The organism is Bifidobacterium sp. ESL1133, from assembly GCF_058107325.1.
In genome coordinates, this window is the sequence record NZ_JBYLUI010000003.1 from 230686 (window position 1) to 278700 (window position 48015).

The 48015-nt window shown below is 57.1% G+C and carries 37 protein-coding genes, 1 other RNA gene and 1 pseudogene (1 of these 39 only partly in view); 13 read left to right on the plus strand and 26 right to left on the minus strand.

Features of this window, described 5'->3' with window-relative positions; genetic code table 11:
• Positions 1–113, plus strand: the 3' portion of a protein-coding gene (locus tag AC3B5A_RS04530) for a YhgE/Pip family protein (RefSeq protein WP_489799201.1). It extends 2176 nt beyond the left edge of the window; 113 of the gene's 2289 nt are visible here — the last part of the coding sequence; its start codon lies beyond the left edge, outside the window; it ends in the stop codon at positions 111–113.
• 145 nt (positions 114–258) lie between these two features.
• Here AC3B5A_RS04530 and AC3B5A_RS04535 read toward each other — a convergent pair whose 3' ends face one another.
• From AC3B5A_RS04535 to menB, 10 genes are all read right to left on the minus strand, one after another.
• A complete protein-coding gene (locus AC3B5A_RS04535; RefSeq protein ID WP_489760594.1) occupies positions 259–2079 on the minus strand; it encodes an ABC transporter ATP-binding protein in 1821 nt (606 codons plus the stop codon).
• Between the two features lie 26 nt (positions 2080–2105).
• Entirely contained in the window at positions 2106–3962 is a 1857-nt protein-coding gene (locus tag AC3B5A_RS04540) for an ABC transporter ATP-binding protein (protein ID WP_489760593.1), read from the minus strand.
• Between the two features lie 274 nt (positions 3963–4236).
• Positions 4237–4806 (minus strand): MarR family winged helix-turn-helix transcriptional regulator, encoded by a 570-nt coding sequence (locus tag AC3B5A_RS04545; RefSeq protein WP_489760592.1) that lies wholly within the window; start codon positions 4804–4806, stop codon positions 4237–4239.
• Between the two features lie 228 nt (positions 4807–5034).
• The gene (locus tag AC3B5A_RS04550; RefSeq protein ID WP_489760591.1) at positions 5035–6492 is read right to left on the minus strand and encodes an amino acid permease; all 1458 of its coding nucleotides are present in this window, start codon (positions 6490–6492) and stop codon (positions 5035–5037) included.
• A 562-nt stretch (positions 6493–7054) separates the two neighbouring features.
• Complete coding sequence (ilvC, locus tag AC3B5A_RS04555; RefSeq protein ID WP_489760590.1) at positions 7055–8107, minus strand: ketol-acid reductoisomerase; 1053 nt, start codon at positions 8105–8107, stop codon at positions 7055–7057.
• Between the two features lie 1165 nt (positions 8108–9272).
• Positions 9273–11957, minus strand: a complete 2685-nt coding sequence (locus tag AC3B5A_RS04560) for an InlB B-repeat-containing protein (RefSeq protein WP_489799203.1) — start codon at positions 11955–11957, stop codon at positions 9273–9275.
• 83 nt (positions 11958–12040) lie between these two features.
• Positions 12041–12181, minus strand: coding sequence for a hypothetical protein (locus AC3B5A_RS04565; protein WP_489799205.1), 141 nt, complete (start codon positions 12179–12181; stop codon positions 12041–12043).
• Between the two features lie 168 nt (positions 12182–12349).
• Entirely contained in the window at positions 12350–12646 is a 297-nt protein-coding gene (locus tag AC3B5A_RS04570) for a DUF234 domain-containing protein (RefSeq protein ID WP_489799207.1), read from the minus strand.
• A 113-nt stretch (positions 12647–12759) separates the two neighbouring features.
• Positions 12760–15285: an AMP-binding protein gene (locus AC3B5A_RS04575; protein ID WP_489799209.1), complete on the minus strand. Its 2526-nt coding sequence runs from the start codon at positions 15283–15285 to the stop codon at positions 12760–12762.
• A gap of 275 nt (positions 15286–15560) precedes the next feature.
• Positions 15561–16406: a 1,4-dihydroxy-2-naphthoyl-CoA synthase gene (gene menB, locus AC3B5A_RS04580; RefSeq protein ID WP_489799211.1), complete on the minus strand. Its 846-nt coding sequence runs from the start codon at positions 16404–16406 to the stop codon at positions 15561–15563.
• Between the two features lie 99 nt (positions 16407–16505).
• Here menB and AC3B5A_RS04585 point away from each other — a divergent pair, with 99 nt between their 5' ends.
• Together AC3B5A_RS04585 and AC3B5A_RS04590 are read left to right on the plus strand one after the other, a co-directional pair.
• The gene (locus tag AC3B5A_RS04585) at positions 16506–16883 is read left to right on the plus strand and encodes a PaaI family thioesterase (protein WP_489799213.1); all 378 of its coding nucleotides are present in this window, start codon (positions 16506–16508) and stop codon (positions 16881–16883) included.
• Between the two features lie 8 nt (positions 16884–16891).
• A complete protein-coding gene (locus AC3B5A_RS04590) occupies positions 16892–18313 on the plus strand; it encodes a DASS family sodium-coupled anion symporter (RefSeq protein WP_489799214.1) in 1422 nt (473 codons plus the stop codon).
• Between the two features lie 12 nt (positions 18314–18325).
• Here the strand turns inward: AC3B5A_RS04590 and AC3B5A_RS04595 are convergent, their stop codons facing one another.
• The gene (locus AC3B5A_RS04595; protein ID WP_489799216.1) at positions 18326–19690 is read right to left on the minus strand and encodes an ATP-binding protein; all 1365 of its coding nucleotides are present in this window, start codon (positions 19688–19690) and stop codon (positions 18326–18328) included.
• A gap of 228 nt (positions 19691–19918) precedes the next feature.
• Positions 19919–20617, minus strand: a complete 699-nt coding sequence (locus AC3B5A_RS04600) for a histidine phosphatase family protein (protein WP_489799218.1) — start codon at positions 20615–20617, stop codon at positions 19919–19921.
• Positions 20618–20674: 57 nt separating this feature from the next.
• On the opposite strand from AC3B5A_RS04600, the gene AC3B5A_RS04605 reads away from it, so the two are divergent.
• From AC3B5A_RS04605 to AC3B5A_RS04640, 8 genes are all read left to right on the plus strand, one after another.
• On the plus strand, positions 20675–21250 hold the full coding sequence (locus AC3B5A_RS04605) for a DUF4235 domain-containing protein (RefSeq protein ID WP_489799219.1): 576 nt from the start codon (positions 20675–20677) through the stop codon (positions 21248–21250).
• A 641-nt stretch (positions 21251–21891) separates the two neighbouring features.
• Entirely contained in the window at positions 21892–25011 is a 3120-nt protein-coding gene (locus AC3B5A_RS04610; protein WP_489799221.1) for a hypothetical protein, read from the plus strand.
• Between the two features lie 244 nt (positions 25012–25255).
• Positions 25256–26359, plus strand: coding sequence for an iron-siderophore ABC transporter substrate-binding protein (locus AC3B5A_RS04615; protein ID WP_489799223.1), 1104 nt, complete (start codon positions 25256–25258; stop codon positions 26357–26359).
• 86 nt (positions 26360–26445) lie between these two features.
• Positions 26446–27366, plus strand: a complete 921-nt coding sequence (locus tag AC3B5A_RS04620; protein WP_489799225.1) for a FecCD family ABC transporter permease — start codon at positions 26446–26448, stop codon at positions 27364–27366.
• Positions 27367–28446, plus strand: a complete 1080-nt coding sequence (locus AC3B5A_RS04625; RefSeq protein WP_489799227.1) for a FecCD family ABC transporter permease — start codon at positions 27367–27369, stop codon at positions 28444–28446.
• Positions 28443–29369 (plus strand): ABC transporter ATP-binding protein, encoded by a 927-nt coding sequence (locus AC3B5A_RS04630; protein ID WP_489799229.1) that lies wholly within the window; start codon positions 28443–28445, stop codon positions 29367–29369. Before AC3B5A_RS04625 ends, AC3B5A_RS04630 begins: the two co-directional genes overlap by 4 nt.
• A 74-nt stretch (positions 29370–29443) precedes the next feature.
• Positions 29444–30412, plus strand: a complete 969-nt coding sequence (locus tag AC3B5A_RS04635) for a siderophore-interacting protein (protein WP_489799231.1) — start codon at positions 29444–29446, stop codon at positions 30410–30412.
• Positions 30413–30510: 98 nt separating this feature from the next.
• Positions 30511–31296: a nitroreductase family protein gene (locus AC3B5A_RS04640; protein ID WP_489799233.1), complete on the plus strand. Its 786-nt coding sequence runs from the start codon at positions 30511–30513 to the stop codon at positions 31294–31296.
• Positions 31297–31450: 154 nt separating this feature from the next.
• Here AC3B5A_RS04640 and AC3B5A_RS04645 read toward each other — a convergent pair whose 3' ends face one another.
• Both AC3B5A_RS04645 and AC3B5A_RS04650 read right to left on the minus strand, forming a co-directional pair.
• Positions 31451–32311 carry a TrmH family RNA methyltransferase gene (locus AC3B5A_RS04645; protein WP_489799234.1) on the minus strand — a complete coding sequence of 287 codons (861 nt, stop codon included), beginning with the start codon at positions 32309–32311 and terminating at the stop codon, positions 31451–31453.
• A gap of 76 nt (positions 32312–32387) precedes the next feature.
• Positions 32388–32735, minus strand: coding sequence for a hypothetical protein (locus AC3B5A_RS04650; RefSeq protein WP_489799236.1), 348 nt, complete (start codon positions 32733–32735; stop codon positions 32388–32390).
• Here AC3B5A_RS04650 and AC3B5A_RS04655 point away from each other — a divergent pair.
• A complete protein-coding gene (locus AC3B5A_RS04655) occupies positions 32726–33226 on the plus strand; it encodes a hypothetical protein (protein WP_489799238.1) in 501 nt (166 codons plus the stop codon). The genes AC3B5A_RS04650 and AC3B5A_RS04655 overlap by 10 nt on opposite strands.
• A gap of 38 nt (positions 33227–33264) precedes the next feature.
• Here AC3B5A_RS04655 and AC3B5A_RS04660 read toward each other — a convergent pair whose 3' ends face one another.
• From AC3B5A_RS04660 to AC3B5A_RS04700, 9 genes and pseudogenes are all read right to left on the minus strand, one after another.
• Positions 33265–34512 carry a hypothetical protein gene (locus tag AC3B5A_RS04660; protein WP_489799240.1) on the minus strand — a complete coding sequence of 416 codons (1248 nt, stop codon included), beginning with the start codon at positions 34510–34512 and terminating at the stop codon, positions 33265–33267.
• Positions 34499–35137: a DUF1310 family protein gene (locus AC3B5A_RS04665; protein ID WP_489799242.1), complete on the minus strand. Its 639-nt coding sequence runs from the start codon at positions 35135–35137 to the stop codon at positions 34499–34501. The genes AC3B5A_RS04660 and AC3B5A_RS04665 overlap by 14 nt, the downstream gene beginning before the upstream one ends.
• Positions 35138–35569: 432 nt before the next feature.
• Positions 35570–35833: a hypothetical protein gene (locus AC3B5A_RS04670; protein WP_489799244.1), complete on the minus strand. Its 264-nt coding sequence runs from the start codon at positions 35831–35833 to the stop codon at positions 35570–35572.
• A gap of 225 nt (positions 35834–36058) precedes the next feature.
• Entirely contained in the window at positions 36059–36997 is a 939-nt protein-coding gene (locus AC3B5A_RS04675) for an aldo/keto reductase (protein ID WP_489799246.1), read from the minus strand.
• Between the two features lie 159 nt (positions 36998–37156).
• An RNA gene (ffs, locus tag AC3B5A_RS04680) (signal recognition particle sRNA small type) lies at positions 37157–37253 on the minus strand.
• Positions 37254–37555: 302 nt separating this feature from the next.
• On the minus strand, positions 37556–38698 hold the full coding sequence (locus tag AC3B5A_RS04685; RefSeq protein WP_489799248.1) for an inositol-3-phosphate synthase: 1143 nt from the start codon (positions 38696–38698) through the stop codon (positions 37556–37558).
• Between the two features lie 248 nt (positions 38699–38946).
• Positions 38947–39624: pseudogene (locus AC3B5A_RS04690) on the minus strand (response regulator transcription factor).
• 8 nt (positions 39625–39632) lie between these two features.
• Positions 39633–40883: a sensor histidine kinase gene (locus AC3B5A_RS04695; RefSeq protein ID WP_489799250.1), complete on the minus strand. Its 1251-nt coding sequence runs from the start codon at positions 40881–40883 to the stop codon at positions 39633–39635.
• A 166-nt stretch (positions 40884–41049) separates the two neighbouring features.
• Positions 41050–41745 (minus strand): ABC transporter ATP-binding protein, encoded by a 696-nt coding sequence (locus tag AC3B5A_RS04700; RefSeq protein ID WP_489799252.1) that lies wholly within the window; start codon positions 41743–41745, stop codon positions 41050–41052.
• Between the two features lie 232 nt (positions 41746–41977).
• Here AC3B5A_RS04700 and AC3B5A_RS04705 point away from each other — a divergent pair, with 232 nt between their 5' ends.
• On the plus strand, positions 41978–44392 hold the full coding sequence (locus AC3B5A_RS04705; protein ID WP_489799254.1) for a transglycosylase domain-containing protein: 2415 nt from the start codon (positions 41978–41980) through the stop codon (positions 44390–44392).
• A 207-nt stretch (positions 44393–44599) separates the two neighbouring features.
• On the opposite strand, the gene leuA is transcribed toward AC3B5A_RS04705, so the two are convergent.
• From leuA to AC3B5A_RS04720, 3 genes are all read right to left on the minus strand, one after another.
• The gene (gene leuA, locus AC3B5A_RS04710) at positions 44600–46564 is read right to left on the minus strand and encodes a 2-isopropylmalate synthase (protein WP_489799256.1); all 1965 of its coding nucleotides are present in this window, start codon (positions 46562–46564) and stop codon (positions 44600–44602) included.
• Positions 46565–46816: 252 nt separating this feature from the next.
• A complete protein-coding gene (locus AC3B5A_RS04715) occupies positions 46817–47437 on the minus strand; it encodes a DUF5701 family protein (RefSeq protein WP_489799258.1) in 621 nt (206 codons plus the stop codon).
• Positions 47438–47542: 105 nt separating this feature from the next.
• The coding region (locus tag AC3B5A_RS04720; protein WP_489799260.1) for an Asd/ArgC dimerization domain-containing protein at positions 47543–48015 on the minus strand (473 nt) is incomplete at its 5' end.

A 48015-nucleotide genomic window follows, 5' to 3' on the forward strand; every position in this document is an offset into this window, starting at 1 on the left:
GTATACTGCTTATCTTTGCCTCCGTAGCACTTGTTATCGGACTGGTCACACCGAAACCGACGAAGCTGAATACATGGTTCAATAAGGGAGCCGAGCGCACCAAGCTGATTTGATGCGCTACAGCGGTTGCGGAGATGAAATAGCCGCAAAACAGCGATTACCGGGGCACGATATCGTCGACTCAGCTAACATAAAACGGGCGGGTGCGCTTCCAACTCAACCATTGGAAGCGCACCCGCCCGTTATCTGCGTTGTAAACTATGCCGCGAGCTGGGAGAACTGGCTGTTGTAGAGGTCGGCGTAGAAGCCGCCCTTCTTCAGCAGTTCCTCGTGGTTGCCGCGCTCAATCACATCGCCGTGGTTCATCACCAGGATCATGTCAGCGTCCTTGATGGTGGAGAGGCGGTGCGCGATCACGAAGCTGGTGCGACCAACCGTAAGCTGATCCATGGCCTTCTGAATGAGTTCCTCGGTGCGGGTGTCCACCGAGCTGGTGGCCTCGTCGAGAATCAGAATCGGCGCATCCTGCACCATCGCGCGTGCGATGGTCATAAGCTGCTTCTGGCCTTGAGAGAGCGATGAACTCTCATTGAGCACCGTATCGTAGCCTTGCGGCAGGGATTGGATGTAGCTATCCAGTCCCACAGCCTTGCATGCATCCTCGATCTGCTTGTCGCTCACGCCCTTCTTCGAGTACGCAATGTTCTCCTTGACTGTGCCATGGAACACCCAAGTGTCTTGCAGCACCATGGAGAACTGGTCGTGCACATTGGCTCGCGTGACCTTGGCGGTATCGATGCCGTCAATCGACATGGAACCACTGTTGATGTCGTAGAAGCGCATGAGCAGATTGACCATAGTGGTCTTGCCGGCACCCGTGGGACCAACAATGGCGACCTTCTGACCAGCCTTCACCGAGGCGGAGAAGTCGTTGATAATGGTCTTGCCCGGCACATAGCCGAAGTTGACATCCTGGAACTCCACGTCACCGCGTACGCGCTCATCCTTACCGAGCAGCTCAGCCTTAGCGCTCTCGTCGCTCATCTCAGGCTCCTCAAGGAAGTCGAAGACGCGCTCGGAGGCGGCGGCGCAACGCTGCAGGTTCTGGAAGGCCTGCGCGAACTGAGACAGCGGCTGAGTGAAGAGGCGTACATACATCATGAAGGCCACAATCACACCGAACTCAATCTTGCCATTGAGCGCGAGCGAAGCACCCACGATGCACACGACCACGTAGCCCAGGTTGCCAATGAAGTTCATCATCGGGTTCATGAGGCCCGAAAGGAACTGGCTCTTCCACGCAGAATCGTAAAGGTCGTTGTTGTACTTCTCGAACTGACGGATGGAGTCCGCCTCACCGTTGTAGGCCTTGACGATGGTGTGGCCGGCGTACATCTCTTCGACATGGCCGTTCACATCGCCCAAAGCAATCTGCTGGCGGGTAAAGTACTTCTGCGAGACCTTCATGACCACCAGCATGAGCACACCACCGATCAGTGCCGTCACAATGGCGCAAAGCGTCATGATCACGTTGTTGGCAAACATCATAACCAATGCGCCAACAAACAGGGTCACCGAGGTAATGAGCGAGCCGAGGGACTGGCCGAGCGTCTGGCCGATGGCATCCACATCGTTGGTGATGCGGGAGAGCACGTCGCCGTAGCTGGTCTTGTCGAAGTAGCTCAGCGGCAGCTTGTTGATCTTCTTGGAGATGTCACCACGCAGATTCTGGGCAGTGCGCTGGGTGACGGTAGCCATCATCCAGCTCTGTACATATCCCAGCAAGGCGTAGGCCAAATACAGGGCAACCAGCGTCCAGGCAATCTTGGTGACCGCACCCATATCGATGGAGCCGAGCACCGGCTTGCCGTTCACCAGAGCCGGCAGACCTTTCTGAATCTCGTTGGTCATGTCCTTGAGCTTGTCGGGGCCGATGATCTGGCAGATGGTGCCAGCGGTTCCCAAAACCAAGGCGATGACGACCGCCGGTATGTACTTCTTGCAGTAGCGTACGAGTTTCATCATCACGCCGCTGAAATCGGACGGTTTCTCTACCGTCCTGCGCATTCTTCTTGGCATTTCGTTCCTCCTTACTTACTCGTGCTTCAGGCTGCCAGCTCGTCGGGGCTGAGCTGGGACTGCGCAATTTCCTTATAGAGTTCGCAATTGTCCAACAACTCCCGGTGCGTGCCGATGCCCGCCACCTTGCCGTCGTCAAGCACCACGATGGTGTCGGCGTCCATAATCGTGCCGATACGCTGGGCCACGATGAGCTTGGTCGTTCCGGCAGCCTTTTCTTTCAGGGCATCCCGCACAGCGCGGTCGGTCTTGAAGTCCAGAGCGCTGAACGAATCGTCGAAGATAAGCACTTCGGGCTTGCGGTACACGGCTCGCGCAATGGACAGACGCTGCTTCTGCCCGCCAGAGACGTTGGAACCCGACTGAGCGATGGGAGCCTCCCATGTGCCGTCCATACGTCCCACGAACTCGTCGGCCTGAGCCACCTGGCCAGCCTTGCGTACATCGTCGAGCTGCTGCTCGGTAAGCCCCACATTCTTGGAACTCTGCGCGATAAGCTCAGCTTCACGCTTACGCCCCTTGGCATTGGAAGTATCTGCCAACTCCACTACCTCGGTACGCTCGGCCTTGGATCCGTAACTTACGTTGGATGCCACGGTGCCCTTGAACATCACCGACTGCTGAGGCACATAGCCCAAGCGGGCGCGCAACGCTTCGGTATCCCAATCCTTCACATCCACGCCGTCAACCAACACTTGGCCTTGCGTGGCGTCATAGAAGCGAGGCACGAGGTTGACCAGCGAGGTCTTGCCGGAACCTGTAGCACCGATGAAGGCGACTGTCTGACCCTTTTCCGCCTTGAAGGAGATGCCTTCAAGCATAGGCTTGCGTGCGCCGGGATAAGTGAACTGCACGTTCTTGAATTCCACCGTACCGTTCTGCCCTTCCTTGCCGGAAATGGCAGTGCCGGACTCCACGCTCGGCTCGGTGTCAAGCACTTCCATGACACGCTGAGCCGACACATCCGCACGCGGCCAGAGCACGAAGACCATGCTCACCAGCAGGAAGGCCATAACCACCTGCATGGAGTAGCTGGAGAACACGATCATGTTGGAGAAGACACCCAGCTTGCTGGTGGCACCGGCATCCTTGATGAGGTAGGCGCCGATCCAGTAGATGGCCAGACCCAAACCGTTCATGACGGTGTTCATGACGGGCATCATGATGGACATGGTGCGGGTGGTGAAGAGCTGGGTATCGGTCAGGTCTTTGTTGGCCTTATCGAACTTGTTCTCCTGGTAGTTCTCGGCATTGTAAGCACGCACCACGCGCAGACCAGTCAGATTCTCGCGCGCCACCTGGTTGATGTTGTCGGTGAGCTTCTGCATGGAGCGGAACTTGGGGACAACGAGCGCCATGATGATCACCATGAACACCAGCATGGCCACAGTGGCGATACCAGTGGCCCAAGTCCATTCGTCACCCTTGCCCAAGATCTTGCACACGGCCCACACCGCTTGGATGGGAGCCTTGAAAATCATGAGCACACCCATGGTGATGAACATCTGAATCTGCGTTACATCGTTGGTAGAGCGGGTGATAAGGCTTGCTGTGGAGAATTTGTCCATTTCGGCGGGACCAAAGGATTCCACTTTACGGAACTCGAGCGAGCGCAGACGCTGGCTGAACGAAGCTCCCACGCGGGCCAAGAAGTAGCCCACCGCCACGGCGCATACAAGCGAACCGAGCGATATGAGCAGCATCTTGCCGCCTTCTTTCCAGATCTCCGACATCTCACTGCCTGGGGTCTCCACCAAAGTGGTGACCTGAGACATGTAGTCAGGCAGCTTCAGATCGAAGAAAATCTGCCCGACCATGAACGCGAGACCCAGCAATAGCTGCCCTATCTCCGTTTTGGAGAGGTATTTGCTAATGCGAAGCATTGGTTCCCCTTTCTTTCTTATGTTGCGCGCGGCATGTTCACCAATGGCATCTGTGCAAAACGTGTATGCCATTGCCTTATGTCATCCCGCAACAGCCGAGCCACATAGTCAGTGGCTTGACTTGCTGGATACGGGTTCGCTTACCGAGTACCCTTAAATATCTTCTAGTGTTAACTATTTAGTGTAGTGATTGATAATGTACTCTGTATCACTGACAGAGATCAGACGTTCTCCGCAGGGCGTATATGCCCTGTCCGCCCAAAACAGCAAACCGTTATGCTACCTGACTTTGCCAGTCCACACTACAGTCATCACCAACGGCCGCGATTGCGCCGTCATCGCCCCGAGCATCGACTCGCTTACGAGCACGCTCATCGAACGCATGCGCAACCACTTCACGACTCGGCCTAGGCTCACCCGGCTTACACACCGACATATAGGTCATGAACTCCTCGACCAAATCGACGAATTCTCGCGTACGCCGCTCCCCCATCTGAGAGAACACCCAGCGCGTCACCGAACTAATCTCGTCATTGGCACTCTTGGCTTCAATCTGCCCTTGTTGCGTCAACGAGACCAGAATATTGCGCCGATCCTTCGAATCAATGCAACGAGTGACCAACCCTTTCTTCTCCAATGAACCCAGCAAGGCCGAAATACGACCGGAGCTGGCATGAAGCGCCGCAGCAAGTGCGGACGGGGTGGATGTGCCATGCCGAAGCAGGTGATGCAGTACAAAAGGTCCGCCGCGGTTCGAGCGATCCAGCTCATGCCACATCGCCGACCTTTGATGATGCAGACTGTCATGAAGCGCACGGAGCGCCTCTTGTTCGAATCCTTCCATGCGTGAACACCTCCTCACAAAGTTAATTTACACTAAATAATATCTTACAGTGTAAATATTTCTGTAAGCAAATCCCATTCACGCCGAATTGCCAAACACCCTGCAGACACGCCCACGCTATACATCCACCGCCTCCGGTGCGCGGCATGACCACTGCACCTAAACAGTTCAAGGTGCAGCGCACCCCAGAATCCACCGGCAGCGGCTCATCGGTACTTCCTGCCAGCATCATTGCTCAAGCATGACCCCCGCTTTACGACCGCGAATCAGGCTATACCCACCGAACAGCGCCAACCATGCCAACCCTGCAAATGCCGACCCACGCGTATCGGACGAAATAAACAACGTGGCATAAACGAACACAAAGAACGCAATAACCAGCACACTCGTCACCTTATATGCAGGCATCACGAAACCATCAGGATCAAAATCTTCCGAACGGCGATATTTGCGGTGCGCCACCATAATGAGCACATAGACGAAGATGATTACTGCGCTGGACGCCGAAGAAAACAGCACGAACGCGCCAGAAACCTGCGGAATAGCATTGATGATAGGAGCAAGCACGATAAGAGCCGCCGAAGCGACAATGGCGCGAGCCGGCACCTTGCGTTTCGAAACGCCCGCCAAAGAACGCAACCTCGGCGACGGCGACTCCCCCGCAAGCTGGAACAGATGGCGTCCCGCAGAGTAAAGCAACGAATTGAGCGCCGAGGACGCCGCTGTGATGACCACGAAGAACACCAGTGCCGCCGCCCATTCAAGCCCCGCATATTGGAACACCATGATGAACGGGGAAGCGAACGAGCCGTCCTTGTTGGGCTGGAACGTACGCCACGGGACGATGAGCATGATGGCCAGCAGCGCCCCCACATAGAAGATGAGCACTCGCACAATAATCTCATTGATGGCCTTGGGCAGCACCTTGCGAGGGTTTTCCGTCTCTGAGACAGTAACGCCGACAAACTCAATCATCTCGTAGGCAAAGAACACCATCTGGAAGCTCATGAGGAACGCCAACGGACCGTTGGGCGCGAGTTGCAAACCGTTGAAAATATTGTCGAACCCAACATGGCCGGCCGCACCGGGATGATCCATGCCCTGCACATGCACCGCCGGGTAATGATAGCCAATCACCAACATCACCACTGCAGTGGCAATGAGACCCACAATAAGCGTGATCTTAATCATCGAGAACCAGAATTCGGTCTCACCGAACGCCTTGACGGCAATAAGGTTGATCGTGACGAGCACAATAAGGAAGCAGATTTCGATAAGCCACTGCCAGCTCTTAAGATTAATACCGAACGTGTTGAAAAAGGTGACGAAATAGGTGCCGACCGCCGTAATTTCTGTCAGGCCCAGCAAAATCAACACAATCCAGTAGGTCCATCCAGCAAAATGCCCCCACCCAGGGCCGAGATAACGGCCAATGAAGCTGATGAATGTGTGCTGGTCAGGATCCTTATACATCAGCTCACCGATAGCGCGCATGAGCAGAAACATGATCACACCCACCGCAATATAGACGAGCACAATGCTTGGGCCGGTAAGCGCGATGGATTTGCCAGACCCCAGGAACAGACCCGTGCCGATGGTGCCTCCAATGGCAATGAACTGTACATGCCGGTTGGAAAGCCCACGCTCCAGCTGGTTGTCTTTAGTGCTGCCGCTACTACCGCTCATGTTCCCTCCACACGTACCAGATGGCAGTAGCCCCATATTCCAGAACCCAGATGCCATGCAGATTCGCCAATTTAGTATTGATACCACGGCGTAAGATACCGTATCCAACTACATTCGCGCAATCACAACACCATGGTAATGCTCAGACTCTAACCCACATGGCGCAATAAGCTCATAGATATGCCAACATATGAAACGCCTCACAGCAGCTACACGCGCTGCGAGGCCTCTCACCATGGTGTCACCGTTCCGTGAGTACTGTTCTGAAGCACTCACGCATAGCGCGATTCCATGAATGGCGGAATTCCAACGTTCTACAAGTACGTCAATCGTACACTGCAAACAAAAAGTACTCACGGAACGCACTCAGAACGCATTGCACGCCCAAATTAGAGCCACGCATTTCAAGAGTGTCGGGATTTGCGCATTGTTCAATGTGTGCTCGACCATCCCCAAGAAAATGGTCCTGTTGGACAGTGCAGTCACCCAGATATACAAAGGGAGCAACCCCGCACTGAGCTGGAGGTCACTCCCTGAGCTAGCTTACGCTACTAAAGGCAAGTTACTGCACCTGCGAGCGGGCGATCTTGCCGGTGAAGGACTCGTCCTCGTCCTTGTCGGCGGCCGGGCCGTTGTTCCAGGAGAACATGGCGCGCAGCTTGGGGCCGACCTCTTCGATCTTCTCGTGGCTGTACTTCTCCTGCAGCTCCTTGAAGTGCGGGGCACCGGCAGCCTGGTCGTCCATGAACTCCTTGGCGAAGGAGCCGTCCTGGATGCGCTTGAGCTGATAACGCATGCGATCCTTGGTGGACTCGTCCACCACGGTGGAGGTGAAGTCGCCGTACTGGGCGGTGTCGGAGCAGGACCAACGGTCCTTGTTCAGGCCGCCTTCGTTCATGAGATCGACGATCATCTTGAGCTCGTGGCACACCTCGAAGTAAGCGATCTCGGGCTGGTAGCCGGCCTCGGTGAGCACCTCAAAACCGGTCTCCACCAGGTGGTTCACGCCACCCATGAGCACGTCCTGCTCACCGAAGAGATCGGTCTCAGTCTCCTCGGTGAAGGTGGTCTTGATGGCGCCGGCGCGCAGGGCGCCCAAAGCCTTGGCGTAGGCCAGCGTAATGGCCCAGCCGTCGCCCTTGGGATCCTGCTCAACGGCAACCACGACGGGAACGCCGCGGCCTTGCGTGTACTCGCGGCGCACGATGTGGCCGGGGCCCTTGGGGGCGACCATGAAGACCAGGTGCTCCGGGCCGGGCTTGATGTAGCCGTAATGAATGTTGAAGCCGTGCGCGAAAGCAAGCGCCGCGTCGGGCTTCATGTTCGGCTCGACCTCATCGCGATAGATTTGCGCCTGGTACTGGTCGGGAGCGAGGAACATGATGATGTCCGCTTCCTTAGCCGCGTCGGCCACGGACTTGACTTCGAGGCCCTGCTCGCGGGCGAACTCGACGGACTTGGATTCGGGGCGCAGGCCGACTACCACGTCGACGCCGGAATCCTGCAAGTTGCGCGCGTGAGCGTGGCCTTGCGAACCGTAGCCGATGATGGCTACTTTCTTGCCGTTGAGATTGGCGAGGTCGGCGTCGTCTTCGTACCAGATTTGTGCTGCCATACTGATGGCTCCTTTTGTTCTACGTGTTGATCGCTTCAACGTTTCGTGCTGCGGGTGCAGCGTGTGGCTTTGCGCCGGTGAGCTCTTGGTGCAACTACGGCAAGCAAGTGAGTGCTCAAGCCTGCCGCCGGTTGGCAACGGCAGGCCCAGGCAAATCACTTCAAGTCCACGGACAGGTGCGGGATTTTGTCCCATATGTGACGAGCATAACTCATAGCGTTGGACGCAAGCGGGGCGTGTCCGACTGGTGGACACGCAACTTACTCGTTACTTCATCCGAATATCCGACGCTTGTACTCACTCATTGGCGGTCATGTGGCGCGCCCTCCACCATATGACGGCGATTCCACCGCAAACACCACCCTCAGCAGTGGAATCATCATCGCCCACGCACCTACGCACCCAACGCAACACAACCGACGCAACGCAACGCAACCGACGTTCACGCCAGCTCAGCGACGGTTTGGGTGCACCAACGTCATCCAACGCGTCAGAACCGTCACTCACACCATCTCACCGACGGTTACGACGCGCACCCCGCACACAACGCAACCAAACCGACGCTCACATCGCCTCAGCGACGGTTTAGGTGCACGGCACTCACCTTACGCATCAGAACCGTCGCTCAGGCTCAATCAGCGACGATTATGCTGCGCACCACTCAACCCACGCAACCAAACCGACACTAACACTCGCTCAGCGTTGGTTCCGTTGCGTTACCATACCCTCACGCAACAAACCCGCCGCTCACAGCGGCTCAGCGACGGTTACGTTGCGCCACCATAACAACAACGTCAGATCCGACGCTAATGCCCGTTCACAAACATCACAACGAACAAACCGCACTTACCACAGCAAAACCCGACACTTATATTCACTCAGCAGCGGTTACGTTGCGCACTCTGTACCAAACGCAACAAACCCGTCGCTCACACTGGACCAACGTCGGTTTAGCTGCGCACCACTCAACCCACGCAACCAAACCGACACTAACACTCGCTCAGCGACGGTTACGTTGCGTTACCGTACCCTCACGCAACAAACCCGTCGCTCACATTCACTCAGCGTCGGTTTAGTCGCACGGCGCTCACTTTACGCAACACAACCGACGCTTACACTCGATAAGCGACGGTTCCACTGCACCAACAGTCAGGTTGCCTGCATGTCACTGGGCCATACGACGATTCCGCCACCAACGGAACAACGACGCAGCACCAAGCAGTACGACCGCCACCAGCACCGACACCGCAACACCCTGACCACCAGTAAACGGCAACGCATACTCCACCGTCGCCCACTGCGCATACAAGATCACACCACCAACTGGAAGCTTGTCGTAGGATTGGTTTGGCCAATACGTGGTACCAGTCCCATCCGCCTTCGTATTCCAACCATTAAACCGGAAACCACGACGAGCAAACCCGTTATCCGCAACCATGGCACTACCATCAGTCACACCAGCAGTGGCCGCGGTCGCACCGGTCACCACACCATCACCCGGATTCGGATCATACGAAATATCCGCCGCCAACGGCTGCCACCCCGCATACACCACCGTATTCGCCAACACCGGAGCAGAAAACACATAAGCCGTATCACCATCAAACGAACCGGAAGCACCCGACTTCGCCGTCTTCCAACCAGTAAACCGATAACCAGACACCTTGCCCGTGTCACCAACCATCCAACCAGACCGATCAGACGTACCCAAGTTGAACCCAACCGTCTGAGAGGCCGGAGCAGCCGGAGCAGCATGACCGGCAGGCGCGTTCACATCAAACGACAGGGTCTTATCGGACCCCCACACCGCATACACGGTGATACCAGGCGAAGCCATCGTCACCTGAGTCTTCACATGCGACCGAGCATCAGACCACTTAGCCGCATTATCAACAAACCCAACCGGACTATCAGCCCAACCCAAGAACCGTGCCCCAGTCCTGGAAACCATAGAACTATCCCAGCAATCAGCATCCTGATCAGCGGTCGCCAGCTTGATCACCGCACCAGACGGATAGCGTGCAAAACAACCAGCCGTCAACCCAGACGACGCCGAACTCACCGGAGCATCACCAGACAACACCGGCACCTGCCCACCGCCACCATTCACATCATAGCCAAGCGAATACAAAACCCGCTCCCACTGCGCATACAACGTGATACCACCAACCGGAAGCTTCACCAAATCACCCGGCCGATACGTGTCACCACTACCATCCGGTTTCGTATTCCACCCAGTAAACGCATACTCCTTACGCGTAAACCACGTATCACCAGCAACCTTCACCGTCTGATCAGTAGACCCCTTCGACGAGTACCGGTTCCCATCACCTTGACCACCATTCTCATCATACGAAACAGCCTGAGGGTCAGCCTCCCACTGCGCATACACCACCGTATCCGCCACCACCGGACTCGTGAAATCATACGCCGCGGCCTCGCTCTCACCTTGCGGATCCGCATACGCCACACCCGCATACGACGGACGCACCGGCCCCACCTTAGAGATCTTCCAACCCAAGAACCTATACCCCGGCACCTTGCCCGTGTCACCAACCATCCAACCAGACCGATCAGACGTACCCAAGTTGAACCCAACCGTCTGCCCTGCTGGAGCAGCCGGAGCAGCATGACCGGCAGGCGCGTTCACATCAAACGACAAGGTCTTATCACTACCCCACACCGCATACACCGTCACACCCGGCGAAGCCATCGTCATCGTGGACTTCATATGCGACCGAGCCACACTCCAATCAGCCGCAGTATCCACCACTCCCAACGGCGTATCACTCCAACCCAAGAACCTGGCACCAGGCTTCGTCAACATCGACGAATCCCAACAATCCGAATCCTTACCAGCCGTCGCCAACGAGAACGAACTGCCATCCTGATAATGCGTAAAACAACCCGACGTACCAGTTCCAGCGACCTGAGACGGTAACGAACCCACACCACCATTCGCGTTGTACGTCAACGGATGCGAGGTTGCAAATGTAATATCATCCAAATGATTACCATTATTCGGCAAAATCGAATCTATATTCTTAAAGGTGAACCGAGTAACCGTCTGCCCTGCAGGCACCGTATATGAGCCTGTATATGTCTCCCACTGGCCCGCATGATCGCCAGCAGCAGCATTCGTGACTTTCGTAGCAATCACTGTGCCCACCGGTCCGACTACATCACCACCTTTACCATTCGCCACCGTTCGCGTGGCCTGCTGCGCCGTCTCTTGACCCGGGGCACCAATCTGCACACTCAACTTATCAAGATAGCTTGAATCCCTAGATGCATGCTTAAGACTCCACGTATACAGCGTTCCCGGTACGGTAGCAATATCCTGATAAATACCGGTACCAGCCTGAGATGCCGCCAGCTCAGCATAGATATTACCATTCGACTCACGCTGCAACTCCACAGCATCTTCCAACTGTTCAAGGCTAGAAAGATACTCCGCAGGTCCTGCTGACCAGCCCGCTTGAGACACCTGCGTCGAATCCCAGCCGAACTGCGCACTATCGAACGAAGCAGGCAAGGTGTACCACATATATTGGCTCGAACCATAAGTTCCAAGAACCAAATTATGTTTACGACTAATCGAAGTCCAACCACCCATCCAAGTGAACATCGACGTTCCCGGATAACTGAAATCCGTATTCACCAGCTTCGTCGGCAATCCACCATCACGAACTGTGCCAGACTGACTTTCTACGCCTGCCGAACTCAAGCTATCAGAACTCAGCTCCTGAGTCGTAGCATCATCGCTATTCTTGGAACCCTGACCAGACCGCCCCGCAACGGTCCCTACACCATTCTTGCTCTGCCCCAGCAAACCCTCAACACCACTCACAGACTGAGTGGGTACACCAGCACCATCACCTACAACCGGAGCGCCACCCTGCGTTCCAGCACCATCACTTAACGAAGAGGCATTTACATCACCCCCCCCCCGGAAATCGCGGAGTCACCGGCAACGTCGGCCGAAGCAAACGCCGAAATCCCCAGCACCACAGCCAACGTCACTGCCGTAGCAGACGCGGCAACCGCACGACGCTTAGTACTCATACGAGCCATAACCACATCTCCATCTTCACATGCGCACACCAACTACACGTGCACACTACATCACAAATAACTCCATTCACTTTAACAGAACCCGCATATATTCACCAAACCACATACAGCATCATGCCAATTAACAACCACAACCTCACCGCCAGCACGCGGCAGCAAAGCCGTCGCTCACTCATATAGCTTCTCAGCATCCACCAGCAGCAGCTCTGCGCCATACTTAGCTTTCGTTGCCTCTCGCACTGACTGCTTAGTAAACAGGGCCAGATGTGTCGTCGTATACCCGTCAATCAGCCCGATTCGCTCGTGCAACGACTCCATGGCACGCGTCTCATTAGAAGTATTACGCCACTTGCATTCGCCAAGCAGCACCGTCTTAGACTGCGGATCTCCTGCAACCACATCAATATCAGTCTGCTCACGTTTGACCGGGTTCGTCCCCCACCACTTGCCAAACCGCGTAGCCAAGAACGAGGAAAGATCCGATACTTATCTACCGAGAGAGTGCAGTTAACGGTTTCTCGATTAAGAGGAACACGATTAACTTAATCATAACACTCTTATTTGTACTTGCTGAGAGACTACCGCTTTTCGGTTGTGCCGAGCCGGAAGCGCTGCACTTTGCCGGTGCTGGTTTTTGGGAGCGACGCAACGCGGTAGAAGCGATGCGGGACTTTGTAGTGTGCCAAATGTTCGCGACCAAACTGGCGCAAGGCTGCGTCGTCGCGAATGAGATTCGCGGCAACCGCCGGAGTCGCATCGGTCGGTGCCGCACCCGTACTAGCAGCCGTACCTGCTGAGGAAGCAACCGGTGAAACTGCACTAGCTGGGGCCGCAACAGTCGAGACTTTGCCAACTGCAGCAGTCGAAATCTCGGCAACTGAAGCCACGTCTGACGCCACCACATCAGTTGCAGCATCTCCCGCTTCAGCACACACCACATAGGCCACCGGGACTTGCCCCCAGTGCTCATCCGACTCAGCAGTCACTGCAATTTCAGCAATTCCGGGGCAATCCGCATACACACGCTCAATCTCTTCAGGATGCACATTCTCACCGCCGGAAATCAGCATGTTGTCAAGCCGCCCATCCACATACAGGTAGCCCTCCGCGTCCATATGCCCAACATCACCGGTGCGATACCAACCGTCAGCGGTCAGATTCTTGGCAAACAGTCCAGAAATGTGGCGTGGGTCACCATCTGTTTCACGTGAAACACAAGACTCCAACTCTGCCTCAAATGCGTGCTGGGCAACATCATCACCCCCGGAGACATCTCCTGCATACCGAGTCGGCAACTCCTGGCCTGCACCATCCGCCACAGCAGCAGAATCACCAGTCGCACGCTCCAAACGCTGCGACACCAACCCCGAAGTCCCAGCAGACTGCAAAGCAACAGCTGTGTCACCAGCATAACCAGCAAGCTGCATCACCTGCGGATTGACGTCATCCTGAATGTAACCGGTGGTAAGCGCGTCGGTTTTGAACTGAATTTCACCAAACTGCACACCATCGGAAGCCACTGTGTCGCCGGAAGCCACCGCATCATCAGCAATCACTGCACCGCCAGAAATCACTGCGTCATCATGGTTAGACTCTCTACCGAACCGAGCAGAACCACCAGCAGCATCAACACTCTCAAGCGGAGCCAACCGCAGCTGAGTGGTGAAATACGGCTTGCCTACCGATAACAGTCGGCTCATATCCTTGCTGTCAGCAAGCCCGGTTCCCACCACCTGCGAACAGGTTTCGGTCATACCATACGAGCGCACCACCGGCATATCCAACTGCGCACACTGCTCCAGCATAGCCACGTCGGACTTCTCCCCACCCAGGATGAAGCCTTTGAACGCGCGATTATACGGGGAGCGCTCGCTGCTGCGCAATGCCACCAATTGTTTGAGCATGGTCGGCACTACAGAAATCCATGTAATCGGCTCATCGGCGAGCGCCTGCGCCACCTCACCCGCGTCAAAATGTTCCACAAGCCGCACCGTAGCACCGAAAATCAGCCCTCTGAGGACGATTGAATACCCGCTGATATGAAAAATCGGCACCGTGCACAGCCACTCGTCGCCCGGCTGTACTCCCAAACTCAACGCCACCGACGTGGCCGAAGTGAAGTGGTTACGCACGGTCTGTTTGATACCTTTGGGCCGCCCCGTGGAGCCTGAGGTAAACATGACGCTCACCACTTGAGTATCGGCGAATTCGTGAGGAATCGCGTCCCTGGGCGATGTGAGGTCGACGGCCGCCGCGAATTCGCAAGTGTTGTCGATCAGCATTTGCGCGGCAGCCCACGCGTCACGACTGCCTTTGTATTCAGGAGTCGGCAGGTCGCGGGCCTTGACATCAGGTTCCGCACTGGATCTGCCCCCACGCATGCGAGTCGGTATGTTATGGGGCTCGGCATCAGATTCCGAGCTTGGACTGTCAACACGCATGCAAGTCGGTACAGCATCGTGTTCAGACTCACGCTCATCAGCACACGCCTCAAGCGCTTCGACAACTTCAGCTGTATCAGCCTCGTGCCGCGCAGCTCGCGCGAGGGCGAAAATTTCGCTAAACCGCAGGAACTGTGGCATACCGGCAGCAACACTGCCGACTTCGGTCGAAACGAACCTTCCTTGTACCAAATCATCGTCACACAAGCACACGGACACTCCCGCGTCTTGCATCTGGCTCAGCAGTTCCTCGTCAGTCAAGCGCCGATTGAGCCACACCACCGTCTTTCCGCGCAACAGCAGCGTCACCGCCATCAGATAGCCGCGCATGGTATTGCCGGCCAGGAGGGCTATGTTCTGAGCGATGAGCTCTGGGCGCTGCTGCGAGCGCTCCAGCACGTCGATGATGGCATCGAGTTGAGCGTCGTCAATGGTATCGTCTCGACCTGCAGCCTTACTGGTGTCACCAAAACCGATATTAAGTTCAGCGCCGAGATCAGGTATACACGTTCTGAGCACGCCGAATGCGTCGAGCGCGGCACCGAGCGAGATGCCCCACTCCAGCACCTGCGCGAACGTATAACTGGTCTCGCCGTCGCTCACCGCCACAGCGTTCGGCGTGAGCCGCGCTCGCTTGATCACCCAGTTTTCCATGCCACTCATCCTCGTTCCTGCACATTTGAACGAAACGTACCCACTTGCGTCAATATTCAGCGTAAATAGGTACATTTCGGTCAACAATCACCGCTTTCATGAGCGAAATGTACCCATATCGCAGGCCCGAGCTCGCAGGTGCGTACACTTTGGTCATTCTGTAATCAATGGTCGTTGTCTAACTCCCAACACCCGCCGCCTGCGGTACACGGCACGAGCGATGGACAGACGCTGCTTCTGCCCGCCGGACACGTTCGAACCGAACTGTGCGAGCAGCCGACCGATCACGGGAACTGCGGGTACTTACTGAAGTCGGGCTTGCGCTTCTCGTTGAACGCATCTCGCCCTTCTTTGGCCTCGTCGGTGGTGTAGTAGAGCAGCGTGGCGTCGCCACCGAGCTGCTGCAGCCCAGCCAACCCGTCGGTGTCGGCGTTCATGGCAGCCTTGATGAACCGTAGTGCCATCGGCGACTTCTCAAGCAGCTCGTGGCACCATTGCAGTGTCTCGGCCTCCACGTCGGCCAGCGGCACCACCTTGTTGACCCAGCCCATCGCCAGCGCCTCATCAGCGCTGTAGAAGTGATCCATAAACCACACCTCTTTGGCTCGTTTCACACCGATGGTACGAGAGAGCAGACCGGCTCCATAACCCGCATCGAAACTGCCGACCTTGGGGCCGGTCTGACCGAACTTGGCATTGTCGGCGGCAATGGTCAAGTCGCACACTAGCTGGAGCACGTTGCCGCCTCCCACTGACCAGCCGCGCACCATGGCGATAACCGGTTTGGGGATGATGCGGATGAGCCGCTGCAAATCGAGCACATTGAGCCGAGGCACGCTGTCTTCGCCCACGTAGCCGCCGTTGCCGCGCACACCTTGGTCGCCGCCGGAGGAGAACGCCAAATCGCCTGCACCGGTGAGAATGATGACGCCAATGCTCGCATCGTCGCGGCAGATCGTGAACGCTTCGATCATCTCGGAAACAGTGAGCGGAGTAAACGCGTTACGCCGTTCGGGGCGGTTGATGGTGATTTTGGCGATACGCCCTTGCCTCTCAAACAGTATCTCCCGGTATTCCTTCACGGTCTCAAACACCGGCTCGACACCAGTTTCAGCTTTGCTGTCAGCCACAGTTCCTCCTTATTCCTTGCGAATCATATAATGCAAACAACATTCAACGCCGCCGACAACGCCGGAGGCAGGCCCCAATACCACGAAAGACCCCGTATCATGCCGTTTGCAGCACACATTGGTATCCAGCATACCGAAGTCTCAGCAAGCAAGGTAGTTGTTTCGCTGCCAGTAACCTCCAACCTGCTCCAGCCGTATGGTGTGCTGCATGGAGGAGTCAACGCGGTTCTAGCCGAAGAAGCCGCGAGTTTGGGCGCTTTGGCAAACCTTGAGGACGGCTTGGTGCCGGTCGGAGTGGACCTGAATGTGCATCATTTTCGCCCTGTGACTTCGGGCACGGTTAGCGCGACCGCCACTCCCGAGTTCATCGGGCGCACGCTTCAAACATGGCAAGTACGCATGGAGAACGCCGGCAAGACGACCGCGCTGGCTACCGTCACCCTATCAACGAAAACCCTCAACCATAAAGACCAGTAAGGAACATCATGACCGCCACCAAAACCAAACACATACCGCAGATTATCTTTGCCTTATGTTGCCTAGGCCTCATCGGCATGTGGTTCACGCCCGCGCCCGCCGGAGTACAGAGTGCAGGGTGGCACAGCTTCACCATCGTGCTGATGTTCCTGGCAGGGTGCGTGCTTAACGTCATTCCGCTCTCGGTACTCTCGCTGGCCATGCTCAGCCTGCTCGGTCTGACCGGTACCATGGATGCCAAAACGCTGTTTTCGTTCTTCGGCTCCGGACCAGTGTGGCTGGTGCTGTTCGCCTTCTTCATGGCCATCGGCTTCCGTAACACCAATTTGGGGGCACGCCTCGCTTACTGGCTCATCGCCAAATTCGGCTCCGGGCCGCTGCGGCTGGCCTACATCATGGCACTGGTGGACCTGATTCTCGCGCCCGTCATTCCCAATACCAACGCCCGCGGCGCCGGTATTCTTTTCCCTGTCAACCAGTCACTGGTGGAAGCGCTGGATGAGCCGAAGGGCACCGGCAAGAACACAGTGAGTTCATACCTGACCCTGGCCACATTCCATCTGAATCTCGTGCTGGGAGGCTTGTTCTACACGTCCATGGCCACAAACCCGCTCGTGGTGAGTCTGGCCGCCAAAACATTCGGGGTGCAGGTCTCTTGGCTGCAATGGTTCGAGTATGCCAGCGTGCCCATCCTGCTGGCAGCAGTGCTGATACCGCTGGTCATCATGGCAGTCCACCGCCCGCAGGCTACCGATTTGAAAGCCGTGCAGAGCCGTGCCGCAGAACAGCTCAGAGCCTTGCCGAAGATGGGTGTTTATGAATATCTGATGATTGCCGTGTTCGCTCTGGTCGTGGTGCTGTGGGCTACATCCTCCCAGACCGGAATCGATAACACCGTAGTGGCAATGCTGGGACTGACCGCACTGTTGCTGTTGCGCATCGTCTCGCTCGACGATGTATTCGCCGAAAAGCAAGGATGGAACATCCTGCTGTGGCTCGGCCCGCTTATCGGCGTTACCGAATTCCTGAACAAGACCGGCGTGGTGGCTTGGATGAGCCACGTGCTCACATCCAGCATCGCCGGAGTGCCGGTATGGATCGCAGTGAGTGTGCTGGTGGTGCTGTACCTGTATGTGCACTATCTGCTTACCAGCGTGCTCGTGCACGTACAGACGTTCTTCATTCCCTTCGCCGTTATTCTGGTGGGTCTCGGCGTCAAGCCGATCGTCGCCACCATGCTGCTCGGCCTGCTCACCACCGTCTCACCGGGCACCACCCACTACGGCACGGGCACCGCCTCCATCTACTATTCGACCGGATACGTGACCCAGAAGGAGTGGTGGAAGGTCGGGTTCCTGGTCTCTGTGGCAGAACTGGCCATCTACGCCGGCGCAGGCGCACTGTGGTGGAAGGTACTCGGCCTGTGGTAAAGCTGGCCGCTATCAATCCAGCAGCCAGCGCCACGCAGGGACGACTCGGATACGCCCCTCAGGTACATCTATAACCTCGCTCTGGTCGAAGGTGACAATAGTCGCCTCGGCCAGACCGTATTGGCTCATAGCAGCTTGCAGGGCGCGGACTTCGCGATGTTTCGTAGCCTCATGTTCCAAGGACCAACACACCTGAACGAGCTGATAGGCCTCTTGTGTCAGCGCATCACCGACGATGAAGTCGACTTCGTACCGCTGGCTTTTCTCTTCCAACAGCAACCGCGCCACGCTGCCGTCGCGGACCAACCGCTGACTACGCCTCAGTTTGAGGAACACTGCGTTTTCAAGCCGTTGCCCAGCTTCTTGCGCAGCCGCCTTAGAGAAGGCTAAAAACATACCCGGATCCACAGCATATACTTTTGCAGACGCACGGGGATTGCTCGCCAAAGCTCGCGAAAATTCCGGAACCCTGAACAGCAAATACGCGTCCTCATAATATTCCAGCAACAGCGATAGCATTTCGCGCGATGTACGCAGACCACGGCCAGCGAATTCGCCACGTACCTTGTTCACGGAAAGCTCGCGCCCCGAACCAGCCAAGCAGCGCGACACAAACCGTGCCGCCACCACGGGATTGCGCACATTATAGCGCTCCACTACATCACTGTTCACCGTTCGGTTCGCATAGTTTTGCAGCAGTGCGACCACATCCGGTTGTTCCAAACCCTGCACGGAGATAAAACCGCCCCGTTCCAAATATTGTGAACAGAGTTGCTTCAACTGTGCTTCTTCTGCAGCAGTGGCGATTATCCCATTCTCCGTCTGCGGCAGCGTCGCAGTATCCATGCCGTGGAATCGCGTAAATTCAGAGAAGCTCATGGGGAACATCTCACGCGAGAGTGATCTGCCGCGAAACTCCGACGCTACTTCTGTGGACAGCATCTTTGACGATGAACCGGAAACGTAGATAGTGACTTTCTGCGTATCTATGATGCGCCGAAGTGCCACACCCCAGTCCGGCACCTCCTGGATTTCATCGAAGAACAGGTACGCTCCCTCTTCCCTCGCCTCGGGGTGCAGTTCATAGAAGCTTTCTACTACGTCGTTGATCAAGGTGGGAGCATAGGGGCGCAGGCGTTCATCTTCGAAATTAAAGTACAGTAGGTGCGACTGCGGGCATTGCGTTTGAGACAAAACCCGTCCCATCTCTTGATATAAGCGATACGTCTTGCCGCACCGCCTCACGCCAACAACAACCTGCACAAGGTTGCCCCGAGCGGGCTGCAGTATGTCGCCAAGTTTCACATCGCGAGCGAACACTTCAGGGACGCCTAGTTCCTGCTGTTCACGAACGATGGCAGCTACCAAATGGTTCACGTCGCCCTCAATTCTGCATCTTGAAGTATTAAACTGCAAGTTTTATATCTATCTTGCAGTATAGCACTGCAAGATTCCTTAAACGACATGCGAATAACCTTCGTTACCATCACCAAGAAATCAAACTTGCAGTATCATTTTGCAAGTTTGATATCTATCTTGCAGTTTCATACGGCAAGCTTGATACAAAACTTGACGAATTACACTGCAAGTTAGACTTCTGCGACATCACAGATTCCAGTGTTCAATGACACGATCGTTCTTGTAATAGCCAAGAGAAGAGCAATGGGCAGTGTCAAACCGCAGCAAACGCGCCTGCGCAGGCTCAAGACCCAACCATTGCGTTGCCACCAAGCGCAGCACATGCGCATGAGCCACCAGCAGCACATCATCCCCGGAACGAATCGCCTGATCAGCACGCTCGACCACACGCTCGGCACGCTGCGCCACCTGTTTCACAGTCTCACCAATTCCGTTGTGCACCGCCACCCGTTCGCCAGAAGCCAGTTCCGCCTCCCAATCACCGTCCATATCCGCTCCCAGCACCTGCGGCCCGTCCGCCCACAGCTCCCAGCGGCGGCCGAGCGCCTCGCTCACCTGCTCGCGCGTGCGCCCCTCAGCCCTGCCATAATCCCACTCAGCCAGCTCATCCACCACCTTAAACTCGCCAAACCCGGCCAATTGAGCGGTCTGCCGCGCCCTACGCAAGGGGCTGACCCATATCCGCTCCGGCACGAACCCCTGCGGATACATCTCCCTCACGCGCTCGCCACCGGCCACCGCTTGCGCACGACCTTCATCGGTCAGCGGCAGATCCGTACGCCCCGTATGCTGCCCGGTCACGCTCCACTCAGTCTGCCCATGCCTCATCATTACCAAGTAACCCGGCGAAGAGGCTCCATTGCCTGACGTAATGTAATTACTCATAGGTCAACTATACCGCGCAAGAACGCGCTATCAGCCGCTGCCCGTAATATGTAAGACATGAGCAAACGAGTTCGGAACGGCCAGGGTCATCTTTTCAGCTCGCGCAAGGCCCCCACCGGCGCGCATATCGCCGACGAGTCCGCCGCGAGAACAGAACTCCACGCCCAGCCCCAACCGGCCACGCGCGCCGATGCCGCACCATACTCATCTCCGGACTCCACAGCACCGACTGCACGCCGAGGAAGGCATGCACGGCAAAACTCAACAGATTCCGCCGCCGAAACTCGCTCCTCCGCAGATGAAGCAGTGAACACGCTGCATCAGGTGGACGATCGGGTGAACCGCGCTCGCACACGACTCCTCAGCGACCCGGACACACTGGGAGACAAGGTCCTCAAAAGCGCCCTCCCCTCACTCGCCGGCGCTATCGGCGGCAAGATATTCCAATCCGCATGGGACCGGACCGTCACACGCCAAACCAAAGACGGCGACCAAGCAGCCAGACACCAGCAGGGGCTGTTCGCCAGTATTGTCTTCGCAGCGATTTCCGCAGCATTCGGCGCAGTCATCAGCGAGATTTCCACGCGCGGAACCAATGCCTACGTGGCAAGGCGCCAGCACAAACGCAAGTAGCAAGGGGCAGCACTGTCCCACCTTTGCCGTCACCCGCAGCAGTCCAAGAAACTTCGGCATTGCAGCCAAACGCAACGAGAAAACCCAGACACCGGATGCAGCTCCTGCCCACGGCAGGGCGCGGCACATAACTTCCATACCGCAGCCAAATAGCGCAATGTAATTACGCTAAAAGCGTATATACTCTCAGCCACCATTCCACCCGATGCATTGTGTGACCCAGAACACACTTTGCAAGAGTAGGGCTCAGCTTACCGGACAAAACAATATTATTTTCCCTATTACTAAGTCGTTTATCCTGTTTTATTACCCAACGCAAGCTTATTTGACCTTTTATGAAGCGCCGACGGCTTAACAAATTACACAACTTCTACTATTATGTATAGCGCGAAACCGCGTGTATGCGCGTCGCTCATCATGACAACGGCGCCGTACAGCAGAAGAAAACCACCACATCGGAGGAATTCGTAGCCATGCGACCAGGAGCACGCAACACCATGCCCAGTAGGAATAACAGGCACTGCCGGCACCACACGCCATACTCCGATACGATTCCAGAAACACCACACGCCACAACCGGGACCACCTGTCCTCTCGCCGCCGCCACACCGGCACACCATCACACTGCATGCTCAAAAACCATGCATCGCAGCATAATTTGCCTAGTATCAGTCTTCAGCACACTCATCACCCTGCTGCCGCCGACGTCCTCACCGCTCAGCTCCCACTTCGACAGCAGCACTGCCGAAGCCAGCACCATCGAACCGCAGCTGGCTGCCGGCGCCGGCACCACAACCGCCGCAAGCCAGCCAAGCGGCATCGACACCAAAACCGCTGCGGATGACGACCCCAACTGGCGCAACACCACCAATCCCACACATGACGGTGCCGACCGCACGCCAATGCTCTACAAGACACTGGCACAAAACAACAAGGTGGACACGCAGAACGACGAAATGCGCCTTGACTTCATCGTGCGTGTGGCTCACGGCGAAGTGGATACGGACAACAGCAACCCCGGCATCCGGATGCTCTATGACTATGGAGACAGAGACCCCGACCCCGACTACGGACATTCGGTGCCATACAACAAAACACTTCCCGCAAAGAGCAGCACAAGCAGCCAATCCCATACGGCAAGCCAGTCGTACAACTGGGCAAGCAACATCAATGAAGGCTTCACCATCCTCAAAGTCGTTGAGTCAGGGCACTACGACTACCTGGTCATCTCGTTCGAAGGCGACCTCAACTACCCGGACAACGGAGCCTCGGCATGGTCCGCCGCTGACAAGAATGGCCTGAAGATAACACAGAACGTCTACGTCATGGTAGGCCCGGCGGCAACGAACACATACCCATATACGTCGAGCAGCTTGCTAACCACCGAAGACCTCGAAAGCTGGCCACTGACCTCAAGCGTGGTCAGCAAAGCCCAAGTCATCATCTACCCCGGCGCCTGCCCGCTCAAGAATTTCAGCAGGGGCTGCGGAGTACCGCAAGCATTCGTCGGATGGGACGGGCACCCCTCGCTATGGAGCGGCGGTCAGGCCAACTGGGGGCTTCTGCTCGACACGGACATCGTCAACAACTACGGCACCACCATCGCACCGGCAGGCACCGCACCAGCCAACTCCTTCTTCGTGGAATGGTACGACCCGGCGGCAAACTGGTACAACGAAACCAACCCCTGCCTGCGCCACACGTCATTTAAATACCAGTGGTTCGGCCTGCAAAACGGCACTGACTGGGTGCCCATCACCGACCTGACACCCACCGCAAAAACCGTGACCGGCCAGCCGGCAATGTATGAAGGAACACCGCCGCAGCCTGACGCAGGCAACAACAGAGGCAACAACGGCGACACCAACGCCGCCTTCAACAGCACACGCAATCCCTACAGCATCATCGCCAAAAACGACAACGGCGTGCTCGAACGCGCACAAAACCCCGACGGGTCCATCGACTTCGCCAAAGCGGTCAAGGACCAGAAAAACTACAAGCACCCCAGCATGCCCGGCCTCGACGGGTATTTCAAACTCGTCACCTGGGCGGTGAACCCCGAAGGGTGCGACGCCAGCACCGCACCGTACGGCGACGTCGACAACCCCTACGACCCCTCGCACCCCACCAATCCCGGCGTCACCGTGAGCATGGCCAAAACCAACCAGCGGGAAGTGGAACGCCAGATCGAATCCGGCTGGACCGTGGACACCGCCTTCTACCAGTTCGACATCAAAAGGCCCGCCACCCCCGCCATCACCAATGTGACCGACTCAGCCAATGCCACCATCAGCAATTCGCAATGCAAGGCCATCGTCATCGGCAACGCGGCACAATACGCCCTAGGCGACATCTACGCGAAGTCCAAAGCCACGCATCCCAGCATCCACGGCACCGGCACCCCGGGAGACTCCATCACGCTCTACTCCGACCAGCCGGACGCCGAAGACCGCAAGGTCATCGACAAAACCGACCCGGAGAACATCGATTCCCAAGGCACACTCGTCGGCACCACCGTGGTGAAACCCGACGGCACATGGACCGTCAACGACCCCGACCCCGTCACCGTCGGCGACAACACCCTCAAATCGCGGCGCTACCACGCCTACCAAACCGAAATCAACCTCAATGATTCCAGCAGCCTGAACACCGAGAACATGGAACGCACCTCGAAGTTCTCGCCCATAGCGCTCATCTATTTCCACTCCGCGGACATAGCCCCGACCATCGACGCCGTGACGGTGCCACACACCCACAACGGGCAGGCCATCGCCGACAAAGTGACGATCAGCGGCACCGTCACCCCCAAGAACACGGGATCGATGCTCAAGGTATACGCCAGCGTGCACAAGGAGGACACCGACACCATCGTCAACGTCGGCGGCAATCGCGGCGACGACGACAAACACGACCCGGCTCCGGCAGGCTCCCCCGCCCCCACCACAGGCAGTAGCACCGCCAAGATCCCGCCCAACAGCGACCTCATCTACACCGAAACATTCGCCGACACCGGTGAACAGCCCTGGAAAGTCAACGTCGATCCAAGCTGGTTCATCAACAAATCGAAGAACGGATCCGGCAAATTCTACACACTGACCGCCGCGCTCACCAATACCGACGGAGACATCTCGGCCCTCGACCTGGACGAGGAATACATCAGCATGTTCGCCCCCATCGTGGTCATCGACTCCATCAACGGCCTCGGCATCTCCGGACACATCACCTCCGCCTATCCCAAGAGCGGCCAAGACGGAAAGTACTCCACCGTCCACATCACCTGGCCTGCCGAGGTCTCCGACCTGGCCCCCGTCGCCACGCAGGCCGACGAGCACGGCTACTGGCATTTCGATCTGCCCGACGGCCTCTACCAAGGTTCGATTGACGTGCAAGCCACCGATCTGGCACACAACGAGTCAGCCAAAACCACCCAGGCCTTCACCGTCACCCCCGAGCAGGGCAACCTGCCGACCACCGGAGCCAGCCCACAAACCCCACAGTTACTGTCCATACTGTTCGCCCTTGCCGCAGCGATCATCGTGGCGCTGCTGAGCCACGCCAAGCAGCAGATGCAGTGCGGAGGCCTGCAACCCCCGCATGTGCACGCGCCTTGGTACCGCTGGCATCATGGCCATCAAGGGCACACCCACCGCCATACAGCCGCACACACGACTGCCTACGGGCATCACGGCGCGACGCACCATCTCCATACGGCCGCGCATGCCCGGCACCAACACGGCGCCCACCGTGCGCGAAAATATTAGCCACGCAGGTTGTGGCTGTGGTTGCATCTGTGAGCGGAGCGCACGGTAAGCCGTATGCCCCGCTCACAGCCATACACCCCTCATAAACGTCACGTGCGTCTCATATGCCATGTACACCTCCTCACAACCGCACGCTCCAATATCACAAAACCCGCAGAAAGTAAAGTCTTTTCTTTCCTCGCTACTACTGCTAGATTGGCCAAGCTTATACCAATCAAGCATTGACCACAGGAAAAGAGTCACCATGCCATCAACCAGCACCAACGCCACGCTTCGCAGACTGCACAAACCACTCATCCGCGCGGCCGCCGCAGTCATGGCCGTGGTATCACTCGCAAGCCTCGCCGCCTGCGGAGCCAAGGACAACACCCCGGACTGCTGCAAGAAGGACAGCTCCTCAGCCACTGCCGAAAAAGCCGGTAAAGACGGGTTCCCCGTCACCATCAAGCACCATTGGGGCGAGACCACCATCAAGTCCAAACCCAAGCGCATTGCGACCGTGGGCTGGGGCAGCGCCGACAACCTCATCGCACTGGGCGTGACCCCCGTGAGCATCCAGAAGAACACCTACGGCAAGACCGTTCACGACGGCTTCCTGCCGTGGACCTACTCCGCTCTTGAGAAAGCCGGCGTAAAGAGCGCCGACATGCCACAGCTGCACGACGAATCCGACAGCATCGACGTCGAAGCAATCGCCGCATCCAAGCCCGACCTCATCCTCGGCATGCAATCCGGAATGACCAAAAAGCAGTATGAGACGCTGAGCAAAATCGCCCCGACCATCGCCTGGCAGAAAGTCTCATGGGGCGACCCTTGGCGCAGCATGATCACCACCACCGCCCAAGCCATCGGCGAGCAGGAGCAAGGCAAAAAGCTCATCTCCAGCCTGGAATCCCAGCTCAAGGATGATGCTGCCAAGTACCCGCAACTGGCCGGCAAGACCGCCTCGGTCATGGCGTTCGACTCCTCCAAGCTCTCCAGCTTCAGCATCTACACCACCACCGACGTGCGCCCGCAGCTGCTCAACGACCTCGGCATGAAAACCCCCGAATCCATCACCAAAGCCTCGAAAGGCACCACACAGTTCTACAAGGACATCGCCTCGGAGAACGCCGACCAGTTCAACGACATCGACATCATCGTCACCTACGGCACGCCCGACCTGCTGGCAGCCATGCAAAAAGATCCGCTGCTGAGCAAGATTCCTGCCGTCAAGCGAGGATCGGTCGTAGTGATCGACAACAATTCCGAAATGGCGAACGCCCTCGACCCGAGCGCCCTTTCCATCCAGCAGACCGACGCGCAGTACGTCAAGCTGCTGGCCGATGCCGCAGACAAGGTGCAGTAACCATCACCACGCGCCGCAATCACCACACCATCCTCATATACGCGCTGCTGCTGGCCTGCCTGGCAGCGGCGGCCGTATGTTCTGTCATGTTCGGGTCGCGAACAGTGAGCCTCGACGACATCACCCGTGCACTGAGTACCGACGCGCATGACATTGCGGCTTCCGCAGTGCGCCTGCGCATCCCGCGAACCGTGCTCGGCGTGCTGGTCGGTGCCAGTCTTGCCGTGGCTGGCGCGCTCATGCAAGGAGTCTCGCGCAATTCCCTTGCAGACCCTTCACTGCTCGGCCTGAACACCGGTGCCGCGTTCGCCATCGTCTGTGCCATGGCCTTTTTTGGCCTGAACACACCATCCGGCTACGTGTGGGTGGCTCTGGTCGGTTCGGCGCTCACTGCAGCACTCGTCTGGGCGGTGGGGTCCATAGGCCGCTCGGGCCCCACGCCGCTCAAACTCACACTCGCCGGCGCGGTGATCAGTTCCTCGCTCAGCTCGCTCACCTCGGCGGTGCTGCTGCCGCGGGCTCAGACCATGTCAGACTACCGTTTCTGGCAAGTAGGCGGCATCTCCGGCGCCCGATTCAACTTGATGATGCCGATTGTGCCGCTACTGGTACTTGGGCTGATCATCGCACTATGCGTGGCGCAGTCACTCAATACGTTGGCACTCGGCGATGAACTGGCAGCAGGACTTGGGGTGACGCTCAACCGCACACGGCTCATGGCGTGGGCTGCTGCGGTGATGCTCTGCTCCGGAGCCACCGCCTTGGCCGGTCCCATTGGGTTCATCGGTCTGGTGGTGCCGCACGCGGCCAGGCTTGTGGTCGGGCCTGACTACCGCCGCGTCATTCCCATGTGTACCGTGCTCGGCCCGCTGCTCTTGCTCGCCGCAGATGTGCTGGGACGCATCGTCACCCGGCCGCAAGATGTGGAGGTGGGCATCGTCACCGCAGTGCTCGGCGCCCCTATCTTCCTCTATCTGGTGCGCAACCGGCGCATGGCGGAGGTGTAAATGAGCGCGCATACAACCCATGACACAGCGTTAAACGCAGAGGAGCTAGAGCGTCGCATCGCGCAGAGGCTGAGCCAGTCACGGCGACGAGCCGCCGCGCGCAGCACCATCGTGTTCATAGTCCTGGTGGCGCTTGTGGTGGCGCTGCTGTATATCGATCTTGCGTTCGGACATGATATCTACTCATTCGCCGATATCGCCGCCGTACTGACCGGTCAGGATGTTCCCGGCCTCAGTTTTGTCATCGGTGAGCTGCGGGCGCCCCGTGTGCTGCTTGCCGCCTTGTGCGGTATGGCGTTCGGCTTGGCCGGCGCCAGTTTTCAGCATATGCTGCGCAACCTTATGGCCAGCCCCGACATCATCGGCATCACTGCCGGAGCCAATACTGCGGCAGTATTCGGCATTATCATCCTCGGTATCTCCGGCACTCAGCTGTCTCTGCTGGCCGTAGGTGGAGGACTACTCACCGCTTTGCTGGTGCTATGGCTCTCATGGAACGGTGCGCCCAACGTCAACAAGCTCATCTTGATGGGCATTGGCTTGGCCGCAGCCCTCAATGCCGTCACCTCGTGGATTTTGATGCGCGCCAACCAGTGGGATATGCAGGAGGCACAGCGTTGGCTCACCGGCAGTCTAGCCGATGCCGATTGGCAATCCGTGCCCGCGTTGGCTTTGGTGGTGTTGGTGGCCGGTTTATTGCTGGTTGCGCTCAACCGTCAAGTGGACGTGTTGCGGTTCGGCAACGGCATGGCAGCGGGACTGGGTGTGCGAGTAAGCGCCACACAGGCAGCCGTGCTCCTGTTGTCGGTGACGCTGCTGGCCTGCGCGACCGCAGCCAGCGGCCCGATCTCGTTTGTCTCGTTCCTGGCAGGCCCCATTGCCTCACGCTTGGCCGGACCAAGCAGACCTGCCGTGGCACAATCAGGACTGGTGGGAGCCGCCTTGGTACTCGCGTCCGACGCAATAGCGCAGCATCTGCCATTCGCACAACTGCCGGTCGGCGTCGTCACCAGTCTCATCGGAGGCCCAGTACTGGTGATGTTCATGATCCACACGGCCCGCACCAAGGAGAACGCATGAGCAGCTATACCAGCCACGATGCCGACCACCAGCACCCGGCGCATACTCTTGAAGCGCACGGGGTCAGCCTGTCCTACGATCAGCGAACCGGCAGACGGGCCAACGAGGCTCACCATGTGGTGGACGAACTTTCGCTCACTGTCCCGGCGCACGAGGTAGGGGTCATCATCGGCCCCAACGGGTGCGGCAAATCCACCCTGCTCAAATCCATGGCCCGTCTGCTCAAACCCGTACACGGCGATGTGGTGCTCGACGGCAAGTCCATCAACTCGCTGCCCACGCGCGAGGTGGCCACCAAAGTGGGGTTATTGCCTCAGTCCCCCATCGCCCCGGCCGGTATCACCATCGCAGATTTAGTGACTCGCGGACGCTACCCCTACCACGGCATGAGCGGCGGATGGAACAGTGACGATGAAGCGGCCGTAGCCCACGCATTGCACGTTACCGGGCTTGCAGACCTGGCGGACCGGCCGGTGGACGAAGTCTCGGGAGGCCAACGGCAGCGAGCCTGGATTGCGCTAGCGCTGGCACAGGAGACGGATGTGCTGCTGCTGGATGAACCGACCACTTACTTGGACATCGCCTATCAGATTGAGGTGCTCGATCTGTTGAGCCATCTCAACGCGAGCGAGGGCGTCACCATTGTGATGGTGCTGCACGACTTGAATCTCGCCGCACGGTACGCCGACTGGATGCTGGCTATGAGTCACGGGCGGCAGGCAGCATTCGGCACGCCGCACGACGTGGTGACGCAAGATTTGGTTCGCGACGTGTTTGGCCTTGATGCCACAGTCACCTATGACCCACAGACCGGGCTGCCTGCCATGACTCCAGGAGCGGCGCATTCATTGGTGAGCCAGCGCCAGCAAGACCGCCAGCACCAGACCCACACCAGTACCGATTGCACTGAACGAGAACCATGACCATGAACCAAGCCGCAAAGCAAGCCACAAATCGCCCCATGAACCAATCCATGAATCGACCTATGAACCAGTCTATGAACCAAGAACCTGACTATCAGCCGTTCCTTGTCCACATCGCCAACAAGATTCGGCTTTCGCCGCACTTCACACGCATCGTGTTCACCGGGCCGGAACTCGACCATTTCGCCGACAATGGCTACGGCCAGCACATCAAAGTGATGCTGCCATTGAGGGGGATGCACGCTGACGGGATGCATACTAGCGGAGCGAGCGATAGCGGAACATACGCCGACGGAACGAGCGAGAGCGGAGCGCACGAGAATGAAACGCACGCAGGTGCAGGTGAAAGCCGGAGCCACAACGCGACTCCGGATTCTTCCCTTTGGGGCGACCCGTTGCTGTTCGACCACGATTCCATAGCCCGAGCCGGCTGGTGGGATCAGTGGCGCGCATTGCCCGAAGAACGGCGCAACGTGTTCCGCACTTACACCATCCGCCGGGTCGAACAACAGCGGCGAGAAGTCTGCGTTGATTTCGTCACCCACCACGGCGCAGGTCCAGCCGGCACGTTCGCAGCCACTGCGCAAGTCGGCGACGAAGCAGTACTCATAGGGCCGAACTCACGCGCTTGTCACTCTGCCGATGCCATCACCTTTCATCCAGGCGATGCCTCTGAAATAGTGCTTGCCGGCGACGAAACCGCCGTTCCTGCGATTTCCTCCATTCTCGAAAGCTTGGCCCACAGCGGGTGGAGCGGCCATGCAGAGACATTCTTGGAAGTGCCCGAGGCGGCTGATGCGCTCGAGCTCGAGGTGCCGAAAACCATGAGCTCCATGCACTGGCTCGCGCGCGGGCGGGCTCAACGCGGACAACGGTTGCTCGCTGCCATACCGGCGTATGCCAACGAACCGCAATACGCTTGGATAGCCGCCGAGGCGGATACCACACATGCTTTGCGCCGTCTGCTCACTAGCGAGATGCACATGCCCAAGCCAGCCGTCACATTCTATAGTTATTGGCGTCAAGGCAAGCCGGAACTCTGAGACTCGTGTCAGGTTCCGCAACAGCAATTAGGTTGTTCGCCATACCCCAGTAGCAAAAACTTCTCGACCTATGCCGCCAGACGTGGCACAATATTCGCATGACTTCATCTATTTCAAGTACGAACGAAACCATCGCAACGCTGCTGAACCGCCGTTCGATTCGCAAGTTCACCGCTGAACCGATTGACGACGAGACCGTGGCAACATTGGAGACCACTGCGCAACGTGCGCCTTCCAGCCAATATCTGAACGACTGGTCAGCTATCCGAGTCAAGGACCAAGCCATCAAGGATAAGATTGCCGAGATGGGCAATCAGCCTTACATTGCACAAGCTCCATTGCTTTACATATTTGTGGCCGACGAACACCGCAACGCCGCCATCGCCCAGCGCAAGGGCATCGATGTGCACTCCGACGAATTCACGCTGAATTCCACGTATCGACTCGTTCAGTCACACAATGATGCCGTGCTGGCACTGCATGCTATGGAAACCGCAGCCAATGCACTCGGCTTGGGTTGTGTGGTATTGGGTACGGTGCTGACCGATACCCCGCAGCTCATCGAGCTGCTTCACCTGCCAGAGTTCACATATCCTGTGCTTGGGTTGGCTATTGGAAAGCCGGATCAGCAGCCTGAGTTGAAGCCTCGCATGAATCGTTCTGCTCAGTTCTTTGATGATACGTATCCCGCGAACGACGAGGCGATGCTTGCGGATATGGACGAGTTCGACGAGACTGTGCACCAGTACTACGATCTGCGCAACACCGACCGCCCTGTGGACGCATTCAGCGACCAAGTCGCCACCAATGCCAAGGCGCGTGGCGTCTTTGATCTGGCGCTCACTAAGTATGCTGAGCAGCAAGGCTTCCGCCTCGACCGCTGATACGTTCACTAGCGTCTGCATATGCAAGGGGCAGTGCCGAATTATTGGGCACTGCCCCTTGTATATTTGTGCCAACTCACACGAACGTCTAACGCTCACCCAACGTTCGTCTAACGCTGTTTTCCGCCGTTTTCCACTGCACTTCTGGTGCCATTCAGTGCAGTGCGATGTTGCGCTCCATACGCTGTTGCAGTGCGATGCCGGTGGCTACGGAAACATTCAACGATTCCGCTTCAGGAATCATCGGTATGGAGACAGTGGCCGAATTCATACCAGATGCGTCAAACGACGGGCCACGTTTCTCGCTTCCCATCACGAAGGCAAGCCGGTCATCGATATCGGTCAGCGCGCGCAGGTCAGTTGTCCCATGAGCATCGAATGTCACTGGGCGAATATGCTCGTCGTTCAGGAACGCTCGCAATGCTCCGGTTTCTGCGAGCACCACTGGCAGGGAGAACACATACCCTCGTGAGGAGCGGATAAGACGAGCATCGGTAATACGCGTCAGATCGCTGTCTACCAACACAACGCCGGCCGCACCAAGCGCATACGAGGTGCGAATAATAGCACCGATATTGCCCACTATTTTCACCCCGTCGAGCACCACGATGTCGGACTTGGTTCCGGCGAGAGCATCAAGTGACAGCGCTCGGGGTGCCAATGCCACACCAAACAGCTTGGGTTTTTTACCGACTTTGAACAGCTCTTTCAGCACATCGTTGGTCACTGGCCTGACCGGTATGTGCCGGCGTTCGGCCTCCTGCACAACACTATCTTCCGGCGGGAAGTGTTCTGCAAAGTAGAGTTCCTGAACCTTCACACCAGCACTGAGCGCTTGTAATGTAGGCTCTTCATCTTCCAAGAGAATCGTTTTCGCGGTGGTTCTGGAATGTTTGGTGATATCCAGGATGCGCTGCACTGCAGGATCATTCTTGCGTTCTACCGGATCACCGAACCGCTCGTCAAGCCGACCTTGTTGTTGTTCGTTGTCTCGTTCACTCAGTTGTTCACTCATCGTTTCTACCACCATTCCTCAATCAGAACCCTACAAAATCTGCCGTCTTGTACGGTGCAATTGTACACATGAATACCTATCTATCCGCTATTCCCAAGAGTTGTTCCGAAGCCGTAGCAATCTGCCTGTGTGCACCGCTAGCCCACTGTCCTTTGGCAGAGTCTTCAAAAATGTCAGCATACGCGTTCCAGTCTCTGCGTGCTTGGTGAAGGTGCAGATTGATGCGACCATCAGTCTGTACCCGTTGCCATTGTGCCAGCCCCCGGTGGGCACTCGCCACAACCTGTTGGATGACGGCCCGTTCAGCGTCACGCAATTTTCTTGCGAGCGCTTCACGTGCTTCCCGCAGCGCTTTCTCTGTATGCTGGATTGCGGCTTGACGTGCATCATCAGCTTGTTGCTTCGCTAATGCCAATGAACTCATTGCATGCTCCTTCTCGGTTGCGAGACTGCTTCCTGCACTGCAGATTCGACTGCTCGGTGACATTGTTCAACGCGCTCACGAGCCTGTTCGACCAGTTCTATGCCCGTTTTCACCTCTTGCCTGCCACTGACGATATACGTATCAATAGTTCTCCTGAGCTCATTGAGCGCGGTTTCCCCTCGTTCGTCTCCCGTACGCCTGATGAATTGCACTGCGTCTACTTCGAGGTCATTCATGCACCTTATGTAGGCTTGCTGCTCGCTGATGAGCGCTTCTTCCTGTTCGTCAAGCGCACGCATGCATCCCAGCTGTCCGTCTTGCTCTTCTTCCGCCATCATGCTGATGCGTTTGCGATGCAAGCGACGCTCTTCGCTTGCGTTCTCATCAATGCCAGCCTTGCCGCAGTGCCGTGCGGCAGTATGATGAGGGAGGCTGCTCGGGCTTGCGCTATATCTTCCGGTCGGACGCTTTTGGTTCTCTACACATGTTGAAGATTGCGATAGCCACAATGAGGGTGTTCCGTGATATTTCATTGCAATGCCTCCAGTTGACGCGCCAACGCTTGATCGGTGGATACTTGTGTTTCGATAGCCCGCTCTATGTTCGACGCAGTCTCCTCGAATTGTCGGCAATGCTGCGCGAAGGCATCAAGCACATGAACGTAATGGTCTTTGTGTTGGTTGGATATGGTCTCGGGAGTGGCTCCACCAGCCGCCAGTGCATCGAGCACCTCACTGCCGTTGAGGTGCTTACCGATTGCCGTGGCAGAACGGCAAGTGTTACGCCACTGTTCGTCGGCCTGACGTTCTGCCTGATGTATCACCATCTCGAATTCCGCAGCCTCGTGCACGCTCAGATTATTCATGCCCGATACCAAGATACGTGCTTCCTGTTCGTCAAGCCATATCGACTGCGCCCCAGTCAAAGCGCCGCCACCGGCTTTGGCTAACGCACTACGCTGCGCATCCAATGCTCTGCGCGCAGTGGTCACCTCGTTGCGCACCACGTCTATGTCGGGCTCAGCCAATACCAATCTGCCATTGCTGTCAAATTTATACCCTCCCCAATTGTGTTGTTTGGAAACATGATCGCCTACACCATCACCACCGGCATCAATCGATTGCACCAGTTTCAGGTTTCCGATGTATTTGCCGCCAAAACCAACAAGACCGACAATATCTTTCGGATCTACATAATTATGAACGTTGCCGTTACGGTTCAGCTTCTCGACTTGCCGTTTTTGCAACGGTGTAAGTGTCCTGTAAATGTTGGGACCTTGATATAAATGGCCTCCTGACACCCTTTTGATCTCTTCGTCATTCAAACTAGCGAGCGCATATTGTCCGTCCATTGAGCCAAGAGAATGTCCGTAAACATCCACAGTGGCATTGGGATACTTAGCCATTGTTTTTTTCAGCAAAGCTGCGGAAGAGCGAAACTGTGCGGGAGGTATGTATGGCGCCTTCACCATTCCCGGCACAACAGTAGACGATAGGATCTCGAGGCCAACAGGAATGTTGGTGGACGTCCAATCCTTCCACTGCCGACTACCCTGATACAGCACAGTCACATGATTAACCTGCTCAGCTGGCGCACCAGGCGATTGGTCTGTTACCACATACGACTGCAACCCGTTAGGCAAGTCCACCACTTCAGACACATGCCCCACCGTAGTCTTATCGTCAAGCTCTACTGGATCACCTACTTTATGAGCCTCATACTCTTTTTCGGCAATCTTTCTGTGCTGCTCATCAGTGTATTGCTTACTGGTACTCATGATGGCCTCCACTATGCGTCATACCGGCATTCCCCTTATCCGACGGACGTGATTCCTCTGGCTTATGGAATCCTGACGAACCATTGTCCCTAATCATCTTGTCCAACAGTCCAGAACCACCGCTAGCGCCCCCAGATAATGGCACTCGAGTCCCGTGTTCCTCTACATCACGACTCAAGCTGATCTGGATATACAATCGCTCATCGTCATTAACGATGAGCTTCACCAGAATTTTACCTACTTGATTAAGCTCCGTACTGTCGTCGTCAACGGCATAAGACTGTATAACGCCCTCGGGAGTGTATGCTTTCGTGTCCCAAATACGTATACTCTTATCATATATCCGTTTTGCGTCTTCACTGTGCGCAATGGCGCTCATCTCGTCTTTCGGTATAGGCTTCGGCGAGAAAAGCTTCATCAAACCGAAAGCACTCCCCTCCCATGCAACAACAATGCCCAGCAGCACCAACAGTATGATAAGCAGCGTGTGAGGCTTACGCCTTACTGGCTTTGCAACAATAGCAGGACCATACGGCCCTTGGATCCACTGCCAACCATTCTCGTCAGGATGCGCACCGGCAGCACCGTCGCCTCGCACACCTTTTCGCTTGCGCCATAAACCCATCTTGCACCACCCTTCCAACTGCCGACTTTATTCGCATAATTGTATTATCGGTAACCATAGCAGACTTGATTGGTAAGCACACCTAACAACGCGCCGAACAATCTACAAACAATTAGGCAATACCACACAATTCATCTCGACACATTCCCGCGTGCTTCTATGCTCAACCTACTCCCACAACGCCCACACCAATAGACACCGGTGCACAGTAAATACCATAAACAACAACCGGACGCGCCAAGACAGCAGCACTCATACCAAAACGACGCTCACTACGCGCCTATATTGCAAGTCATGGTCCCTAATAAATAGCCACTTTGGGCAACAGAAGGACCACACAACCAAAACCACAAGGCAGCCACACGACAAGAACCGTTCTGCTCATATACACTCTACACTCGCGAAGCGTTCACACGCCCCGCAGTCTCATGACTACCGCCGGCGCGGCTTAAACCCACGCTTACGCGAGTGCTGCTTGCGCCCAGCTCCTGATCCAGCCCGCATCGACGCGAACACCGCAGTATCTTTGGGATCGCGGTGAGTCAAATGCCAGTTCCCGCAAAATTCACACTGATACACCCACAGCTCAGTCCCGCGCTCGATGAAGCTCTGATCTGCGGCACGCAGAGCCGTGGCACGGTCGTGATACATAATCTTATTCGACTCGGTGCAGCGCTTCGGGGTGAAATAGTGCATGTTCACATCCTAGCCGCATGCCACCCACCACGCGCAAGTGAGGAACCCTATCCACGGTCTGCACGAAACATTCGCAGTCCCCACCACACCACGCGCAACGCAGAGAGCCCTGCTGCCCCACGCGCAAACCAGCCACGCACTGGGACAGTTTCTGACGGCGGCAGGCCCCAGAAGCGTGCAACGCAAACCGTCAGCACATGGGGCTCGCCACCTTCTTTTTACCGCTTAGGGCAAATCATGCCCGGCAGAAACATACAGGTCATACCATTCCTGAGCGCTCAAATCTACCTCTGAGCCCGCCATCATCTCACGCAACCGCCCGGGATTCATCGACCCCAACAACACCTGCATATTCGCCGGGTGGCGCAAAATCCAAGCCACAGCAATCGCATTCTTCGTCACCCCATGCGCCTGCGCCACACGTTCCATTTCCTCATTAAGCTCCGGATATTGCGGATTATCAACAAACACACCACCGAAATAACCAGTCTGGAAAGGGCTCCAAGCCTGAATCGTCATACGCTTCAGCCGCGAATAACTGATTAACCCACCATCATGATCTAGGCTCGGTTCATCCGCCATGTTCACGTGAATCTCCTGATCCACCATGCCGGTATGTCCCAAGCTGAACTGCAACTGGTTGACCTCAAGCTCCTGCCCAACCGCACTTTGCAGCATTTCCACCTGCATAGGATTGACGTTGCTCACGCCAAAATGACGCACCTTACCACTGTTCTGCAACTCGTTGAACGCCTGCGCCAGCTCATCAAGATCCACCAACGTGTCCGGCCGGTGCAACAGCACAAAGTCCACATAGTCGGTCTGTAGATTCTCCAACTCACTGTCCAGAGCCTCCAGCAGGTGCTTTTTTGAGAAATCATAACGTGTGATGGTGTTCGTGTCCGGGTTGTTGTAAATGCCAAACTTGGTCTGCACATACACCGATTCACGGTCAACGCCCGTATCTTTGAACGCCTGACCGAAACGCCTGCTGCTCTCCCCTGCGGTGTAGCAGTCAGCGGTGTCGAAGAAGTTTACGCCACCGTCCAGCGCCGTCTGCACGACTTCTTGAGCCTCGGCAGCAGTTTTCTCGTGGATGCGCATCACTCCCAGCGCCACACGTGAAACCGTAAGACCCGATGTGCCTAATTCTTGCTGTCGCATTCATTCCTCCTCGAAACTTGACAAACCGCCAACGCCGCAACCAGCCTTGTTGCGCTGTGCCGCGCCGACACTTGCAGTTCCATCTTCTCACGCATGGTCGAGAACAGACTTACACAGCGACATGATTCAAAGCAAAGCCAACGCCACTGTTGAACTTAAAAGAGTAAACCTTCACGCACCCGACAGAGGCCGCTTACCCTTGCTGCATTCCTGCCCTGGGGGGATTGGGCGACATAACGCCACGTGAAGGCTTGACCAGTGTACCGCCATGCTCAGACCGCACGCCACAAACCACGCAGCGTACATTCCGTGAGTACTTTTCACGCAGCTCAACGCAATAGCATTTTGAAGAATGGCGGAATTCCAACACTTTCAAAATCAGTCTCCGACGATGACCTCGGAAGAGTACTCACGGAACGAAAACAGCATGAAAAAGGGGCATGAAGCCCACTGGCTATATAGAAAACTCCCACAGCACTACTCATTTCGGTAGTAACTGCGGGAGTTTTACGTTTGAGGTCTTAGTTTTAAGGCTTCTTCATCGCTTCAGCTTAAAGCTCAGGCGTTCCAAACGTCCTTGCCGTTAGCCTTGGCATCGGCCACATCAGCATCGAGGCTGGCCTCATCGGCCTCAACCTCGCCTGCGATGAACTTCTCAACCAGCTGGCGAGCCTCATTGTCCTCGTGCTGCACAGCCGGGGACTTCATGAAGTAGGAGCTGGGGGCAAGCACCGGGCCGGCCAGACCGCGGTCGAGCGCAATCTTGGCGGCGCGCACGGCGTCGATGACGATACCGGCGGAGTTCGGTGAATCCCACACCTCGAGCTTGTACTCCAAGTTGAGCGGAACGTCACCGAAAGTGGTGCCTTCCAAGCGCACGAACGCGAACTTGCGGTCGTCGAGCCACGCCACATAGTCCGAAGGACCGATGTGCACGTTGCGGTCTTCCATGTCGTGAGGCACGATGGAGGTGACGGCGCGAGTCTTGGAAATCTTCTTGGACTCCAGGCGGGAACGCTGCAGCATGTTCATGAAGTCCATGTTGCCGCCCACGTTGAGCTGGTAGGTGCGGTCGATGCGCACGCCGCGATCCTCGAACAGGCGCGCCATGACGCGGTGGGTGATGGTGGCGCCCACCTGGCTCTTGATGTCGTCGCCCACAATCGGCACGCCGGCGTCGCGGAACTTCTGCGCCCACTCGGGGTCGGAAGCGATGAAGACGGGCAGGCAGTTCACGAAGGCGCAGTGCGCGTCCATCGCGGCCTGAGCGTAAGCCTTGTCGGCCTCTTCGGAACCGACGGGCAGGTAGCTGACCAGCACGTCGGCCTTGGTGTCGCGCAGCACCTGAGCCACGTCCACCGGAGCCTCGCTCGACTCCTCTACCATCTGGCGGTAGTACTCGCCCAAGCCGTCATAGGTGGGGCCACGCTGCACGGTGACACCCAGGTTCGGCACCTCTGCGAACTTGATGGTGTTGTTCTGTGAGGCATCAATGGCCTCGGAGAGGTCCTTGCCAACCTTGAGCGCATCCACGTCGAAAGCAGCCACGAACTCGATGTCGCGCACACGGTATCCGCCGAAGTTGTTGTGCATCAAGCCAGGAATCTTGTCCTCGTCCTTGGTGTCCTTGTAATACTCCACGCCCTGAATCAGCGAAGAAGCACAGTTACCTATGCCTGCAACAGCCACGCGAATGCTCATAATGACTCCTCTAAAGTTTCTACATGTTGTTCCAACACAACAGTTTAGCTCAAAATGCCGAAAACCGAATATCCTAGCGCAACACGGACCGCAATCAGCATGCCGCCCGCAACAAACCAGCGACGAGAGAGACGGAAAATACTACGCACGCAGCAGCCAATTGAAGACGCTCCTCGCTCTGCTTGCAAGGCACCATGCACCATACGCCGTAAGTCACGAGCCATACGCCACAAGCCGCATGAACCCGCCTACTTGGTATCCAGCCCGGCCTTGTACCACAGCACAGCTATGTTTACCCGCTCCCTGACACCGAGTTTGCTCAGCACACGGCTCACTGTCTTTTTGACAAAGTCAGGTTGAATTCCTAGCTGTTCCGCGATTTCAGCATTGGCAAGCCCCTCGCTGACCAGAGACGCTACTTCGAACTCGCGCCGGCCCAGCGTTGCAAATCGCTGCTGCAGCTCCTGCTCCACGTTATTTGCTGTTTCATGAGCAATGCCTCATTTAATCACTTCACTGGTAATACGAGGAGTCAGTATGGCATCCCCGGCATATACCGATCGGATTGCCCGGCACAGATCCGCTGTCTTCACATCTTTAAGCAGAAAACCAGACGCGCCTGCGCTCAAACCACCGAAAGCATAGTCGTCTTGATCGTACGTAGTCAAAATAAGCACTCGAATCGACGGGTAACGGTCTTTGATGACGCTGGTAGCGTCCAAACCATCCATCACCGGCATGCGCACATCCATGAGCACCACATCCGGAAGAGGCTGCCGCTGACGACTGCACGTATCCAGCAGCTCGAGGGCTTCCTGACCGTTCCCCGCCTGCCCTACCACCTGCAGCATTGGGTCCTTGGCGACCATGAGAGCAAACCCCATTCTGGCAGGGCGCTGGTCGTCAACAATCATTACACGAATCATGGCTTAGGTCACGCTCCTTGCTGCTCGCTGTCTGATACCGTAGGCGGAATAGTAACGTGTACCATCCAGCCGTTGGTGCCCACACCCGCTTCGAAGGTACCGCCGCGTTCCTGTACAAGGCCTTGGAGACGACTCAGTCCAGTTCCGGTACTGTCCGCCTTTGTAGCCTTCTGACCGTTATCTCTGATAGTTATGGCAACAGCGCCCTCAGCGTCATGATCCCACGATATTACGATGCGATCTACTGATTGCCCGTGCCGAATAGCATTGGTGACAGCTTCTCTCGTAATAGTGAAGCTCAAATCGGCTTGCACGCTATCTTGCGGCCTGCGCCCCGTCTCGGTGAACGCGACAATCATGCCTATCTGCCTGGCATGGCTGAGAATCTGGTGAATGTCATCCCATTGATGTTGCCGCCCCTCCTGCGAGCGCTGCGATGCATCCGCAGTACTGGCAGACTGAAGCGCTTTCACGGCTATTCTGGTATCAGCCAGTCCCTGCCTTGCCAAATCGTTGATCATCGTTATGGCATCATCGATTTCAGGGTTCCCGGTACTGTTGTCAAGTCCTTCAGAAAGCGCAATGATGGCAGTAAGATCGTGGCCGACGCTGTCGTGAAGTTCTGCAGCGATTTTCGATTGGTTGACGGCCTGATCACGTTCCTCCGTGAGATGCAGGCTGCGTTCCCGCTCGTTGATCAGCGCTTGCTCCGATAGATATCGCTCTCGCTGGGTCCTAGAAATAATGCCAAAGAACACGCATAAGGCAAAGCACAGAACCGTTGGATAGAGCAGCCCAGTAGAACCATCATGGTGCCATACAGCAGCCACAGCAACGCTAGCCACTCCAAACATGCCAGCCAACAGGAGACTGATAGTGAGCGTCAGCGGCTTTCGGGTTTCTACCGTGCAGGCGTATATGTCCACAATCCACAGCAACAGTAAATACGTATATGCTGAGCCATATAGCACAGCTGTAATAAGCATAAGCACCGATATGGCTAGAACACTCACTGTTGGCCGCTGCCGCCTCAACACCAGAAGCGCTACTGCCAGAACAATGATGATGACGAACAGCGGCAAGCCCCACACTGTGGTATCGCGCATACGCTGCAAGGTCTGATTGGCGACATTGGGGGAGAGCAGCAATCGCGTAACGAGCACGGTCTCATACAAGGCGCAAAAGAAGACCATCACATACGCCATGGTCGGACGGTTCCAAATCTCAATCCAACGACGTAGTTTTTCACCCCACTTCATACGTTCCCCCTTGCCCTCACAGTATCAGCAGTGCAGCTAGATGGCTTTTTTAGCTAGTTTACGGAAGATGACGGCGCTGACTATCACCCAAATGGCTGCTACTATGGTCGCGGTCATCAGGGAAGAAATTGAAGCGATGTCGTTCAGATTTCTTGCGGCTGAAGCGCTAGTGATCAGCGCCAACGGGTAGGGCACCGCCAAAGACGGTGACGCAATCGAAAGCACGCAGCCAACCAGCGTGAGTACGAACATGATGGACATGGTACCGGCGAAGGACTCCGTTTTCGCTGCAACCGCTTGAGTGAGCCAAGTCCACAATCATCTGCCGCACTTCCACGACGGCCTCGGCATCAAGGCCATTAGTCGGCTCGTCGAGCAACAGGAGCTCAGGCCGCGAAATCAACGCCATAGCAATCCCCAGGCGCTGCTTCATGCCCAGCGAATACGCGCCGGCTTTCTTGCCCTCATGCCCGCGCAGTCCTACTTTGGTCAGCACGGCAGGCACCGCTGAGCTTGGCAACCCCAGATAATCGGCCACCATCCGGCAGTTGTCCAATCCAGACAACCCCGGGTAGAAGCTGGGACCTTCGATCATGGAGCCTACTCGTCCAGGCTGGAGACGGCTCTTGGAACCCACTTGCTGCCCCAGCATCCACATCCTGCCGGAACTGGAGGCAGTCAGGCCGAGCAACAGTTTCATGGTCGCGGATTTGCCTGCACCGTTTGGTCCGAGCAAACCATAGACGCCGCCTAGCGGTACTTGAAGATTCAAGCCGTCCACCGCATTGAACTTGTCGTACGATTTCACTAGATTCTCAGTCATCACAGCCAGCTGTGGACGAGCCTCTTGGTATTCACTCATGTTTTCACCTTTCCGTGCAACTTGCCTAATGTCTATACAAGCCTCGTTCCTGCAGCCGTGCAATCAGCACAACGAATATGTCCACTTGAGTAGACACACCTATATATGGTTCATAGTCGCGCAGCGGTCGCATGCGAACGAATGACAGCAGCGTCACACTACCCTTACGCCACTAAGGGATTTGAGGCTGCATCCATGGCTTTTCTCAGGGGCAGCGGTTACGGTAGTGGCTATGTCTTCTAGGGAACGAAGGGCTTCAGCTCACACCGCAAACTCCCGCGCACGCAGCGCGGGACGCACCACCGCCTCGCACGCCGGGGCAGGTGGAGGCACTGCAGCCATGCCCGTTCCCGCTCCGCCGATTCCCAGCAGGAACGGCTCTCAAGGCAGCGGGCGGGGCAAGTATGAGAGCGTCGATTCGCAGCGCAGCACACGCAAGAAGTCGTCACGCGGTTCAGGCAATGGTGGCCGGGGACCCGGGCGCGGGCGGAACAACAAAAACAACGGCAAGCCGCGCAAAAAGCATCATATTTTCCTGTGGCTGCTGGGCATTCTGGCAACGCTTCTGGCACTGGGTGTCGCCGCGTTCGCCTATCTGTATGTCTCCACCGAAGTGCCGCCGCCAGAAAAGATGGCCATGGCGGCGAAAACAACCGTCTATTATGCCGACGGCACCACCGAGATGGGCACGTTCGCCGAGCAGAACCGCGACATCATCGACTGCTCTGCCCTGCCCAAATACGTGGGCAATGCCATCGTGGCCTCAGAGAACCGCACGTTCTACCAGGACAAGGGCATCGACCTCAAGGGCATCGCCCGAGCATTGGTCAACAACCTCTCCGGCGGGGCCAGACAAGGCGCATCCACCATCACCCAGCAATACGCCGAACGGTATTACTTGGGACAGACCGACACCTATCTCGGCAAGATTCACGAGGCCATTCTCGCGTTGAAAATCGCGCAGACGCAAGACAAAGACCAGGTGCTCTGCAACTACATGAACACCATCTATCTGGGGCGCGGCGCATACGGCATCCAGGCGGCGGCCAAAGCCTATTACAACAAGGACGCCAAAGACCTCACACTGCCCGAGGCCGCCATGCTGGCCGGCATCATCCCCGCACCGACCGCATGGGACCCGGCGGTCAGTCCCGACATGGCGCAGAAACGCTACGTGCGCGTTATCAACAGCATGAAGGACGAAGGGTTCATCTCCGCTGCAGACAAAAAAGCCGCACAGACACCACCGCAGACCGTGCCGCAACAGACCCAGCCCAACTGGTACGAGGGGCCGCAAGGGTACCTGCTGCAAATGGTGCGCGACGAGCTCATCAACAGCAAGACCTTCACCAAGAACGATCTTGACACCGGCGGGTACAAAATCGTCACCACCATCGACAAAGCGAAGCAAGACACCATGTTCGACGTGGCCAGCCCCAGCAAGGGAGGCAAAGGCATCGTACCGGACGGCATGCAGATAGGCGGCATGAGCGTCGACCCCAAGAACGGTGCCATCCAATCGGTCTACGCCGGCGACGACTACCTCACCAAACAGCTCAACAACGCCACCCAAGCCAAGTACGAACCGGGTTCCACCATGAAGCCGTTCGCGCTCATGGCAGCCGTGCAGGCGGGCGTGAGCCTCAACACCGTGTTCAACGGCAACTCGCCGCGCACCTACCCCAACATCGCAGCCCCGGTCAAGAACTTCGGCAACGAGCAGTTCGGATATACCAACCTGTACAACGCCACAGCCCACTCGGTCAACACCATCTACATGGATTTGCAGGACCACTTGGGTGCCAAGACCGTGGCCAAGACCGCACAGGAGGCCGGCATCAGCCCCAAGCTGGTCAACGGGGACAACCCGTTCACCGTGCTGGGCAACGACGCAGTGCATATCAGCGACATCGCCCAGGCGTACGCCACCATCGCCAATCAGGGCAACCGGCCCACGGTGCACATCGTGGCCAGCGTGAAGGATGCCGAGAACAAGGACATGTACAAGTCGCCGGTGGACGCACAGCCCGTGTTCAAGTCCAACGATGCGGCATTGGTCACCAAGGCGATGACCGGCACCGTTCAGTACGGTACCGCCACTGAAGCCAAGCGGATCGGCAAAACCGTGGCAGGCAAGTCCGGTACCGCCAACGACGGCACCGCAGGCAGCTTTGCCGGCTTCACACCCAATACGGTGACCGTGTTCGGCATCTGGTACCCGGACGAGAACGGCGCACCGCGCGAAATCCCGAACTTCGGGCGCTACACCGGCGGCAGCGACTATCCGGTTCACCTCTTCACTGAGTACATGCGCCGAGCATTGGCCGATACGCCGAACGAACCGTTCCCCGTAGCCAAAGACACCGGCAAAGTGGGCGGCCCGGATGGGTCGTGGGGCACCGGTGCCGGGCGCGGCAGCTCCGCCGGTAGCGGCGACGTCGATACCACACCGCGCCGCTCGTACGGCACCAAGCCCAATGAGGGAAGCCAGGATGGCACCAACGGCACCCCGGGCGCGACCAACGGACAGGCTCCGGCAACCGTCCCACAGCAGAACGCCACACCCCAGCCGACCACGCCGAACGGGCAAAGTGGGCAGGGCGGCGGAACACCACCGGACTCCGGTCAGCCAGCACCAACACAGTAACGTTGGGCAACGCATAAAGGTCTCGAACTTGACACGTACAAGTTCGAGACCTTTATTATTTGCTTCAACTGCTACTGCGGCTGTTGTTCTTGCCTCGCCCTACCGAGCGCACACAGCCAGCCCAAGCCGACGGATTGTGACGCGAACACGCCGTACGGTGCCCATAACAACACCACACGGCATGCACGCCAGCCGAACAGCTCCGCACTACCTCAGCGAACGGTTGATGGCCGAGATAATGGCTTTGAGCGAGCTGGTGGCAATGGACGAGTCGATACCCACGCCCCAGATAACACGCTCGTCTGCTTCCCCGCCTATACGACACTCCACATAGGAGGCCGCCAACGCGTCGGTTCCGGCCGTCATGGCATGCTCGGCGTAATCCTGCACAGACACCTCGAACCCAATGGAATTCAGAGCGTTCAGGAATGCATCAAGCGGTCCATTGCCTCGACCGGAAACCTTGCGCTCCACCGGTTTGCCGTCCCCCTCAAGCTGTGCGAACGCCGGATCGGCGTCCAGCAGCGTGGCATCAAGCTTGGTGTCGGAACCGTTCTCGCCGGAGGCGATGGACACGTTGAGCAGTTTGAGACGTCCCCACTGCTCAAGGGTCTCATCCCCGCGATCTCCCACGGCTTCCCCGGCAGCCACGGTACCCTGCTCTTCAACAGGCAGATACTCGTCCTTGAACAGGCGCCAAATCTCGTCGTCCTTCACCTCGCGGTCGGACGTGTCGGCGTAGTTTTGCACCACTTTCTCGAACTCCACCTGCAAGCGCTTGGGCAGGTCGAGGTGATGGTTGGCTTTGAGCAGATACGCCATGCCGCCCTTGCCGGACTGCGAGTTGACGCGAATGATGGCCTCGTAGCTGCGGCCTATGTCTTTGGGATCGATAGGCAGGTAAGGTACCAGCCACAGGAAGCTTTCCAGGTTGGAATCGGCCATATCCGCGGCCATGCTGCGCGCTTCCAAACCCTTCTTGATGGCGTCCTGGTGCGAGCCGGAAAATGCGGTGAAGACGAAATCACCCACATAGGGGTGCCGCTCGTCCACTTTTACCTGGTTGCAGTATTCGACCGTCCTGCGGATCTCAGGCACATTTGAATAGTCGATCTGTGGGTCAATGCCTTGGGTGAGCAAGTTCAAACCCAAGGTGAGCAGGTCGACGTTACCGGTGCGCTCACCGTTGCCCAGCAGGCAGCCTTCGATGCGGTCGGCACCGGCCAGCAGACCCAGTTCGGCAGCGGCCACACTCATGCCCTCATCGTTGTGAGGATGCAGCGAAAGCACAATGGAATCGCGGTCTTGGAGATTGTTCGACATGTACTCCACCTGGTCGGCGAACACGTTGGGCGTAGTCATCTCCACCGTAGCAGGCAGATTGATGACCATGCGGTGTTCAGGAGTAGGACGAATCACGTCGATGACGGCGTTGCACACCTCGAGCGCATACTCCGGCTCGGTACCGGTGAACGATTCGGGGGAATACTCGTAATACAGCTCGGTTTGTCCGGCATCTCCCTCCAATTCGCGGCACAGCACCGCTGCGTTGACCGCCAGTTCCTTGATGCCGGAACGATCCTTGCGGAACACCACCTCACGTTGGAGCACGGAGACGGAATTGTAGAAGTGCACGATGGCGCGCTTGGCTCCGCGCAGGCATTCGTAGGTCTTGCGTATCAAGTGTTCTCGAGCTTGCGTGAGCACCACGATGGTGACGTCGTCGGGGATGAGTTCACGCTCGATGAGCAGACGCACAAAATTGTAATCCGTGTCGGAAGCGGAGGGGAACCCCACTTCGATCTCTTTGAAACCCATGGAGATAAGCAGGTTCCAGAAGCGAAGCTTGCGCTCATTGTCCATCGGGTTGACCAGCGCCTGATTGCCGTCGCGCAGATCGACCGAACACCAACGCGGGGCGCGCTCCAGACGCTTGGAAGGCCAGGTACGCTGCGGATAGTCAAATGGCACCTGCAGGTTGTAGGCGGCATACTTGGAATACGGCATGGCGCTGGGCTTTTGCGGTTCACCGATGAAACGTGAAGGAGCAAGCAGCAGGTCGTTGTTCCCTCCATTTGATGCCGCAGCCTGCGCTGCGAGGTCGAATACCGACGATTGACTACCGGTCTCAGCGCTGGTGCCATGCAGCTCGTTTGACTGACCTTGACCCATTGTTCCTCCTTCTTGGTGTTGCGGCGCGGCAGCGAAACCGCGCGGATGCGTAAGCAATAAAGCGCCCGGCTCTCCGGACGCTCAGTTGCAGATGGTGCTGCCACGCTAACACGGGCAGTGCCGCCATGCGACGGCTGTTCCAGAGTATGGGCATCGAAATGTCACTTTTGCCATGCCGGCTGCCAGCTTCCCGCTGCCCGCTGCCTGCATAAGGGCCGGTGTAAGGAGAGATAGAGGTATGTCGAGCTCTCGCTACCGGAAGAGCGAAACACCGCGCCGCGCCACGCAGAAGGCGTTGCCCAGCCACGTATGGCGCGAGTTGGGCCACACCGACCCTAAGCGCGGTGCTCTTTGACTGAGCCAGATGCTCGGATATCGACCGTCGGAACTGCGCGAGCCGAGCAGATTGAAACCGTTCTTCTGCAGCAACCAGTCAGGATGCTGGGTGGCGATGGCAAGTCCTTCCTCGAGGGTGAGCGGTATGCGCTCGTCCGAATCGATGAGTTTGCGCGCCACATCCGGCTCACGGTTTACGTAATTCGTCCCGGTATGAGGATCCACAACCAAGTAGAACGGACCTTCGGGCGGCTCGAAACCGGGCTGGGGCAGAAAACTGGCAACATCGCGCGGCGGCATGGTGGTGAATCCTGCCAGGCGGTTAATGCTCGTTCGCGCTATAAGCGACTCCGGGGACACCAGCTCGTGGGTAGGAACCAACAGAATGTTCCTGCCTAAATCACTGGTTTTGAGCGCTCCCAACAGCGGTTGAGCCAGAGCCCGGAACGCTTCGGAACTCATGTCCGCCACATCCGGGTATCCCAGCGCCACTATGCGATCGAGCTGCCTGCACGCTTCCTCATATGCCTTCGACATGCCTCCAGTATCACACATGCCTCACCCGTTGGCGCGCGATAGCGCTGACAGACAAGACGGAAGGCCTACTGTGGCAGCAATGATGCAGACAGCACAGAGGGGAAATCAGTCAAGCCGGTCGGCAAAATGCTTGCGGGCGATGAGCTCGGCCAGCTCCACGGCATTCAGCGCGGCACCCTTACGCAGGTTGTCGTTCGTGATAAAGAACGACAGACCTTTGTGCCCGATCACCGCCTGGTCTTGCCGAATGCGTCCCACAAAGCTCGGGTCGCGGCCGGCAGCCAGCTGGGGAGTAGGAATATCGTTGAGCTCTACTCCAGGAGCACCGTTGAGCGTTTGGCGAGCCTCGTCGGGCGTAACATCATGTTCGAACTCGGCGTTGACGCTCATGCCATGCGAGGTGAAAATACCCACTCGCACACAGGTGCATGAAGCCGCCAAATCCGGCAGGTGCAGAATCTTGCGGCTTTCGTTGCGCAGCTTCTGTTCCTCATCGGTCTCCTCCGACCCGTCCGAGGCCAGGTCGCCGATGAACGGCACCACGTTGAACGCAATGGTGCGCGCCACCTTGGTGGGCT

Coding starts and splice junctions, on each gene's coding strand:
- AC3B5A_RS04640 (WP_489799233.1), top strand. CDS start 30,511: ATGACTTCATCTATTTCAAGTACGAACGAAACCATCGCAACGCTGCTG.
- AC3B5A_RS04545 (WP_489760592.1), bottom strand. CDS start 4,806: ATGGAAGGATTCGAACAAGAGGCGCTCCGTGCGCTTCATGACAGTCTG.
- AC3B5A_RS04615 (WP_489799223.1), top strand. CDS start 25,256: ATGCCATCAACCAGCACCAACGCCACGCTTCGCAGACTGCACAAACCA.
- AC3B5A_RS04645 (WP_489799234.1), bottom strand. CDS start 32,311: ATGAGTGAACAACTGAGTGAACGAGACAACGAACAACAACAAGGTCGG.
- AC3B5A_RS04635 (WP_489799231.1), top strand. CDS start 29,444: ATGAACCAAGAACCTGACTATCAGCCGTTCCTTGTCCACATCGCCAAC.
- ilvC (WP_489760590.1), bottom strand. CDS start 8,107: ATGGCAGCACAAATCTGGTACGAAGACGACGCCGACCTCGCCAATCTC.
- AC3B5A_RS04655 (WP_489799238.1), top strand. CDS start 32,726: ATGAACTCATTGCATGCTCCTTCTCGGTTGCGAGACTGCTTCCTGCAC.
- AC3B5A_RS04605 (WP_489799219.1), top strand. CDS start 20,675: ATGAGCAAACGAGTTCGGAACGGCCAGGGTCATCTTTTCAGCTCGCGC.
- AC3B5A_RS04625 (WP_489799227.1), top strand. CDS start 27,367: ATGAGCGCGCATACAACCCATGACACAGCGTTAAACGCAGAGGAGCTA.
- AC3B5A_RS04575 (WP_489799209.1), bottom strand. CDS start 15,285: ATGAGTGGCATGGAAAACTGGGTGATCAAGCGAGCGCGGCTCACGCCG.
- AC3B5A_RS04630 (WP_489799229.1), top strand. CDS start 28,443: ATGAGCAGCTATACCAGCCACGATGCCGACCACCAGCACCCGGCGCAT.
- AC3B5A_RS04715 (WP_489799258.1), bottom strand. CDS start 47,437: ATGTCGAAGGCATATGAGGAAGCGTGCAGGCAGCTCGATCGCATAGTG.
- AC3B5A_RS04550 (WP_489760591.1), bottom strand. CDS start 6,492: ATGAGCGGTAGTAGCGGCAGCACTAAAGACAACCAGCTGGAGCGTGGG.
- AC3B5A_RS04705 (WP_489799254.1), top strand. CDS start 41,978: ATGTCTTCTAGGGAACGAAGGGCTTCAGCTCACACCGCAAACTCCCGC.
- leuA (WP_489799256.1), bottom strand. CDS start 46,564: ATGGGTCAAGGTCAGTCAAACGAGCTGCATGGCACCAGCGCTGAGACC.
- AC3B5A_RS04685 (WP_489799248.1), bottom strand. CDS start 38,698: ATGAGCATTCGCGTGGCTGTTGCAGGCATAGGTAACTGTGCTTCTTCG.
- AC3B5A_RS04670 (WP_489799244.1), bottom strand. CDS start 35,833: ATGCACTATTTCACCCCGAAGCGCTGCACCGAGTCGAATAAGATTATG.
- AC3B5A_RS04675 (WP_489799246.1), bottom strand. CDS start 36,997: ATGCGACAGCAAGAATTAGGCACATCGGGTCTTACGGTTTCACGTGTG.
- AC3B5A_RS04665 (WP_489799242.1), bottom strand. CDS start 35,137: ATGGGTTTATGGCGCAAGCGAAAAGGTGTGCGAGGCGACGGTGCTGCC.
- AC3B5A_RS04620 (WP_489799225.1), top strand. CDS start 26,446: ATGTTCGGGTCGCGAACAGTGAGCCTCGACGACATCACCCGTGCACTG.
- AC3B5A_RS04695 (WP_489799250.1), bottom strand. CDS start 40,883: ATGAAGTGGGGTGAAAAACTACGTCGTTGGATTGAGATTTGGAACCGT.
- AC3B5A_RS04600 (WP_489799218.1), bottom strand. CDS start 20,617: ATGAGTAATTACATTACGTCAGGCAATGGAGCCTCTTCGCCGGGTTAC.
- AC3B5A_RS04610 (WP_489799221.1), top strand. CDS start 21,892: ATGCATCGCAGCATAATTTGCCTAGTATCAGTCTTCAGCACACTCATC.
- AC3B5A_RS04540 (WP_489760593.1), bottom strand. CDS start 3,962: ATGCTTCGCATTAGCAAATACCTCTCCAAAACGGAGATAGGGCAGCTA.
- AC3B5A_RS04660 (WP_489799240.1), bottom strand. CDS start 34,512: ATGAGTACCAGTAAGCAATACACTGATGAGCAGCACAGAAAGATTGCC.
- AC3B5A_RS04650 (WP_489799236.1), bottom strand. CDS start 32,735: ATGAGTTCATTGGCATTAGCGAAGCAACAAGCTGATGATGCACGTCAA.
- AC3B5A_RS04700 (WP_489799252.1), bottom strand. CDS start 41,745: ATGAGTGAATACCAAGAGGCTCGTCCACAGCTGGCTGTGATGACTGAG.
- AC3B5A_RS04535 (WP_489760594.1), bottom strand. CDS start 2,079: ATGCCAAGAAGAATGCGCAGGACGGTAGAGAAACCGTCCGATTTCAGC.
- AC3B5A_RS04565 (WP_489799205.1), bottom strand. CDS start 12,181: ATGGCTCGTATGAGTACTAAGCGTCGTGCGGTTGCCGCGTCTGCTACG.
- AC3B5A_RS04590 (WP_489799214.1), top strand. CDS start 16,892: ATGACCGCCACCAAAACCAAACACATACCGCAGATTATCTTTGCCTTA.
- AC3B5A_RS04585 (WP_489799213.1), top strand. CDS start 16,506: ATGCCGTTTGCAGCACACATTGGTATCCAGCATACCGAAGTCTCAGCA.